The organism is Nonomuraea sp. B5E05 (assembly GCF_039880665.1).
In the GTDB taxonomy this organism is placed as follows: Bacteria; Actinomycetota; Actinomycetes; order Streptosporangiales; family Streptosporangiaceae; genus Nonomuraea.
The window spans coordinates 169,274-215,890 of the sequence record NZ_JBDPMJ010000017.1 but is presented as its reverse complement, the minus strand read 5'-3'; the positions used below and the strand labels follow the sequence as shown (position 1 = coordinate 215,890).

Genomic DNA, 46,617 nt, shown 5'->3' with positions numbered 1-46,617 from the left:
CGCAGATCAATCTCCGCCACCGAGCCGAACCACCGCGAGAGCCCTTCCGCGGTGGTCAGCGCGGTCCACACCCGCTCGATGGGGTGCCGCAGCACCACCACACGTTCGATCGCGTCCGCAACCATGCCACCCTCCTTCGCAACCTGCAGGTTGCCATTGATGGCAACCTACCGGTTGCGATAGCACCCCGCAAGAGCCGGCACGGAGGGCGGCTTACGCGGCCCGGCTCGCACAGACGCTCGGACATGGCCCTGGACCTCCGGCCACTGTGACGCACCTGCTCGAGATCGGCCGCCGCCGGATCGGCGTGCTGGGTGCCCCGGCAGCCCTCAGCCGGTCGGCGCGCCGGACGTCGTGATGCGGTAGGTGCGGCCGGCTCGCCCGGTCAGGGCGACGACGTCAGGCTCGGGCCCTGTGACGCTGACGCTGCCGCCGGTCGTGGTGTCGATCACCTGGTAGGCCCCGGTGAACATGCGGCTGCGTACGTTGACCGTCGCGTTGCGGTCGAAGGAGATGAGGATCTCGGTGGCCGCGCCGGAGCTCCAGGTCGTGTCCACGGTGTAGCCGCCGCGCCCTCGCAGACCTCGCACCTTCCCGTCAGGCCAGGCCGCCGGCAGTGCCGGCAGCACGTGCAGTTCGCCGTTGTGGCTCTGCAGCAGCATCTCGGCGATGCCGGACGTGGCGCCGAAGTTGCCGTCGATCTGGAAGGGGGGATGCAGGTCGAACATGTTCGGCGCGAGCCGGTCCGACCTCACCAGCAGGCGAAGCAGCGCATGCGCACGGCCGCCTTCCTCCATCCGCGCCCAGTAGTTGATCTTCCAGGCGAGTGACCAGCCGGTCCCGTCGTCGCCGCGCAGTCCGAGGGTCCGCCGGGCGGCGGCGTACAGCGCCGGGGTGCCGCGTTTGGTTATCTGGTTGCTGGGATGCAGGCCGTAGAGGTGGGAGATGTGCCGGTGCGTGGGCTCGGTCTCGACCCAGTCGTACAGCCACTCCTGGATGTTGCCGCGCGAGCCGGTCTTCATCGGCGGGAGCCGGTCGCGGGCGGCCAGGACCCGCGCCCGGAAGTCGGCGTCGACGCCGAGCGCCTGGCCGGCCTTGGCGCAGCCGTCGAACAGGTCCCGCAGGATCTGGTTGTCCATCGTGGGGCCGGCGCACACGCTGGCGTCCGTGTGGTGGGCCAGTTCGGGCGAGTTCGACGGGTTGGTGACCAGATATCCCAGGCTCGGCTCCTCCACGAGGGTCTCGAGGAAGAACTGCGCGGCACCTTTCATCGCCGGGTAGTACCGCCGGAGGAACTCCAGGTCGCCGGTGAAGCTGTAGTGGTCCCAGACGAGCGTGGCCAGCCACGCGCCGCCGGTCTGCCACATGCCCCAGAACGCGCCGTCGACGACCGACGTCGCCCGCCAGGCGTCGGTGTTGTGGTGGGCCACCCAGCCGCCGGCGTTGTACTGTACGCGGGCCGTGCGGGCGCCGCTGACCGCGAGCTCGTTGATCATCTCGAACACCGGCTCGTAACATTCCGGCAGGTTCGTGGTGTCGGCCGGCCAGTAGTTCATCGGCAGGTTGGCGTTGATGGTGTATTTGGAGTCCCACGCCGGCGTCAGCGAATCATTCCAGATGCCCTGCAGGTTGGCCGGCTGGGTGCCCGGCCGCGAGGAGGAGATCAACAGGTATCGGCCGAACTGGAACAGCAGCGCCGAGAACTGCGGGTCGTCGCTGTTCGCGTGCTGCGCGATCCGCACGTCGGTCGGCTGGTCGGCCGCCGCGGTGCGGCCGAGGTCGAGCGTCGTACGCCCGAACAGCCGCTGGAAGTCGGCGACGTGCCGGCTGCGCAGGTCGTCGTACGTTCTGCCGGTGGCGGCGTCGAGATGGCGCCGGGCGATGCCCTGGTAGTCACCGCCGACATCGCGGAAGTCGAGGTAGCTGGAGCCGATGGAGATCAGCACCGTCACGCTGTCGGCGTTCCTTACCCGCAGCGTTCCGCCGGAGCTGCTGACGCTGCCGCTTTCGGTGACGGCCCGGGCCAGGGCCAGGAATCTGACGGAACCTGTTACTCCTTCCATATCGCCCGAGATGCCGTCAAGTGCCACGGTCGCCCTGTCCGGGCTGGAGCGCGTCGTCCGTTGAGGGCTCCCGAACGTCGCGGAGAACGTGATCGAGCCGGGTCTGTCAGCGGTCAGACGCATGGCGATCACCTGGTCCGGCGCGCTCGCCAGCACCTCGCGCCGGTACCGTACGCCGTTGCGCAGATAGGACACGGCCGTGGTGGCCGTGGTGAGATCCAGATAGCGGTTGTACTCCGCGACCCCGGCGGCATCGCCGAAGCTGAGCCGCAGATCGCCGACGAGCTGGTAGGCCAGCTGGCCGGCCGGGGTGCCCCGCATGTTCTGGTCGATCATCGTCTGGGCCTGGCTCCACTGGTTCTGGAAGACCAGGTGCCGGATCCGCCCCAGCGCCGCCGCACCCCTGGGATTGCTCTGGTCGTAAGGCCCGCCCGCCCAGACCGTGTCCTCGTTGAGCTGCAGCCGCTCGGCATCGACGTTGCCGAACACCATGGCGCCCAGGCGGCCGTTGCCGATCGGAAGTGCTCTCAGCCAGTCCGTGCCGGCGCTCTCGTCGTACCACAGGGCCAGATCGTTCGCGGCGGCCACCTCCGGAGGGGGCGCCGAGGCGGCCCTGGCGGCGGCCGTCCACGGCGACGGCAACATCGCAGCTCCGGCTCCGGCCGCGCCGAACCTCAGCACCTGCCTTCGCGAAAGATCAGACATCTCGCCTCCCGTTCCCTAGGGTTGCGGCCGGCTCAGCCATTCGGCGCGAGCCCTCCGGGCCGCCCTCGGCTGGGTGGTCTGTGCGCACCACCGGGGGGCGGCAGGGTCTGTTCAACCGATCTGCACGAGCTGCCATTGCTGGTTGGTGCCGCCCCAGTCGTCGTACTGGACGACGTCGGCTCCGTCGGCGGTGGAGGCGTTCTGGACTTCGAGGGCCTTGCCGCTGTTGCGGTTGATGAGGCGGATGTGGCCGCCGGCGGAGTCGGCGAGTCTCCACTGCTGGTTGGCGCCGTTGTGGTCGGCCCACTGGACGATGGGGGCGCCGTTGGCGGTCGACCAGTTGTGCACGTCCAGGACCTTGCCGGAGTGGCGGGACCTGAGCCGGTAGTGGCCGCCGCCGGAGTCGGCGAACTGCCACTGCTGCTGGTTGCCGTCGTTACGGGCCCATTGCGTGATCCGGCCGCCGTCGGCGGTGGACAGGTTGTACACGTCCAGCGCCTTGCCGCTGTTGCGGTTCACCAGCACGTACCATGCGCTGGTGTCGACCCCGCCGGGAGCGCTGGACACACCGGTCACGAACGTCGTCACGCTCCGAGCGGGGAGCGTGACGGTGAAGGAGCCGTTCGACACGCTGGTCGTGCCCTGGGGCGCGACGTTCCTGCTCGCGTCGGTCAGCCAGGACGAGACGCTGGACGCGGTGCTGTTCGCCAGGCTGAACTGCTGGCTCACCGCAGAGGTCCCCTTGTTGACGGCGACGACGACGACCGTGGAGTCGCCGCCCAGGTACGCCGATACGTAGACGTTCGACGCCGGGTTCGCCGTCGCCTCGATCCGCACGTATCCGGGGCGGACAAACCTGGCGAAGTGCGCCATGTTGGCGCCGCGCTTGCTGATCTGACCGTCCTCCCGCATGGGACCGTAACTGCGCCGGACGTACCACCAGATGTAGGCCTGGAACTCGGCGTCCACCATGGCTCGATGGATGTGCTCCCCCACGTCGAGCGCCTGGGGCCAGAGGTCCGCCGAGTCGCTGCTGTTGGGGTGGTAGACCTCGGTCATCCAGAGTTCCTTGCCCGCGCCCCTCTGCTGGAAGAGGGGATAGGGGAAGTTCGCGTACGGTGTGCCGTAGAGGTGGGCTCCGATGATGTCCACGTTGGCGAGCGCCGCGGAGTCGTTGAGGATCGGGTCCGACATGTTCTTCAGGTACTGGAAGGACTCGGGCGCGATGACCCTGGTGCTGATGGAGCCGGCGTTCTCGCGTAAGAACCGGACCATTTCTGTGGGGGTCCACCACGTCCACTCGTGCGCGTAGTCGGGCTCGTTCTGCACGGATATGCCGTACAGGTTCACCCCGTTGTTCCGCATGTGGGCGGTGAAGTCGTTCAGGTGCTGGGCATAGGCGCCGTACATGTCGTACCTGAGGCGTCTCGCGTCGGTCTGACTGCCGCGGACGAAGGTCTCGACCATGCGGGCGGGGGGATTCCAGGGCGACGCGATGACGCTCGCCCCGAGCTCGACCGCGCGCCTCGCCGTCGCCAGGTCACGGCTCCAGTCCGCCTGGTTCTCGGGTACGGGGATCCTCAGCACGGAGAACCCCAGCCGGCCCTCGCCTGTGCCGAACGCCGTGTCGCGCTGGGCGGCGGTCAGGTCGCCGATCCAGGCGGCATGGGCCATGCCGCCGAAGCCCCGGATCGTCTGCCGCCGTGCCGACGGATCGATGACCACCGTGGCGGCGGCCGCCGAGGCGGTCGCGCCCGGGGTCATGGCCGCGAGGACCGGCAGGGCCCCCATCGTGGCCAGCGCGCTTCTCCGGCTCAGCCAGGTTCGTTCCCCGCTCACGGGCTCGTTCCGGCCATGCGTCATGTCTCCTCCTCTGGCTGTCGGCGCTGGCCCGTGCCTCCGGGTCCCACCGGCTCCCGGTGGCCACGGGCGACAGCGGCCACCGGGAGCGGTGCTCCCAGCCGGAATGGTTCCGCGCCGGTCTTCTGGACGGGAGGTGCTGTGAACGATGTCTCGGCCGGCCCTCAGCACGCGAACAACAGGTCCGGCACCGGGCCGGGGGGGACCTTTCCCCGGTGTCGTTGTTCGCGCTAACACTTCCAGCAGGAAGGTAAAGGCCTCTGACGCGGCTCGTCAACCACTCGCCGGAAGAAACGTAACTAAGATCAAATCCGCTCTCCCCCCGCCCACGCGGCGCAAGCAGGGCCGGCACGCCCGGTATGAGCGCGATCCGGGCAGCAATTTAACGTCGGACCTGTCGCAAGTTAACTGCTTCCACCGTGTTTGTTCTGTGAAACTTTCACCCGCGCGGGGCCGCGGCAGGGTCATCCATGGAGGCGTAACTCCAGGCGAGAAGGCGTTGGCGACAACAACGCCCAGGCCGGCAGACCGCCCCTCGTTGACGCAGGGTCGGGCCGTCGGATGTACTCCGCGACAACGCACTCACCGGAGCAGGCCCATGCATCCACAAAATGTTAGCGCTAACCAACCGGCTCGGCGCCGTGCGGACAGTCGACATGCACGGCTGGACCCAGCTCACCGGCAGCACATCCGCCTCCTGGACCGGAACGCCCCGAGCACGCATTTCCGACCCGTTGAGGAGAGACGATGAGCAGTAAACGACTCGCCTTCACCGTCACGGTGCTGCTGGCCCTGACGACGGGCACCGCGGCGGCCGGCCCGGCCCTTCCGGCGCAGGCGCTGGACAACGGCGTGGGCCGTACCCCGCCGATGGGCTGGAACACCTGGAACACCTTCGGCTGCAACATCAACGAAACGCTGATCAAGCAGACGGCCGACGCGCTCGTCGGCTCCGGCATGCGCGACCTGGGATACCAGTACGTCGTGGTCGACGACTGCTGGTTCGATCCCAACCGCGATTCGGCCGGGAACCTCCAGGCCAACCTGTCGCGGTTCCCGAGCGGCATGAAGGCGCTCGGCGACTACCTGCACGCCAGAGGCCTGAAGTTCGGCCTCTACCAGGCGCCGCTGGACCGGACCTGCGCCCAGTACTTCGGCGCCTATCCGGGCGCGACCGGCAGCCTCGGGCACGAGGTCCAGGACGCCCGGCAGTTCGCCGCCTGGGGCGTCGACTACCTCAAGTACGACTGGTGCTCGCCCACCGGCACCATCGACGACCAGGTGCGCACCTTCGCCAAGATGCGGGACGCGCTGGCGGCGACGGGCCGGCCGATCCTCTACAGCATCAACTCCAACAGCATTCACGAGAAGACCGGTCCACAGCGGAACTGGGGCGACGTCGCCAACATCTGGCGCACGACCGAGGACATCACCAACGCCTGGAACACGGGCCAGACCAACGGCTACCCGATGGGCATCCAGAACATCGTCGATGTCAACGTCCCTCTCGCGGGCAACGCCCGGCCGGGGCAGTTCAACGACCCCGACATGATGGTCGTCGGCCGGGGCGGCATGAACGACACCGAGATGCGCAGCCACTTCGCCCTCTGGGCCGTCATGGCCGCCCCTCTGATCGCCGGGAACGACGTCCGGAACATGGACAACGCGACCGCGACGATCATGAAGAACCAGAATCTGATCGCCATCAACCAGGATCCGCTCGGCCTCCAGGCCACCCAGGTCGGCAACGACGGAACCCGCCGCGTCCTGGCCAAGCGGCTGAGCAACGGCGACGTCGCGGTCGCGCTGTTCAACCAGGGCGGCAGCACCACCACGATCAGCACCACCGCGTCCGCCATCGGCCTGACCGGTGGCGCGTTCACACTCCGGGATGCCTGGACGAACGCCGTCACCACGACGACCGGAAGCATCTCGGCGAGCGTCCCGTCCCACGGCACCGTCGTGTTCCGGGTCAGCGGCGGCACCTCCTCGCCGCCCACCACCCGGATCCAGGGTGTCGGCTCGGGGAGGTGTCTCGACGTGTCCGGCGCCTCCCAGGCCAACGGCGCCCACGTGGTGATCTGGGACTGCCACCAGCAGAACAACCAGCAGTGGACCTCCACCACCGCTGGTGAGCTGCGCGTCTACGGCGACAAGTGCCTGGACGTCAACAACGCTGCCACCGCCGACGGCACCAGCGTCATCATCTGGGACTGTAACGGTCAGAGCAACCAGCAATGGCGCTTCAACCCCGACGGAAGCATCACCGCCGTCGGGGCGGGCAAATGCCTGGACGCGACAGGCAACGCCACGGCCAACGGCACCAGGCTCCAGATCTGGACCTGCACCGGCGCGCCCAACCAGCGCTGGACCCGCGCGTGAAGGGGTCCTTCCGTTCAGGGTGAGTTGGAGCGTCGGCGCGAGGGTGCCGCCGAAGTTGGCCCGCGCCCGCGTGGCCGCCGCCTGCCGGATCTCCACGCCCGGCTCGCGCCACCGCGCCTGCCCGTCCTTCTCGGAGCATGAACGACCTCTGCTTTCACTCGTGCTGTTGTCCCGTCAGCCCTTCAAGGAGCCCTGCAGCAGGGCCTTGACGAAGTGGCGCTGGAAGATGAGGAAGACCAGCAGCGTGGGGGTCAGGATCAGCAGCGATCCGGCGCACAGCAGCGGGATGTCGGTGCCCCACTGGCCCTGGAAGGCACCCAGCGCGCCGGACATCGTGCGCTGGGCGGGGTCGTCGACGAGGACGATGGCCAGCAGGAACTGGTTCCAGGTCCACAGGAACAGCAGGATGCCCAGGGACGAGATCGCCGGCATGGCCAGGGGGACGTGGATACGCCGGAACAGCTGCCACACGCTGGCGCCGTCCATCCGGGCGCTCTCGGACAGCTCGCCGGGCATGTTGACGAAATGGGCGCGCATCCAGAAGACGCTGAACGGCATGAACAGGCCGATGAGCGGCAGGATGATCGCCCAGCGCGTGTTGAGCAGCCCCATGTCGCGGATCTGGTAGTACAGCGGCGTGATGATGCCCTCGAAGGGAAGGGTCAGGCCGAGCACGAACAGCAGGAAGACCACGCGAGCGCCGATCACGCGGAGATGGCCGACCGCGAAGCCGGCCATCGTGCCCAGCAGGATCGAGATCGGCACCACGCCGAGCACGATGAGGAGGCTCGACTTCAGCAGCTCGCCCATGTTCGCGGCCTCGAAGGCGCGCAGGAAGTTGCCCCACTGCGGATCGCTCGGCCAGGCCAGCCCTGGCGGGTAGGTGCCCGCGGGGTGCAGGGCGGTGACGAACAGGCTGAGGAACGGCAGCAGGGTGATCGCCATCATGAGGACGAGCAGCAGCCTGCCGGTCCAGGCCTCCCGCCAGGCGGTGATCATCGATTGCCGTCCTTCGCGAACCATTGGATGGGCAGGGCGCAGGCGATCACGAGGAGCATGAGCACCATGGCCAGGGCCGAGGCCGTGCCGACCTCGCGGTCGGAGAAGGCCAGATAGTAGATCTGCAGGCCGGGCACCATGGTGGTGTTGCCGGGGCCGCCCTGGGTGGCGATGTAGATGATGTCGAAGCTGGCCAGGGCGGCGATCACGGTCACGGTGACGCAGACGGCGATCTCCTGGCGGAGGCTGGGGACCGTGATGGCAACGAACTCGCGCCACGGGCCTGCGCCGTCGAGGCGGGCGGCCTCGTACAGTGCCGGATCGATCTTGCTCATGCCGGCGAGGAGCAGCAGCGTGCAGAGGCCGAGCAGCACCCACGCGCCGATCATGCCGACCGCCGGCAGGGCGGTGGCGAAGTCGCCCAGCCAGGCCCGGGTCACCCCGCCGAGGCCGATGAGCGAGAGCAGCTGGTTGATCACTCCGGTGGAGGCCAGCAGCCAGCTCCACGCGATGCCGGCCGCGACCAGCGGGATGACCTGGGGCAGGAACAGCACGGTACGCGCGACGAGGGCCAGCCGGCTCTGGGCGATGCGCCGGATGGTCGCGGCGATGGCCAGGCCCAGCACGACCGGGATGGCGCTGAAGAACACGATCAGCTGGAAGGCGTTGACCAGGGAGTCGAACAGGTCGGGGTCGGTGAAGACCCTGCCGTAGTTGGCCGCCCCCACCCAGGTGGACGGTCCGATGCCGTCCCATTCGTACAGCGAGTACTGGAACGTCAGGGCGATCGGGCGCAGGACGAACACCGCGTAGAAGGCGAGCGCCGGGAGGACGAACAGCCACCCGGTCAAGCCGCGCGTACCTCGCAGCTTGGCCGCGGCCTGCCGCCGGTGCGCGGACCGGGCCATCACCGCGATCAGTTCCCTTCGAGCTGGCCTGCGTAGTCGGCCTGGACCGATGTCAGCAACCCCTGCGGCGTCTGCTGCCCGGCCACCAGCTTCTGCAGGTTCGGCGTCCAGCTCTTGGCGTAGATGGCGCCGGTGGCGTTGGCGATGAAATCCATGGCGCCGTTGTCCTTGGCGATGTCCGCCCCGGCGGCCAGCGTGCTCGCGGTGACCTTGTCCTTCGCCACGGTCGGCATGTAAGCGTCGGCCGGTCCCATCGGACGTGATCCGCCGACCTCGACGCCGATCTCGCGGGCCCGCTGGTCGGTGGCCACCCAGTTGAGGAAGAAGGCGGCGCAGTCGGCGTTCTTGGCGTTCGCGGCGATACCGAAGGTGAGGGGCGCCGACATGGTGGCGAGTTCGCCGCCCTTCTGTGCGGGTGGCATCAGGGAGAAGCCGGCGTTGCCCGCCATCTGCTTGTCGAGGTTGCCCGACTCCCAGTCGCCGTTGAACATGAACAGGCCCTGCCCGTCGATGAAGCGGCTCATCATGGTGGCGTAGTCGACCGCGTTGACGTCCTTCTGGAAGTAACCGGCCTTGATCCACCGCTCCAGGTGCTGGGCGGCCCGCAGGTTCGGCGGGGTGTCGATGGTGGCGCCCGGCTTCTGGAAGATCCAGTCGTTGATCGGGGCGGCCGGGCCGTAGGAGGCCATGAGGTTCTGCAGCGGGAACGCCAGGCCTCCGGTGGCGCCGCCGTTGAACTGGACGATGGGCGTGATGCCCGCCTTCTTGGCCTTGTCCAGCACCTGGTCGAGCTCCGCCAGGGTGGCGGGCGGCGCGGACATCCCGACCTGGGCGGCGAGCTTCTTGTTGTAGAAGAGGCCGGTCATGCTCATGTTGAGGCCCAGGGCGTACAGGGAGCCCTCCCCGCGCGGGCGGCCGCCCTGGCCCAGGCGCAGCTGTTCGAGCTGCGAGGCCGGCCACTTGTCCCAGCCGAAGGCCTGCGCGTAGCCGTCGAGGTTCTTCAGCAGGTTGTCCTTGACCAGCTCGGAGACCTGGGGCAGGCGCATGAGATCGGGCGGGTTGTCCGCCAGCACGCGGGGCGCGTTCTGCGTGATGACCGCGAACTGGTCCTCGCGGATGTTCCATGTGACGTTCGGGTGCTGCTTGGTGAACTCCGTGGTCAGCGCCTTGGGCAGCGGAAAGCCGGTCTCGAAGTAGCCGCTCATCGTGATCGGCGCCGTGCCGCAGGTGGGCGCCGTGGACACCGGTGAGGCGCCGGTGGCCTGCGCCTGCGGGCTGTTGCTGCCGGGGGCCGAGCAGGCGGCGGCCAGCGTTCCCATGGCGATCATGAGCGCGGCGCCGGACGTGCCGGGGCGGACTCGACGAGCCATGTGCATCTCCTCTGCTGCTTGGGACGATCGGCACCCGGCTGACGTCCCGAGTTCGTTGCTAAATCGGGTTAGCGCCCGTAGTCTCACCACGTGCGTCGTACGATGTCAACCCCCCGCAACCCACTCTTGACGGTCGGAGGTCCTGGGTGAGCCCACGACGGGTCACGCTGGCCGATGTGGCCAAGGCCGCCGGTGTCTCCCGCACGACCGCCTCGCTCGTGTTGTCGGGCCGTGGCCGTGAGCTGCGGATCTCTCAGGACGTCGAGCAGCGGGTGCTGCGAGCCGCCGAGAGGTTGCAGTACCGGCCGAACATCGTCTCCGTGGGCCTGCGTACGGGCACCAGCCGCACGATCGGCTTCGTCTCCGATACCGTCGCCACCTCGCGGCTTGCCGGCGACATGATCAAGGGAGCGCTGGAAGCGGCCCGCGACCGCGGCTTCATGCTGTTCATCGGGGAGACCGAGGGCGACGCCGAGCTCGAACGCCTCCTGCTCCAGGCCATGCAGGACCGCCAGGTCGACGGCCTCATCCTGGCCTCCATGTTCACCAGGACCATCAAGGTGCCCAAGGCGATCACGGCGGTGCCCGCCGTCCTGCTCAACGCGCTGCCCGAGCAGCCCACTCCCCTGCCCGCCGTCCTCCCCGACGAGGTCGAGGCCGGCCGCACCGCGGCCCGCGCCCTGCTCGACGCGGGCCACCGCGAGGGCATCTACCTGATCGGCGCCGGTCCCGGCCTGCGTGACGTCCCCCGGGAGAGCGTCGCGGCGGTGGAACGGCTCATCGGCATCCGTGAGGCGCTCGGCGCGGCGGGGGTCGAGGTGGCGGGCGCTCGCACCTGCCCTGACTGGCAGCCGGAGCACGGTTTCGCCGCGACCCGCGACCTGCTGGGCGCCATCCGGCCGCGGGCGCTGATCTGCTTCAACGACCGGATCGCCATGGGCGCCTACCAGGCACTCGACGATGCCGGGCTGGCGGTGCCCGGCGACGTGTCCGTCGTCTCCTTCGACGACCACCCCATCGCCTCATGGATCCGGCCCAAGCTGACCAGCGTGGCGCTCCCCCACGACGAGCTCGGCCGCAGGGCCGTCGACGTGCTGTTCACGGAGATCGGCCGCGACCACGCGGGCCCTGACCGGGTCGGCGAGGTGCATCGGGTGCCGATGCACCTGCGCAGCCGCGAGTCCATCACGCCACCACCCGGAGTGGAGTCCGCCGGCTGACGACTCCGGACCGAGCCGCCGTCCTGGCGGACGCCGAAGCGGCACCGGGGCGCGGGTCAGGGGTGCGGCGCGCGGGCGCACGCCGTTTCACGCGAGCCGGAGCTCCCCGCGGCCGGTGACGATCCCGGACCCGGAGATCCGCACCCGGTCGCCGTCGACCTCGAGCTGGATCCGGCTGGGCCGCCCGAGCCGGTGGCCCTGCTCGATGACGACCAGACCGCCATCGACCCGTTGTGTACGCGTGAGCAGGGCGGCGAGCGGACCCGCGGCCGTGCCGGTGGCCGGATCCTCGACGATGCCCACGGTGGGATTGAAGAACCGGCTGTAGGCGTCCGCTTCGGGCTCCCCGGGTGCGGTGGTGTAGACGTAGCAGCCTTCGGCGCCCACCTCGGCCAGGATCGCGGCCAGGACCCTGCTGTCGGCGGCGGTGCGGTCGACAGCAGGGCGGTCGGCCAGCGGGACGAGCAAGTGAGCCACTCCCGTGGAGACGACCTGCGCCTGCCCATCGGCGGGCAGGTCCTCAGGTTCCAGTCCGAGCGCGGAGAGGAGGCGCCGTGCGTCCTCGACCACGGGCCCGAACACGGGCGCCGACTGCTCCATCACGATGCGGACGTCGCGCCCGGGCCGGCGGACCACCTCCACCGGCAGCACGTCCCCGCCTATTTCCTGCATCAGCGTCCGTGACGGTTCGTCGCCGGTCAGCCCCTGGTCGGCGAGCCACAGCCAGGCGCCGAGCGCGTTGTGGCCGGCGCCGTCGACCTCGGCGCCGATCGGGGTGAACGACCGCAGCCGCCACGCGGCGCCCGGCCGGGCGGGCCGCAGCAGGAAGGTGGTCTCGGACTGGTTGAACTCGCGGGCGATGTCGCGCATCTGGTTCACCGTCAGGTGGTCCGCGTCAGGCACCAGCGCCAGCGGGTTACCGGTCAGCGGGCGCTGAGCGAAGACGTCGATGAAGAAGAACGGTGTCGTAGTCGTCATGAGGACAACGCTAGAAAGCCCGGATCGCGGTTCACACACCGAATCGTTCGACCACTGGGCATATCGGCGCAGAATATGCGGAATGCTGCACCAATGACGAACACACCAGACGTCAGGCCACTGGATGACGTGGACCGTGCCCTGATCGCCGCCGTCCAGACCGACGGACGCGCGACCCTGGCCAGGCTCGCCGAGATCATCCAGCTCAGCGTCTCCGCCACGCGGATCCGGCTGCGCGCATTGGAGGAGCAGGGAGTCATCGCGGGCTACCGGGCCCGCGTCGAGCCCGAAGCCCTGGGCTACACCCTGCGCGCGATCGTCCGGATGAAGGTCCACGGTTCCCTGTACGACAAGGTCAAGGCCATCCTGGCCGACCGGCCGCAGATCGTGCGCTGCCTGCGCGTCACGGGAGAGTCCTGCTACGTGATGGAGATCGTCGCCACCGGCATGGGCGACCTCGAGCAGATCACCTCCGAACTCGCCCGTGTCGGCTCCATCACCACCGACGTGGTCTACGAGATGGTCGTCGACCGCCCCATCCCCCTGCTCACCTGACCCCGGCGCCGGTCGCGCCCGCTCGTACACTTACGCCTCCATGACGCCAGAGTAGCCCCTGAAGCTATTGCCATGACGTCACAACGGTGCCACTATGACGCCATGGACCTTGCGCCGTATGTCGATCACCTCCGCCGCGAGCTCGCGATCGCCGCAGGGGCGGGCGGCGAGGAAGCCCGTGCGCTGGCGGAACGTCTCGCCGCGACGCTCGAGTCGGCCGCCCGGCTCGCGCTGCTGGAGGCCCTGTCAGCCGCCGCGGACGAGATCACCCAGGACCTCACACCAGGCTCTGTCGAAGTGCGCCTGCGCGGGCGCGACCCCGCTTTCGTCGTGACGCCACCGCCGGACGCGCGTTCGTTCGCGGAGGAAGGCGAGCCCGGGCAGGCCGGCAGGCCGCCCGCCCCGTTGCCGCCTCCCGACGCGGACGACGGCGGCACGTCCCGGATCTCGCTCCGGGTCCCCGAGCACCTCAAGCCGCGCATCGAGGAGGCGGCCACCCGTGACGGGCTGTCGGTCAACGCCTGGCTCGTCCGGGCCGTTTCCGCCGCACTCGATCCCGGTGACGCCGGTCGCCGCTCCGGCCGGCGCCCGGCACAGCGGAGCGGCAACCGCTACAGCGGCTGGGTGCGCTGATGACCATGCCGACCCACGACAAGGGGACCGCCGTGCCGACCTTCGACACCCCCGAACCCATCACCGCCGTCATCGACCTGCCGGCCGCCACCATCCGGATCACCGCGAGCGACCGCACCGACACGGTCGTCGACGTCCGCCCGAGTGACCGGCTCAACGACGCCGACGTGCGAGCCGCCGAGCACATCGAGGCCGACTACACCGGCGGCAGGCTTCTCGTGCGGACCGGAAAGGAGCATGCCGGCTCGACCTCCGCCTGGGGCCTTTCGCTCGACGAGCTCGTCGAGTCGCCCGCGAGCTGGGCACGTTCGCTGCTGCACGGCCCTGGCTCGGTCGACGTGACGATCGACCTGCCGGCCGGCTCCCGCCTGGATGCCAGGACGGCGGCGGCCGTCCTGTGCCGGGGATCGCTCGGCGAGGTGACGATCAGCACCTCCCATGGAGACATCCGGGTCGAGCAGGCCGGCCGGCTACGGCTGAAGAGCACCTACGGCGACGTCTCGGTCACCCGCGCGACCGGGCACGCCGAGGTCACCACGACCCACGGTGGCATCCACATCGGCGAGATCGACGGCACCGCCGCGGTCAAGACCTCCCACGGCGACGTCCGCCTCCGCGAGGTGACCGGCGACCTGCGGCTGAACAGCGCCCACGGCGACATGACCGTGGACCGCGCCCTGGCCGGCGTCACTGTCAAGACCGCGTACGCCGGCGTGGAGATCGGCGAGGTGGTGTCCGGCTCGATCACCATGGAGACCACCGGCGGCGGCCTGGATCTCGGCATCCGCGACGGCACCGCCGCCTGGCTGGACGTGAGCTCCACGTACGGCACCGTGGACGTCTCCCTCGACCCCGGCGACGCCCCCGCCGAGACGGACCAGGTCGTCGAGGTGCGGGCCCACACCACCCACGGCGACATCGTCATCCACCGTTCCTGACCAGCCGAGGAGATTCTCATGCCTGACGCGATCGTGGCCGAGGGACTGATCAAGAAGTACGGCGACGTGGCCGCCCTCGACGGGATGGACCTGGCCGTTCCCGAGGGAACGGTGTTCGGGCTGCTCGGCCCGAACGGCGCCGGCAAGACCACCACGGTGCGCATCCTCACCACGCTGCTCAAGCCGGACGCGGGGCACGCCACGGTGGCCGGGTTCGACGTCGTCCGCGACGCGCGCCGGCTGCGCGCCCGCATCGGCGTCTCCGGCCAGAACGCCGCCGTCGACGACCACCTCACCGGCGCCGAGAACCTGGAAATGGTCGGCCGCCTCTACCACCTGGGCACCAGGCGCAGCCGGCAGCGCGCCCGCGAGCTGCTGGAGCGCTTCGACCTGGCCGACGCGGCCGAGCGCCCCGTGCAGGGCTACTCCGGCGGCATGCGACGCCGCCTCGACCTGGCCGGGGCTCTGGTCGCCAACCCGCCCGTGCTGTTCCTCGACGAGCCCACCACCGGCCTCGACCCGCGGGCCAGGATCGGCCTGTGGGACGTCATCGCCGAGCTCGTCGCCGCGGGCACGACGGTGCTGCTCACCACCCAGTACCTGGAGGAGGCCGACCGGCTCGCCGACCGCATCGCCGTGGTCGACCACGGGCGCGTGATCGCGCTCGGCACCGCCGACGAGCTGAAGGACCAGGTCGGCGGCGACCGGATCCAGCTGTCGCTGACGAACGCGGCGAACCTGGAGACCGCCGCCAGAACGCTGGCGCCGCTGGCCCTCGGGGACATGCAGATCGATGCCGCGGCCCTGCGGGTGACGATCCCGGTGGCCGGCGGCGCGGCCGCACTGACCCGGGCGCTCGGCCACCTGGCCGACGAGCGGATCACCGTACGCGATGCCGGCCTGCGCCGGCCGACCCTGGACGACGTGTTCCTGAGCCTCACGGGACACCAGTCCGACGAGAAGACCGAGGAGAGCCTCCGATGAACGCCCTGCAGCTGGCCGCCGCCGACGGCATGACGATCGCCAGGCGCAACGCCCTGAAGATCCGCAGAGCTCCCGACCTGCTGGGCGGCGTGGTCATCCTCCCGATCGTGTTCGTGCTGCTGTTCACCTACGTCTTCGGCAGCATGATCAGCCTGCCCGGCATGTCGTACGCGGAATACCTGCTCCCCGGGATCTTCGTCATGACGATCACGACGAGCGCGCAGATCACCGGCTACACGCTGACGCAGGACCTGCAGAAGGGTATCTTCGACCGGTTCAGGACGCTGCCGATGTCGCCCTCGGCGGTGCTCACCGGCCAGACCGTCAGCGATGTCATCATGAACCTGACCAGCATCGTCACCATGACGCTGGTCGGGCTGCTCGCCGGGTGGCGCATCCACAGCTCGCCGTTGGAGGCCGCCCTCGGGTTCCTGATGTTGCTGCTGTTCGCGTACGCCTTCTCCTGGGTGACGGCCACGGTCGCGCTGGCCCTGCGCACGCCCGAGGTCTTCAACAACGTCGCCACCATCGTGTCGCTCCCGCTGGTCTTCCTGTCCAACGCCTTCGTCGACAGCGCGCGACTGCCCGGACCGCTGAAGCCGATCGCCGAGTGGAACCCGGTCTCCACGCTCGTCCAGGCCGCACGCGAGCTGTTCGGGAACACCAGCCCGGCCATCCCCGCGCCCAGTGCCTGGCCGCTGCAGCACGCGGTGCCTGTGTCGCTGCTGTGGTCGGTCCTGCTGCTGGTCGTGTTCGTGCCGCTGGCGACGCGGCTGTACAACAGGGCCGTCAGCCGATGAACCACGACGTCGTCGGCAGGCGCGGGTCAGAGGGTGTTTTCCATCCCATAGTGATCTGGCTGGTGCGCCTGGGATGTCAGCGTGAGTAGTAATGCCGGCGAAGCGGAGCCTTGGTCTCAGCACCTGTGTCCACACCCCTCGCTTCCGCTGGGTTCGGCGCCTATGGCACAGTCCTGAGCGTGCCCCTGGACGAGTTGCCGCACTGGTTGCCGGCTTGGTGTCTTGCCCATCTGGGCGGCGCACCCGCCGACGTGTTGTTCCGGTCACAACAGGTCTCGATGGTGTTCGGTCTGCGGTTGGCCGGTGGCCGGGACGTGGTGGTCAAGGCGCGTGCCGACGACGGCCGGGCGGCGTCGTGTGTCGCGGCGCAGACTCGGCTGGCCGAGCGCGGGTTTCCCTGTGCCCGGCCGCTGACGCCGGTGGTCGGTGTCGGTGCGCTGGCCGTGCACGCTGAGGAATGCCGGCCCGGCGGCGAAGTGCTGCACGGGGACTCGCCGGACATTGCCCTGCGTTGCGCGGAGGTGTTCGCTCGGCTGATGGCCGAACTCGCCGGCGTGATCGTCGCGCCGCCGTTGCCGAATCCGCCCTGGGTGCGCTGGGACGAGACCAGTTCTGGGACGTGGCCGGCGATCGGCTTCCTCGACGGCCTGGATCAGAGTGTCGTGTCCGAGCACATTGTCGAGGCGGCTGAGCGGGCCCGGGGGCGGCTGCTGGCCGCCGGTTTGCCGTGCGTGCTCGGCCACGCCGATTTCGAGGCGCAGAACTTGCGGTGGCAGGGTCGGCGGCTGTGGGCGGTGCACGACTGGGACAGCCTGGCGTGGCAGCCGGAGGCGGCGCTGGTGGGAGCGGCGAGCGGGTCGTTCGCCAGTGCCGGGCCTCCGACGCTGGCGCCGATCGAAAGCTCCGAGGCGTTCCTGGTGGCCTATCAGGACTTTCGGGAGCGCGTGTTCACGCCTATGGAGCTGGAGATCGCATGGGCGGCCAGCGTGTGGATGACTGCGTACAATGCCCGGGAGATGGCCCTGTGCGGTGGCTCCCCGGCGGGCGGCGATGCGCTGCGGGCACAGGCAGCCGAACGTCTTCGCCGAGCGAATGCCTAGCCCCACCCACTGAGGTCTCGGGCTGTGATCTGACGCTGGTGGCGCCAAAAGCGTCTTTCACGCGAGAGATCAAGTCCGGGGCGACCGGATCTCAGCCCGAGGTCATTCTCGGCGATTCGTTCCTTCCCGAAGAGTCAGCTTCTCGGCCGTGAACGTAAACGCCCGGGGTTCCACGCCAGATCACGCTGAACCGCGGGGCCGACTCGCCGTTAGCTGCGGTAGCGGCGGGCGGCGGTGTCAGGGCTGACATCCAGAACTACGGCGATCTCGTCCCAGGTGGCTCCAGCCGCTCGGTCGGCGGTGACGGCCGCGGCCAGGACGGCGCGGGCCTGGGCGAGCAGGGGCAGCGCGGCGTTGGTGTAACCGGCGATACCCGGCGACCGTCGGCGGGCAGGGCGCGTGGGCCGTGACGCCAAGGCGGCCACGCCTGAGGTCATTCGAGGGCTGCGGCACTCTCCGGCGGCGTGGCGTCCTCCCTCCGGACGGCCCGCAGGACGGAGGCCATGAAGATCAGGCCCACGCCGATGCTCAAGGAGTGCTCGACGATGGCGAGCATCGTGTATTCGGCGGTCACGAAGCCTCCGGGCCGCAGAATCACCATGGGCAGCTTCCACGCGCTCCACGCGAACATCGAGCCGGAAGCCCCGAAGGCCAGCGTCATCGGGATCCACCGCCGAAGCCGGACAGGCCGGCGGCGGGTGATCGTCCAGACGCTCCAGACGCCGAGCAGGACCCACAGTGCGGAGCTCGCGTTCAGCAGCCGCCCGTTGATATCCCCGTGTTCGCCATGAGCCGGATCGAGGCCCAGCGTCCCGCCCAGCGCCCAGGAGGACCACAGCAGGCCCAGCCCGGCCGCCACGGCCATTGCCGCCGTGACCGGCGCCGACGAGCGGGAGGGGCAGGCTGCGACGTGGCCGAGGAAGGCCCCCGGCCATCGTTCCCTCAGGTAGATCGGCAACGCCACGGCCAGCCCAACGGCCATCCCGGTGAAGCCGATGGTGAGGAAGACCGTCTCCCCTCGCGCAGCCGATGCGGAGCCGTCGCCTCCGCCCGGATCGGTCCCGAGTGCGCCGAGGACGCCATTGATCACCGTGTAGGGAAGCATCGGGACCAGGAAGCCGGCACCCACCCAGGAGAAGAAGATCACCGGTGCGGCGGGCAGCCGGCGGCCCCATCGCTGCGCCAGCGCCAGCCCCAGCACGATCCCGGTCACCGCCATCACCACGGTGACGGCGTTCAGCAGCACCCAGCCGGCGGTGCCGTAGGTGTCCGGGCCGTGCCCGAGCAGAGCCGCGGCGATCCAGACGATCCTCACCACCAGGTAGAGCGCCATGGTCAGCTTCTCGGCCGTGAACGACCGAGCTTGCAGCTCCTCGCCGTGCATGGGGTGCACGGTCTGGTCCGCGTCAGGCAGCGTGACTCACTGCCCAGCCCGTCTCACCGCGTGAGGCGATGTTGCGGGCTGCGTTGACGTCGGCATGCTCAGCGAAGCCGCACGACGTGCAGGAGAAGGTTTCCTGATTGGGCCGGTTGCGCCGGTCCACGTGCCCGCAGGCCGAGCACTGCTGGCTGGTGTAGGACGGGTCGACGTGGATGACGGCGACACCGGCCCGGGCCGCCTTGTAGGAGATGAAGCTCCCGAGTTGGTGGAAACTCCACGCATGCAGCGTGACCCGCTGGGGCTTGCGAAGCCGTACCCGCTCGCGGATACCCTGGAGGTCTTCCAGGGCGATCCCGCGCCCGGTGCGTTCTGCCTCGGTCACGATCTGCTTGGCGATCACATGATTGGTGCCGGCCGCGAACCGCGCCTCGGCCCGGCGCCGCTTTTTCAGCAGCCGCTTGGCGGACTTGGTCCGCTTGGCCTGCAGGCGGCGGCGGAGCCGGCGATGACGGTGGCGGACCGCGTTCAGCCCTTTACCGCTGCGCCGGGCGCCGTCGCTGGTGGTGGCGATGTTGGCGATGCCCAGGTCCACGCCCAAGAACCCCTCCGGCGCGGCGGCCGGGACATCGGGGACCTCGATGGTGGCGTGCAGGAACCACATCCCGTCCCGGCACACCAGATCCGACTCACCACGCCGATGGGCGGCCAGCAGGGCCAGGTGCTCCTCTGAGCCGGTGAAGGCCACCCCTTTCAGCCGCCCGCCGATCGTCCAGATCGACACCGTCCGCGCCTCGTGCTGCCAGGACAGGCACCGGTCGTCATACGGCTGAGCCGCCAGCGGCCGGAAGGAGACCGGCTTGGCTACGGCCTTGACCCGGCGCCGGGATCCGGGCCTGCCCAGGTTCCCGGCGGCCAGGTGGGCGTGCAGCGTGCGATAGGCGTCGCACACCTTCTTGATCACATGCTGGGCGGCCTGGGCCGCCAGGGCGAACTCCGCCTTGATCTGATCGTAGGCGTGCCTGCGCAGATCGAAGTTACGGAAACAGCGGCGCTGGAACGCCAATGCCGCGACCAGATTCGCCGCTCGGTTGACGGCGTCCAGGGTGGCTTCCAGCGCCGCCGCCTGCTGCGGCGTCGGCAGGAGCTTCACCTGCACCACCAGTTTCACAATCGAACACACTATCAAGAGGTTCATGTCACAGCGCGGGGAAACCCGAACCCGATATCCGCGCTGCGCAAGGAGTTTGCGGTCCACATCCGCCGCTATCCGTGGGACAGCCGGCTCTGGTCCCCCTCGTATGTCTCCGCGTCCTGCGGCGGGCCACCCCTGCCGATCATCAAGGAGTACATCGAGAACCAGAGGCGGCCAGGCTGAGCCACCCACACAAACCGGCTGTCAGAGCACCGCTCGGGCCTGGAGGCCCTCCCGCGCTGTCGTTTCCTCCCAGGCGTGTGAACGCCCGGGGTTCCACACCAGATCACGCTGAACGCCGCGGCATAGCCCGCGAGCCTGCGCACCGCGCTCCAACGCGCATCCCTGCTCATCCCGGCGGGCAACCCGTCCACCCTTGCGTCACCCGCACCCGAACCTCCAGAAGCCGACCGAACCGCACGCGTCGAATTTCCCGGACCGTCGTTCGGACGGGATCCCCCGACGGTGTGAAACACCGGCGGCCCCTTCCCCCGCACAGGGGAAGAACCGCCATTCGCCCGGCGGCCGTCGCCGGCCTCTGCCTACTTTCCGCCGGCGAGGGTGTGGGTGACGAGGGCGTTGGCGTGACCGTGGCCGAGGCCGTGTTCGGCCTTGAGCCAGGAGACCAGCTCCATGTGCTTGGTGAGGGATGAGGAATCGATGAGATCGATCCATTCCTGGACCGGGCGGCCGTACTTCTTCTCAATCGCGGGAAAGTAGCTGGCGGGGTTGCCTCTGGCGGGCGCGGTCATGACGGGTGTCCTTCGCATTCGTGAACGGGTGGCAGGTATTCGGATGCAGCAAGCTTGTCTTTTACAAGCATGCTTTGTCAATCCAAGTTAGCGGTAGGATCTGCAGCATGACGGCTCGTGAATACGGCCAGTTCTGCGGCCTGGCCCGTGCGCTGGAGATGGTCGGTGAGCGCTGGACCCTGCTGATCGTCCGCAACCTGCTGTCGGGGCCCCAGCGCTACACCGACCTGCGCAAGGGCCTGCCCGCCATCCCGACCAACATCCTGGCGGCCCGCCTCAAACAGCTCGAGGAGGCGGGTCTGGCCGTCCGCCGCGCGTTGCCCCACCCCGAGCGCGCGGTCGTCTACGAGCTCACCGACTACGGGCTCCAACTCCAACCGGCGCTGATCGCGCTCGGCCGCTGGGGGGCCCGGACGATGACCGAGCCCCGCCCCGGCGAGATCGTCACCGCCGAGTCGGTGGCCATGGCCTTTCGCACCACCTACCGGCCGGAAGCAGCCCGGGACTCAATCATCGGCTACGAGGTCCGTATGGGCGGCTTCATCCTCCACCTGCAGATCACCGACGGCGCCCTGACAGTCGGCGTCGGCTCTCATCCCGCCCCGGACCTCGTCGTGGAAAGACTGTCCGATCAGGGGATCCACGCCCTGATGACCGGCGCCAAGACCTCCGGCCAGGCACTGGCCGACGGCAGCGTGCGGGTGGAGGGCGATCCCGAGCTTCTCCACCGGTTCGCCGAGACCTTCCGCTTCTGACCGGCCACCCCGCGGGGACGCCGATGAGGTGGCCGCCGCCGACCCGCCCGCACCCCTGAGCCTGCTTTCGTCGCGGCCGGTGTTCGAGGTATGCCTCCTTCCGCCGCACCGGGCCGGCGGGCGGCTCTCAAGCGGGCCTGCCCGCGGGTCGAGAGCGGGCGATCTTCGTCTTTTGACCGAGTGCGCCCGCATTCTCTGCGACGCCTGCGAAACGTTACCGACGACACCCCCAAAACAGCAGGTCAGACACTGTGCCGCCCGGCCATGCCCAGGCGATGACCTATCTGAGATCTTCGCTCTTGTGCCTGCCGCGTCCCTGCCCCGCTGACACGGACCCCCTACAGCGAACCGAGATAGGAGCACCACCTCGTGCGACACATCACCAGAGCCGCCCTCACCGCCCTCACCCTCACCGCCACCTTCGCCTCGGCGCCTCCGGCCATCGCCGCCGCGCCGGCGGGCAATGCCCCGTCGTGCGTGGCCGTCTGGCAGACCACGGGCACCTTCACCAAGAAGGGATACGCGCGCAACGACTGCGATCGCCGGCTACGGCTGAAGATCAAGTGGGCGCGCGGCACCGACGGCGCCTGCCACACCGTCGACCCGGGACACACCATCTACTCCCAGGTCGCTCGGGGCCCACGCACCTTCGACGGAGCTGACACCTGCTGACCGCCACGCCCCGGTAAAGGCCGCCCACCACGTACGCTCAAGCCGCCCGACGGCCCATGATGAGATCCGCGGGGATGCGCACCGGCAGGCACAAGGTTTGACCGTGCTCGTTGAACAGGTCGTCACGGGAGTCGAAGAAGCCCAGATCGGCCAGGACGTGACCTGAGAGATCGCATGAGGAGCAGGTGCCGCCGTCCCAGTCCACGGCCGTGCGCGCGATCGCGTCGAAGAGCGTCTCTCCACCCGCGTTGGTGAACCGGCCTCCCGCCCGCAGCATGCCGAGATCACCGTAGAGCTCGGAAGCGGTCACCCACCGGCCACCGAGGAGGAACTCCGGCCAGGCCAGCACCACCCGCCGGGGAACCAGCGCGCGCAGCCGAGGGAACCGCGAATGCCAGAAGCGCCCATCGAGCAAGAACCCTCTGACCCGAGTGGCGATCCCGCGGCCGCGCGCCACAGCCTCCAGCAACGCCAACCGCTGGCTGCACGAACCGCGTCTCAGGCCCAGAGTCGCCGAGGCGGGCTGCCTCTCGTTCATGGCGTATACCGGGCGGACGCGGCTCGCGATGAGTCGGTGGGTTGTGATCAGGAATGCTCGCTCCGCTCCGGCATCCCGGGCCTCGGCCACCAATCCCAGCACCCGAGGATGTTTCCAGTCGAGGATGGGCGTGGCCTCCGTGGTGCCCGCCCCCGCTGTCCGCGGGGAGACGGCGGTGGGCCAGCCCCATGATCGTGAAGGCGCCGGTTTCACCCAGCGACCCTATCGTGGCTCCCTGCCGGTCAACGCGTTACGACCTGGCGGAATGCAGGGGGATCGCCGACGCGTACCTCCAGTACGAGATCCTCTGCACCAGAGGTTGCCAGAACAGGGGGACATGCATGGGGACGTTGAAGCGGGTGGTGGTGCTCGATCACCCGGAACCGCACGGGCTGGATCCCGCGCTGGCCGGCCCCCAGGCGGAGCTGATCGACGCTTCCGGGCGGGCCGACGCGTTGGAGCTGTGCCGCTCGGCCGATGTGGTCGTCACCGACGCCGTCCCGGTGACCGCCGCGCTGGTGGACAGGATGGATCGCTGCCGGCTGATCTGCGAGTACGGCGTGGGCGTCGACAACATCGATGTGGCCGCCGCGACGGCGGCCGGGATCTACGTCTCGCGGGTGCCGTCATACTGCGTCGAGGAACTGGCCGACCACACCCTGGCGCTGATCCTGGCCTCGACCCGGGGCATCGTCAGATATCACGATCACGTACGGCACGGCGGATGGGACCACCGCCGGGCCGGGACGCTCCGCCGCACCCGGGGGCAGGTTCTCGGCCTGTTCGGGCTGGGCCGTGCCGGCGCAGCCGTCGCGGCCCGAGCCGCCGCGCTCGGGTTCCGCGTCCTGGCGACCGACCCCGTGATCGAGCCGGGTGACCCGCAGGCGGCGTTCGCCGAACTGGTGCCGCTCGAGCGGCTGGTGGCGGAGGCCGACGTGCTCAGCCTGCACGCGCCGCTGACGCCCGCCACCCGGCAGGTCGTGTCCGCCGCGAGGTTGGCTGCGATGAAACCGACGGCCTACCTCGTCAACACGGCACGAGGCGGCCTGGTCGACCAGCCGGCCCTGCTGGCGGCGCTGCGAGCCGGCCGGCTGGCGGGCGCGGCCCTCGACGTCCTGGCGACCGAGCCGCCGGACGTGCACGAGGAGCTTCTCGCCCTGCCGAACGTGATCGTGACCCCGCACGCGGGCTTCTACTCCGAAGAGTCGCTGGCGGACGTCACCCAGGAGGTGTTCTCGGAAGTCCGCGCGGCTCTGAACGGACAACAGCCACGGAACGCGATGAACCAACCCGCCGGCGGGGGAAGGTTCCGATGACGCCGCGGACGGATGCCGCCCACCGCGGCTCACCGGCGAACCTGCCGATCGGTGCAACCATGAACACCGCGCAGCCGGGAGCCGGCCGGGAGCCGGCCCGGCCGATGAGGTGCCGGCCCTCTTGAGAAGTGCATACTGCGTATGCATACTTAGTACGCATGCCGGTCAGACACGGGCTGCTCGCCCTCCTCAGCAAAGGGCCCCGGCATGGCTACCAGCTGCGCATCGAGTTCGAGGCGTCGACAGGGGCGACCTGGCCGCTCAACATCGGCCAGGTCTACACGACGCTGTCCCGCTTGGAGCGTGACGGCCTGGTCAAGCCGGGCGAGTCGGACGAGCAGGGCCGGGTCGTCTACATGATCACCGAGGCCGGCATGGAGGAAACCGCGCGATGGTTCAGCACCCCGGTCATCCACTCCGACCGGCCGCGGGACGAGCTGGTCATCAAGCTGGCCATGGCCGTCGCCGCCAGGACCGTGGACGTCGCCGAGGTCATCCACCGGCAGCGGACGGCGACCATGCGCGCTCTCCAGCAGCTGACCATGGCCAAGCGGGCTGCCACGGAAGGCGCGGCACAGCGGCTGGTGCTCGACTCCATGATCTTCCAGGCCGAGGCCGAGCAACGGTGGCTGGACCACTGCGAGGCCGTTCTCGAGGAGGAAAGATGACGTTCCTGCGGCTGGCCGGGGTGGCCAGAGTCCATGGAGAGGGTGCGGCAGCCGTACACGCTCTGAAGGGCGTGAGCCTCGAGGTCGGCGAGGGAGAGCTGATCGCGGTCATGGGCCCGTCGGGGTCCGGCAAGTCGACCCTGCTCCACCTCGCGGGCGGGCTCGACCGGCCCACGTCGGGAACGGTGCACATCGGCGAGCACGACCTGGCCACCGTGCGCGACCTGGCGGCACTGCGGCGCCGCAGCGTCGGCTACGTCTTCCAGGACCTCAACCTGATCACGTCACTGACGGCGGCGGAGAACGTGATGTTGCCGCGCGAGCTGGACGGTGTGCGGCAACGTCCCGCCCGCGAGCAGGCCATGGACGTGCTGGGGGAGATCGACGCGGAGCACCTGGCCGACCGCTTTCCCGACGAGCTGTCCGGTGGCCAGCGCCAGCGGGTCGCCATCGCCCGCGCTCTGGTCGGCGAGCGGCGCCTGCTGCTGGCCGACGAGCCGACCGGCGCGCTCGACACGCGCACCGGCGACGAGATCCTGCGGATATTACGCGCCCGCTGTGACGCGGGCGCCGCGGTCCTGCTCGTGACCCACGAGCCGCGCTACGCCGCCTGGGCCGATCGGGTGGTGTTCCTGCGCGACGGGAAGATCACGGATTCCACGGACGGCTCGCTGGTGAGCGCCCGATGAGCGCGCTCGTCGCCGCGCTGCGCATCGCCCGCCGGACCGCGTGGCGTTCCCGAGGACGAAGCGCGCTCATCATGGTGATGATCGGCCTGCCCGTCCTGGTGATCACGGGGGTCTTCACCCTCACCGAGACCATGTATGTCACCGCGCGGGAGGGGCTGGTGGCCGAGCTCGGCACGGCCGACGCCCGCCTCGTCCGGACGCCCGAGGGCACGGTGCTCCGGCAGCAGCCGGACGGAGCGGGCTGGAGCACGGGCGGCGGCGACGGAACGGCCGCTCGAGAGCTCAGCGGCGCCGAGGTGGCGGTCCTGCTCGGACCGGGCACCCGGCTGGTCCCCTTCAGCACCGGCGTGCTCCGGGTGGGCGCCGAACGGGTCGACGCGGTGGAGACCGACCTGAGCGATCCCCTCACCAGAGGGATGCTGACCTTGACCGAGGGCAGGTTCCCCGCCGCCCGCGAGGTCGCCGTGACCCCCGCGCTCGGCCTGCGCCCCGGCGACCTCCTGCGGCCGTCCGGCGCGGCGCCGCTCACGGTGGTGGGCGTGGTCGAGCATCCGCACCGGCCCTCGCTCCGCGAGGTGGTGGGCCCGGATCTGCCGCTGGAGCCCATGGATGACGACTTCTTCTTTCACAGGTACGGACCCGGCTGGCTCGCCGACACCGCCAAGCCCGTGTCCTGGGCCGACGTGCCCGCGCTCAACGCGGCCGGCCTGTACGTCACCTCCCGCGCCGCGCTTCCTGGCTCGCCGCGCTCCCCCGTCCGGTTCTCCTCCATGGACGTCCAGCACACGGTCGGGCTCGGCGCCATGGTGATCATGGTGGTGCTGGAGACGGTGCTGCTGGCCGGGCCCGCCTTCGCGGTCGGGCTCAGAAGGCGGCGGCGCGAACTGGCCGAGATCGCGGCGCAGGGTGGTTCGGCCGGGCACCTGCGGACGATCGTACTGGCCGACGGGCTGGTCCTCGGGGGTGCGGCCACCGTCGTGGCGACGGTGCTGGGGATCGGAGCCGGAGGGCTGGGCGCCCAGGTCGTCGCGCGCTGGGGAGGCCAGGTCGGCCCGGCGGAGGTGCCGTGGGCGCCGGTGCTGGGCGTCGCCGCCCTGGGGTTGATCACCGGGATCGCGGCGGCGCTGGTGCCCGCCGTGCAGGCGGCCCGGCAGGACACGGTGACCGTGCTGGCCGGCCGCGCGTCCGGGGTGGCCGATCGGCGAGGGTGGCCCATCGCGGGGCCCGTGCTGGTGCTGGCCGGTCTCGGAGCGACCGTGGTGGCGCGGCGCCAGCCGGGCTCGGTGTGGGTGTGGGTCTCCGCGCTGCTGGTCATGATCGGGCTGGTGGTGCTGACACCATGGCTGGTCCGCTTCACGGGACGGGTGGCCACACGGTTGTGGTTGCCGCTGCGGATGGCCGTGCGCGACGCGGTTCGCCACCGATCCCGTACGGCGAGCGCCGTGGCGGCCGTCATGGCGGTCACGGCCACGGTCGTGGCGATGGGCATCGGCGCCCACAGCGAGTTCATGGACCAGCGCAACGCCTACACCTCGGCGCGCCCGACGGGCACGCTGGCGATCTGGGGCGGGCCCATGGGCGAGGCGACCTGGAACAGGCTGCGCGCCGAGGCGGGCCGCCGGTTGCCGGGCGTGCCACTGGCCGCCGGCTACCACGCCGAGGACGCCCAGGGTCACCGCTACGCGTTGCGGTACCACGTGCGGTGGAACGGCACCCGGAAGCGCCGTACGGCGGCCATCGGAGACCAGGCTCTGCTGAGGCTGCTGCAAGGACGCCACGATCCGCGGGCGGCCGCCGCGCTGGCGAGCGGCAAGGCCGTGGTGTTCGATCCGGCCGCGGTGCGCGACGGCAAGCTGGCGCTGCGGGCGAGCTCGACGTCCGGCCCCGCCCGCAGGCTCGAGGTGCCGGCGGTGGCGGCCACGCCCGCGGACGAACACCAGGGCGGAGCCCTGCTCCCGCGCGCGCTGGTCGAGCGGGCCGGGTTCGCGACGGCGGAGCGTCAGCTCTATGCCATGTACCAGCCGCCGGCCGACTCGACGCTGGCGCGCGATCTGGCCAGGGTGACCCCCCGCGTGACGGTCGCCTCCGAACCGGGCTACCGCAACCTGCCCGACCCGGGCTTGTGGGGCTGGCTCGCCGGAGCTCTCGTCCTTGTCGTCGGCGGCACGCTGGCCGCCACCCGCCTGGCGGCCGCCGACATGCGGCCCGACCGCGCGACGTTGCTGGCCATCGGCGCGCCGTCAGGGACGTTGCGGATGGTCGTGGCCGGTCAGGCCCTCTACATCTCCGGGCTCGGCGCGATGGTGGGGCTGGTCGCGGGTACGGTGACGGGCGTGGCGTTGACCCGGCCGATGACGACGCACGGGGCCGGAGATCCCGCGACGATCGCCATACCGTGGCCCTTCATGCTCGCCGTGGTGGTGGGACTGCCCGCGCTGGCGACCGTGGCGGCGCTGATCACCCGGACCCGCCTGCCTCTCGCCCACCGGCTCGTGTGAACGCCTAGCCGGAGCGGCTCTCCCGCGCCGGGCGTCCGATCGGTCGCCGAAGCTTCGCAGGCGTTCCTGACGCCCGGACGAGACGTCCGACCTCGTGCCACAGCGCCTCCACCTCGGCCGGCTCCGCCGTGGCCGGGTTCCCTGTCCCGGCACCGCTCTGGACGACCAGGTCAACCACCCTGCGACCAGCCACGGCACCGGGCACGCCGTTACAGGCCCGCAACATATCCGTCCTCTGGCGACCATTCCCTGTTCACCAAATTTTTGACATCCTACGTTGGACGTAGGACGTCCCCTCACACCCTCATGCCAGGAAGGGCGAAGACATGCACGATGCTCACCCCCCGCAGGGCCGTGCCAGGCGCTCGCCGCGCCGCCGGGCGGGCGCCGTACTGGTGCTCGCAGGCTTACTCGTCGGTGTGCTCGGCGCGCCCGCGACAGCCGCGCCGGCAGAGACCTCCGTGACCGGCGACACCGCACCGTTCGTGGACGAGCAGGTGCTCTACAAGCAGGGCGACTTCGGATACGCCTGCTTCCGGATCCCCGCCGTGGTGCGGGCCACGGACGGCACGCTGCTGGCCTTCGCCGAGGGGCGGGTGAAGGACTGCGGCGACGACGAGGACATCGACCTCGTGCTGCGCCGTTCCGCCGACGGCGGGCGGACCTGGGGACCGCTGCAGGTGGTCTCGGAGGGAAACGGCACGACCCACGGCAACCCGGTGCCGATCGTCGACGAGCGTACGGGGCGGGTCGTGCTGGTGAGCACCCACAACGGCGCCGAGCCGTGCCCGAACGGCTGTGACCGCGACCCCTGGGTGCAGGTCAGCGACGACCACGGGGCCACCTGGTCGGCCGCCAGGGAGATGACCGAGGGCAAGCGTCCGGAGTGGAACCACTGGTACGCCACCGGCCCCATGCACGGCATCCAGCTCAAGCACGGCCCGCACGCCGGCCGGCTGGTCGTCGGGGCGAGTTACGAGAGCTGGGACCGGGTCGGCGCGCACGCCTACGGCACGCACCTGCTCTACAGCGACGACAGCGGGGTGACCTGGAACATCGGCGCCGAGACGTCCTCCGACGACGGCACGATGATCGCCCAGGAGGTCACCGTCGTCGAGCTCGATGACGGGCGGATCTACGCCTCGGCCCGCGAGCGCGGCACAGACGAGGGCAGCCGGGCGTACGCGACCAGCAGCGACAGCGGCGAGACGTGGGACGCGCCGTTCCGCACCATGCCGGCGCTGGCGACGACCGACGTCCAGGCGTCGCTGCTGCGGTTCGGCGAGAAGCGCATCCTCTTCTCCTCGCCGATGCACCCGGGCGCCCGGGAGGCGATGGGGATCCGGTCGTCCTCCGACGAGGGGCGCCGCTTCGAGACCTGGAACGAGGGCAAGGTCTTCCACTGGGGGCCGTCGGCGTACTCGGACATGGTGCGGCTGGACGGCGCCGAGGCGGCCCTGATGTACGAGGCCGGCGACGTGTCGCCGTACGAGCAGATCCGGTTCGCGCGGTTCAACGAGGCGTACCTGGAGACGCCGAACGGCACTCCGCCCGGCATCCCCGGTCCGCCCGCGCCCGGCCCGACGACGCCGGACAGGTCGCCGAACGGCAACACGGCGTACGTCCGCGGTGGTGCGCAGACCACCGACGGGCGGTTCGGCGGCGGGCTGGCCCTGGACCGGGTGGACGACCGGGCGGAGGTGGCGTTCGACGAGTCCATCGACCTCGGCGCGAAGGACTTCACGCTGACCTCCTGGATCCGGTACTCGGAAACGGCCGGCTCGCACGCGATCCTCTGGTTCCACCGCGTGGACCGGGGCACCAACCCGCCGGGGTTGTGGCTGCGGGCCGAGCCGGCCGGCAACCGCATCCGGGCGGTCCTCGCCGTCGACCGGTTCGACGTGACCGTGCAGTCGCCGGGCGCGTACAACGACGGGCAGTGGCACTTCGTGGCACTCCAGCGGGTACGCGGCGAGCTCCGGCTCCTGGTGGACGGCGTACAGGTCTCGTCGGCGCCGGTGCCGGCCGGTTCGCTGACGCTCGGCAAGGAGTTCGGGCTCGACGGGATCCACGTCGGACAGCGGCTGGACGGTGCGGACCGCTTCCGCGGGACGCTGGACGAGGTACGCGTCTACCGGCGCGCCCTCACCGGCGCCGAGCTGGACCTGATCCGGGAGCGTAACCTCCCGATCGGCGGCCGGCTCGGACTGCGGCTGCCGTTCGATCACGTCGGCTGAGGCGCACGAACCGCCCGGCGATGGCGCTCGCGGAGACCCGTGGGCGCCATCGCCATGCGTCCGGGACGTAGGACGTCCTGCGGGTTGAACGAGCGGCGTGCGTCCGGTGGCCCGCCCGTGTAGTCGGCGTAAAATCTCCTCCACCGCCTGGCTCTCGGAGACCGAGAGGTGGGATGTTCGACCCAAGGTCTTCGACGAGCCTGGAGGCAGCATGCCTACGCGTGACGGCGCGTCGCTTCAGGAGCGCATCATCGCCCTGATCCACGAGCGCGGGCTGGCCCCCGGAGCGCCGATGCCCACCGAAGTGCAGCTGATGGACCTGCTCGGGGCGAGCCGCAACAGCGTCCGTGAGGCCGTGCGGGCCCTGCGGGCGCTGGGCATCGTCGAGATCCGGCACGGACATGGGACGTTCGTCGGGCACGCGTCGCTCGACGTGCTGACCCCGTCGCTCGCCTTCCAGGTGCGTTCGGGCCAGGGCGGCGGGATCCGCGCGCTGCACGATCTGGTCGAGGTCCGCGAACTGCTCGAGACCGGGCTGATCGGCCAGGTGGCCCGGACCACCAGCCCCACCCGCCTCGCCGCGTTGGACGCCCTGGTCAACGGCATGGACCGGGACCGTGGAGCCGATCGGGCGTTCCACGCGCTGCTGTACGAATCGTGCGGCAACGAGCTGGTGCTGCAGCTGATCGGCCTCTTCTGGGACGTCTACCACGAGGTCGAGCCGACACTCGGCCCGCCGGAGGAGCGGACCGCGGAGATCGTCGTCAACCACCGCCGGATCGTGGCGGCGCTGCGCGCCCGTGACGCCGAGGCCGCCCGGGAGGCGATGCGGCTGCACTTCCGCGACGTCAAGGCGCGCATCGCGCGGGCGAAGGCCCGGCCGCTCCCCGCGCCGACCTGACCCGGACCCACCTGAGCCGGGCCGGGTGTCCTGGTGGTCAGGGGTCGCCCGCGCGGAGGGCGGCGTCGAGGTTCCGGCGCCGGCCCATGGCGATGTGCGCGTACGCCCCGAGCACGGCGCACAGGCCCATCCCGGCCGCCAGCGTCACGGGCGCGAGCAGGCCCGGCGTGTGGCCGGCGACGGGCAGGCCACCGGCGAACGCGGACACGTCCACGCCCGGCCCGAGCGCGGCCGGCAGGCCCAGCCCCAGAGCCAGGCCCACCGGCGCCGTGACGAGGACGACGGGCAGCAGCTCCAGCAGGATCAGCCGCCTGGCCTGCCTGCCGGACAGCCCGAGCGTGCGCAGGAGCGACACCGTCCTGGCCCGCCCCGCCGCCCCGGCGACCAGCGACAGGACGATCGCGACCAGCGCGTACGCCCCCAGCGCCACCGTCACCACGACCATCGTCGTGCGGACCGTGCCGGTGAGCGGGTCGGCCTGGATGGCCGCCAGCGCCGCCTCCTGTGTCTCCACGGTGGCCGACGGGACCAGCCGCGCCAGCTCGGCGGGCGAGGCGTCGCCCTTGATCAGCAGGGTGTTGGCCGCGGGCCAGGGCAGCACCTCCCGCGGCACGAGGAGGAACTGCCCGCTGGAGTAGAAACCGGGCACCGTGTCGATCACGCCCTGGGCGGTCAGCCGTACCGGCGACAACCACACGATCTCGAAGGCGTCCCGGTCGCCCAGGGCGGGCGAGAGCAGCGCGGACCTGTCCCCGGACAGCGCGGGCAGGCTGATGGGCGCGTCCTCGTTGACCCGACGCCACTGCGCGAGGTCCACGGCGACGGCGTACGGCCGCTCCCCGGTGGCCCCGATCTGCACCCGGCCCGTCAGCGCGAGCGCCACCTGCTCGACCCCGGGGGCCCGGCGTACGCGCTCGATGGCGTCGGGCGAGATGTCCGCGACGGACGTCAGCTTGATCGGCGCGCCCACCTTCTGCCAGGACGCGAGCCGCTGCGTGGTGGTGATCCCGTCGTGGACCACCGCGGCGTACACCGACAGGCTCAGCGCGGGCAGCAGGATCAGCACCGTCAGCGCGCCCGTGGATCGCCCTCTGGCCGCCCTGGCCAGCCCGAGGAACGGCACGGCTGCCCGCCCCCGCGCGGTCAGCCGCACGAGCAGCCGCAGCGGGTACGGGTAACACCGCAGGGTGATCAGCGCGGCCGCGAGCGCCAGCGCCACCGGGATCACCAGCAGGAACGGATCCTGCTGCGTGCCGGACGGCCCTCGGGCCCGCAGCAGGTACGCCCCCGCCAGCGCGAGCACGACGACCAGCGCCTCCATCGTGACCCGACGCGCGGACGGCCGGGCGGTGACCAGATCGGCACGGCGCTCCCCCAGCGGCGTGCGATGCGCGAGCACCAGGCGTGCCACGGCGAAGGCCACGGCGGCGACGACCACGACCGCCGGTCCGAGGTGCACGATCGGCGGCACGGACCCCGGAAGGAGGAACGACAGGGCGTACCCGGCCAGGGCGGCGGGCCCCACCGTGAGCGCGGTCAGCGTGGCCCCGGCCGCCGCCACCTGCCGCAGCGAGGCGCCGCGCGCCCGCGCCAGGGCCATCGTGCGCTCCATCCGGTCGGTCAGCAGCCGCACGCCCAGCGCGATCACGCCGAGCGCGACCGCGAACAGGCCTCCGAGCACCAGGTACATGACGGTCCGCGCCGCGGACAGCGCGGTCAGGAAGCCGGCGAGCAGAGGGGGCAGCCCGGTGACCAGGCGGTAGCTGATGCTGCCCGTCCCCTGGACGTCCACCTGCCGCCGGAACGCGGCGACGGCGGCTTCGACGCCCGGCACTCCGGCGGCGCTCGCGGCCCGCCCGTCGAGGGGAAGGACCCAGCGGTAGGCCAGCGTACGGGCCTTGTTGGTGAGCGCGCTGAGCCCGTCGTCCGACATCAGCGTCGTGGTGTGGAACTCCTCCGGCCCGTCCGCCGGCACGACCCTGGTGACGTGCAGGACATCGGCGTCGTGGCTCCAGGAGCGGTCGGCCGGGTCCTTGGCCCTGAAGACGCCGACGATCTTCGCGGCGGTGTGCGCGCTCTCGCCCAGCATCCTGGTCTGGCCGACGCGCAACCCCATCCGCTCGACGGCCTCCTGCACCACGCCCACCTCGATGACCGGGATCGTCGCGCCCCGGTACCGCGTGGTGGACGGCTTGCCGGGCGCGCGGCCCCGCACCCAGTCCACGCGCCGCTCGGCGTCGGACAGCCAGCCGAGGTTGACGAAGGTGCGGGTGTCGCCCGTCTCGTTGACGGGCGTACGGAAGGTCTTGGCGCTGATGTGGCCGCCGCGCCCGACCAGGGGCCGCAGCTCCGCCGGGAGGAGCCGGCGCCAGTGGAGGCCGGCGCCCTCGAACTCCGCGCGTGAGTGCAGCTCCCCGGCGGGCAGGGCCGGAGCCGCTGTGACGGTCAGGTCGGTCCGCACCGCGACGGTCGCGGCCAGCGAGCGGCGCAGCGCCTCGTCGAACGACGCCTGCATCGTCCTGGGCAGCCCGGCGACGAGCAGGCAGGCGACCGCCGTCAGCACGACGAGCAGCGCCGACGTGCCCGCGTGCGCCCGGACGCCCAGGGGGATCCTCACCGCTCCTCCAAGGCCTGCCCCCGCCACATGCGCCGGGCCAGCCCGGCGACGATCGTGACCAGCACCGCCGTCACCAGGGCCAGCATCGCGGCGACGGCCGCCCACGGGATGTGGAACAGCACGCCGGGCGTCACCGCCGACGCCTGCCCGGTCATGACGACGCGCGGGACCACCAGGTTCCCGACGACCACGGCGAGCGCGGTGCCGGCGGCGAGCGACAGCCCGATGACGAACGCCTGCTCCGTGGCCAGCATCCCGAGCACCTGGCGGGGGCCGGTGCCCAGCGCACGCAGCACGGCGAACTCTGCCCGCCGCTCCCGCGCCGCGACCACGGCGTTCACCAGGAACCCGAGCACCGCGAACCCCAGCGCGGCGGCGAACGCCAGGGTCAGTGCTCCCTGCAGGGCGCCGGCCAGCGGATCGTCGCGCAGTTCTGCCGCCAGCTCCCGGCGGTCGACCGCGGTCACGTCCCACTGGGGGTTGCGGCGGAGGATCTCCCGCGCGGGAGCGGTGTCGGCGGCGGCGAGCCACCATTCGGTGGCGGGCCGGGGCGGCTGCGCCGCGGCCAGCTCGTACGCCTGCAACGTCTCCCAGTCGGCGAGCACGGCCTGCTGGTCCGGGGCGCTCGTGGGCATGCTCGTCACGATGCCGGCCACCTCCACCCGCACGACCCGGCCGGCGAGGCGAACCGTCCCGGCCTGCCCGACGTCCAGCTCCAGCGTGGCGGCCAGGCCGGACGTGAGCACCACGGGCAGCGGGCCTGGCTCCCGCGGCAGGCCGGACTCCCGGGACGGGCCGGGCTCCCGCGACGGGCCGAAGGTGATCACGCCCCGCGGGTGGGCGACGGCCCCGGCCACCGGCACGTCCCGGCCGTCCGCGCTCAGCCCGGTCAGCCTCAGGCCGGCCTGCTCGCCCGCCACGAGGCCGCGTACGGACAGCGGATAGGTGATCGTGCCGGCGCGTCCCGCCAGCGGGGCCAGGTCGACCTCGACCCGGTTGCCGCCCCACCGCAGCTCGCCGAGCGGCAGGTCGAGCCACACGCCCAGCGCGTCGGACAGCACCAGCCGGGCCGGCACGGCGGCGCGTGACTCGACCCGCACGGTGAGGGCGCGCGGCCGTCCGGGCAGCTGCAGCCGGCCCGCCCGATCTCCGGTGAGCGCCGCGGACAGCTGCGCCACCGTCCGCGCCGACAGGTCGGGGCGCAGGCGGAACAGCTCACCGAGCCTGCCCGCGTCCAGCGCGAGGAGCAGCACGCTCTCGCCGCCCACCCCGGTCGGCGCCCGGAAGGCGGGGGAGGCGGCGGTGAGGCCGGGCAGCGCCGTGAACGCCGTGCCCCGGCCGAGCGTCCCCAGCTCGGGCCCCTCGGACGGGCCCGACAGGCGCAGGTCGGCCGCCGCCCGGTGATCGGCCTGATCACGTTGCGAGGCCTGCCAGGTGGCGGTGGTGGCCATGGAGACGACGCCGATCGCGATCGCCAGGGTCAGCAGCAGCGCGGGGCCGGCGTACGTGAGCGGCCGCCTGCTGACCTGCCAGGCGCCCAGAGCGAGCGGGAGGTCGGGCCGGCGCGAGGTCAGGCGCTCGGCCAGCCGCGACACGCGCGGCACCAGCCGCAGGCCCAGCAGGCCGCCCGCGAGCAGGGCCAGGACCGGGCCGGAGACGATCAGCGGGTCGATGCCGAGCCCGCCCCCCGCCGTCGCGGTGACCGGCGCGCCGTAACGCTGGAGCTGCCAGATCGCCAGCCCGGCCACGAACAGCAGCGCCAGGTCCGCGCCCGCCCCTTGGATCAGCCCGCGCCGGCCGCCGCGCCCGCGCGCCGACTGCTCCTCCACGTACGTGCGCCGCGCGCCCGCCACGGCCGGCAGCGCCAGCAGCACGGCCGCGGCCAGCGCCACCCCGAACGACACGAGGAACGTGCCCGCGTCCGCCCGCGGCGCCAGCCGCACTCCCGACGCGCTGATCCAGGGCAGCAGGCCGATCAGCGCGAGCAGCGGCGGCCCGAGGAACGGAGCCACGATCGCGCACGGGACCGCCACCAGCAGCGCCTCGCCGCCCGCCAGCGCCGCCAGCCGCGCCGTGCCCGCGCCGCGCGAGCGCAGCAGCGCCACCTCCATGCGCCGGTGGTCGGCGAGCAGCCGCGCCGTGAGCATCAGCGCGTACGCGGCCAGCAGCAGCAGCTGCAACACCGGGATCAGCACCGTGGAGCGGGCCACCAGGGACGCGGTGTCGAGCTGGGTGAGCAGCTCGGGCAGGTCGCCGGCGGTCAGGCAGTTCACGCAACCGGCCGCCGCGAGCCGCTCGCCCACCCGGCCGACGGCCTCGGCCAGCGGGCGCAGCCGCTCGGGCGTCAGCGCGCCGAGCTCCGGCTCGGCCGCCCATACGGCCCGCACGCCGGTGGCGAAGCGGTCGACGAACGTCTCCTGCGTCACCATCAGGGGCCCGTACGTGGTGTATTCGCCGCGCTCCACTCCCCTGCTCAGCAGTTCCTCACCGGCCCACCGCTCGCCCACGGGGTCGTCGAGCCGGAAAACGCCGACGACGCGGACCTCGACCGGGCGCCCGTCGAGCCGCGCCTTCGTGATGAACTCCCTGCCGATCCCGAACCCGGTGGCCGCGGCGGCCTGCTCCGAGATCGCCGCCTCGACGGCCTGCCCGCCGGCCCGCGGCCACCTTCCCGCGGCCAGCCGGGCGTGCCGGTCGAGCCCGTCGTAGCTGCCGAACCGCAGCAGCTCGGGCGGCTCCTTGCCGTCCTGGCCCGGCATGACGTACGAGTCGGAGCGCAGGCTGGTGGTGATGGCCGGCAGTGCGGCCGGCAGGGCTCCGTAGGCCGCGGCGAGCTCGTCGCGCACCGTCCGGTCGTACCGCGGGAAGGTCCTGGCGTTGACCTGGGCGGTGATCGTGGTGGTCGTCTGGCGGTACGAGGCCGTCTCCGTCGCCCTGCGCACGCCGGCGCCGACGATGGAGGAGGCGTACATCGTCAGCGCCACCAGCGTGGTCGTCGTCAGCAGGATCGAGCCGAGCGCGGCCAGGAGGAGCAACGGCTCGCCGAGCGCGCGCTTGACGACCAGCGGCCCCCGCATTCCTCTCTCCTTCCCCGATGTTCAGACTTTCGGGGCCCGGCAGGGCGGGGGCAAGGGTGATAACACACCTGATATGCGCATGTGATCGTGCGATCTCTGGACGGCGTGAGCGCGCGGGGACGCGCGGCGTCACCGGCGCGGCAGGGGTTCGTCCTAGCCGGCGAGGTAGCCGCCGGTGGCGTCGAGGTCGTGGCCCACGACGGCGCTCGAGTCGTCCGAGGCGAGGAACATGACGACCCTGGCGATCTCCTCGGCCGCGACGATCCGCTTGATCGGGTAGTCCTGGGCGATCTGCTCGTACGTCACCCCGAACGCCTCGGCCGCACGCCGCAACATGGGCGTGTCCACGGCGCCCGGCGCCAGCGCGTTCACCCGGATGCCGTCGGCCGCGTACTCCAGGGCCGCCACCTTCGTCAGCGACGCGACGGCGTGCTTGCTCGCGTTGTACGGCGCGATCGTGGCCCACCCGACCTCGGCGGACACCGACGCGGTGTTCACGATGGCGCCGCGGCCCCGCTCCAGCATCCTCGGGACCTCGTACTTCATGGCGAGGAATACACCTGCGGCGTTGGTGCGCCACACGGCCTCCATGTCGGCGAGGGTCTGCTCGTGCACGCGGACCGCGCGGGGGCTTTCGATCCCGGCGTTGTTGACGGCGATGTCGATCCGGCCGTGGCGGCGTACGCAGGCTTCGACGAAGTCGCGCACCTGGCCCTCCTCGCGGACGTCGGCCCGCCGGAAGGTGGCCCTGCCGCCCTCGGCCCGGATGCTCGCGGCGACCTTGTCGCCGAGCGCCTCGCGCCGGCCGCAGAAGAACACCGCCGCCCCCTCGGCCGCGAACGCGCGGGCGGTGGCCTCGCCGATACCGGACGTGGCGCCGGTGATCAGGACGACCTTGCCGGCGAACCGGTCACGTGGCTGCTGAGGCGTGCGGGCGGCGGCGTCGGATGTGAGGGCGGTGGCCGCCGCCGCGGTGGCGCTCGCGGTGAGCAGGGTCCTTCTCGACGGCGTGCGGAGGTCTGGCTTGCGCGTGGTCATGCCGACAGGCAATCAGCCGGGGGACTCCACGGGCCAATACCTGTGCCCATACATTTCAGGCATGGACGTGGACACCCGGGTGCTGCGCTACTTCGTCACGGTCGCCGAACGGCTGAGCTTCACGCAGGCCGCGAAGGAGCTGTTCGTGGCGCAGCCGTCGCTGTCCCGGCAGATCCGGCAGCTGGAGGAGCGGCTCGGCGCCGACCTGTTCACCCGGCCCGAGGTCCGGCTCACCCCGGCCGGCGAGCAGTTGCTGACCGCGGCACGCCGCCACATCGCCGAGTGGCAGGAGACGACGAGACTCGTACGGACCACCGCCGCGGCCACGCGGAACGTGCTGCGGATCGGGTTCGTCGTCGCGGGCGGCGGCCCGCTCGCCCGGCGGGCGCGGGCCGCGTTCGCCGTCCGCCGCCCGGAGGCCGCCATCGAGCCGAAACGGTTCGAGTGGGCGGGTGAGACGCGGGCGCTCCGGGACGGGCAGGTGGACGTCGCCTTCGTGTGGTTGCCGGCCGACCTGACCGGGCTGCGCAGCGAGGTGGTCGCCACGGAGCGCAGGTGGGTGGCGGTGTCGGCGGACCACCGGCTGGCGGGGCGGGATTGCGTGGGCATGGCCGACCTGCGTGACGAGCCGATCGGGTGGACCGAGGTGGCGCCGGCCGCGTGGGTCGACTGGTGGGCGGTGAACCCCCGGCCTGACGGCTCCGCGCCGGTCTGGGGGCCGAAGAACGACAACGTCGACGAGATGCTCGAGCACGTGGCCGCGGGAGCGGCGGTGTGCATCGGCGCCCGCTCGATGGCGGAGTACTACGCGCATCCCGAGCTGACGTGGCTGCCCATCACCGACGTGGAGCCGCTCCGGATCGTGCTGGCGTGGCCGCCCGGCACGGTGAACCCGCTGGTGGGCGAGTTCGTGCGGGTCGTGCGCGAGATCGCCGCGCGCTGACCGCGTCCCCGTCAGGCCTGCTGGTCCGGCCCCGTCGTCACGAGGGCGAAGGTCGTCGCCGCGCAGGCGAACAGGCAGATGACGCCGAGAGCGAAAAGCCAGCCGGGTTCAGCGAGCAAGGTCACGCCCGCGCCGATGAGCAGTGTGGCGAGGGCGAAGCCCTCAAGCCGGCGGCGTCCGGCCCGGCGGGCGGCGACGGGCGGCGAGGGGGTTCCGGTGTCGGTGGCGGCGCTGGGGTCCAGGGTGCCGCGGAGGAAGAGCCGGAACAGCAAGACGAGCGAGGGAACCAGCACGATCGCTCCGCCGGCGACGGCGACGACGACGGCGAGCAGCGTCGATGGGCCGGCGGCGGCCTGCTCGACCGTGAGGCCGGGCAGGAAGCGCGGCCTCTGGGCCATGGCCCATCCCGCGACGATCGCCGCGACGGCGACCGTCGCCGAGGCGCGGGCCAGGCCGAAGCGCTCGCGCCAGACGAGCAGCAGGGTCGCGATCCCTGCCACGCCGGAGACGGCGACCATCACGGCGCCGCCGTCGCTGGTCAGGCCGGCGAACAGCAGCGGCGCGTCGTAACTGGCGACGATGAGGCCGGCCAGCGCGAACGCGCCCGCGCATCCGCCCGACACGAGGGCGCGGGCGCGAAAGTCGTGTTCCAGGCGTCGGGAACCGAACCGGCGCGCGTCGGCGGCGAGGTAGACGGCGGCGAGATATCCCCCGGCGGCGACGGCGAGCCCGCCGATGAGCAGTGAGGTGGGGTTCAGCCAGCTGGTGACGAGGTCCCCCGCGGCGTTGCCCACAGGGACGCGGCCGGAGGCGATCGCTCCCGCGACCGTGCCCAGCGCGAACGGCGTCAGGATCGAGGAGAGGGCGAACAGGTACTCGATCGGCCGCTCGCCTGCGGCGCCCTCCAGCTGGCCGCGCAGCGCGTAGGAGGCGCCCCTGAGGATGATCCCGACCGCGGCGGCGAACAGCGGCACCGCCAGCGTGGACGTGATCGAGCCGAAGGCCACGGGATAGGCCGTCCAGCACACGACCAGCACGAAGATCAGCCAGACGTGGTTGGCCTCCCACACGGGTCCCATCGCGTGGCGCGCGTGGTGCCGGATCGCCTGGTGCCCGGCTTCTCCTCGGCCGGCCAGCAGCGTCCACAACCCCGCGCCGAAGTCCGCGCCGGCCAGCACGGTGTATGCGGCCAGACCGGCGAGGATGAACACCATGGGGATCTCAGCCATCGTGGTCCTCGATCGGCACGCGGCTGAAGCGGTGCAGCAGCCATGCGACGCCGCCGGCGAGTCCCAGGTAGACCACGATCAGGGTGCCGTAGCCGATGGGTATTCCGGACGCGCCGGTGACCGCCTGGCTGGTTCGCATGATCCCGTACACGATCCAGGGCTGGCGGCCGACCTCGGTGGTGATCCACCCGCAGATGAGCGCGACGACCGACAACGGGCCGGCCAGGACGACCGCGCGGAAGAACCAGCGTGAGCGGGGCAATCGTTTGTGACGCAACCGAACATAGAGGTAGATGAGGCTGAGCAGCGCGAGCAGCATGCCGATGCCGACCATGCTCTGGAAGGCCAGGCGTACGACGTTGACCGGCGGCTGGTCCTCGACCGGCACCGTGTTGAGGCCCTGAACCGTCGCGTTCGGGTCGTGGAAGGCCAGCAGCGACAGCAGGCGCGGGATCGCGATGCCATAGTCGACCTCCTGGCCGTCGTACCAGCCCAGCAGGTGCTCGGGCGCACCGCGGGTGGTCTGCCCCAGCCCTTCCAGCGCAGCCAGCTTCACCGGCTGGTGCTGCGCGACCTCGCGCGCGGCCCAGTCACCGATGATCACCTGCAGCGGCGCGGCGACCGCCGCGGCCGACAGCGCGACCGTCAGGGCCGTGCGGCGGTATCGGTCCCGGCGTCCGCGCAGGAAGCCCCATGCGTACGGGACGGCGACGAGGAACCCCGCGACGATGAAGGCCGCGAAATACATGTGGACGAACTCGTGCCAGAAATAGCCGTTGGCGAACAACGCCGACCACGGGTGCGCGTCGACGGCGCGACCGTCCTGCATCCTGAACCCGGCCGGGTGGTTCATCCAGCCATTGACGGAGATCACGAACAGAGACCCCAGGACCCCCGCGATCGCCACGGGGATGCCCGCCAGGAAGTGCGGCAGGGGCCGCAAGCGATCCCACCCGTACACGTAGATCGCGATGAAGATCGCCTCGGTGAAGAACGAGAACCCCTCCAGCGTGAACCCCAGCCCGAACACGTCGCCGAAGTCGGCCATGAAACCCGGCCACAGCAGCCCCAGCTCGAAGCTGAGGATCGTCCCGGTCACGACGCCGATGGCGAACAGCGCCAGCATCACCTTCGACCAGCGCCTGGCGAGCGTGCGGAAGAGCATGTCCCCGGTCCGCAGGTAACGCCACTCGCAGAACAGGACCATCGCGGGAAAGGCGATCCCGAAGCACACCAGCGGGATGTGCACGGCGAGCGACAGCGCCTGCATCTGCCGCGCCTCGAACAGGTATTCCTGGTCGATGGATGTGAACACGCCCCCGAGAGCCGCGATCGTCGCGCTCATGTCGCCTCTCACCTCTGGCCGTGTCGACCACGCGTACAGCCGACAGCTGGGTCCGGTCCATGACGAAGACCTCCGACATGGTGGAGGTGCCTGCGATTGACACTATAAGCAGACTTTCGTAACTCTCTGCGAGACTCGCCAGGCCGGCGACCAAGGCCGGGACGCCTTGTGCGCCGCCACGGACCCGATGACCGCCGGGCGACTTTCGCCGGGCGTCAGCCGCCACCGGCGGCTCACGCCTGGTGTGTTCGGGGCCGTACCACGGCGACCGGGCAGGTCACGTGGTGCAGCACCGCGTGGCTGACCGAGCCGAGCACCGCGGAGGCGAAGCCGCCCCGGCCGCGCGAGCCCACCACCAGCAGATCCGCCGTCCCGCCCGCCCGGATCAGGACGTCGGCCGGATGGCCGACCACCTGCTCGCCGATGATCGCGACATCCGGGTTCTTCTCCTGCCAGGGCGCCACGCGCTCGGCCGCCCTGCGAATGTCCTCCTCGCGGGTGCTCTCGATGAGCATGCTGTATCCGGCCGCCAACGGCGGGGCGATCGGAATCTGCCAGGCGAACACGACGTGCAACGGCAGGCCGCGGACGCGGGCCTGGTCGACGGCGTACTTCATGGCGGCCTCGGAGTCGTCGGAGCCGTCGTCCCCGACGACCACCCGCCCGTACTGCACGACGGACGGCCCGCGGACGAGCACGAGCGGTCCGGTGGCGTGCCCGGCGACCCCCAGGCCGACCGAGCCGACCACGAGCCCCGCGAACCCCCCGAGTCCCCGGCTGCCCAGCACCACGCTGTCCGCGGACGCCGACTCACCGATCAAGGTGTCGATCACGTTGCCGGGCAGCAGTTCCGTGGTCACCTCGACGTCGCGCGTCAGGCCTCGTGCCCGGTCGGCGGCCGCGGCCAGCGTCCCCGCACAGTACTTCGTCCCCTCATCCCCGTAGCGCCACTGCTCGCACACGTGCACGATCCGCAGGCTCAGCCCTCTGCGCTGGGCGTCGGCGGCGGCCCATTCCACGGCCGCCCTCGCCGGTACGGACCCGTCCACGCCGGCCACGATGTGTCCGGTCATCACGCACCTCCTCCGCTTTCCTCCAGCCTCGCGCGGCGCCGGCGCCCGGCGCAGGAGCACGAGGTCACCGACCGGCAGGGCCATTGGTCCCTACCCGGCGGCCCGCGGCGGACCCGGCGCACAGAGCCCACCTCCGGTGGCCGGAGGTGGGGCGTGGACGTTCGCCCTACTTCAGGTAGGGGTTGCGCCGGATGATCGGCAGGTTGCCGAGTCCGAGCGTGGTGCCCGCGTCGGCGAGGGCGAGGCCGACGAGGACGATCGAGTAGACGATGTGGTCGTCCTTGACATCCTCCCGGCCCTGAAGGACCGGGATTCCAGCCGTCGCCGACTGGCCTTCCTGCTTCACCGCCGGTCGCCCGCCCGAGAGGGAACTCTCGTTGAGGTCTTACACCAGCTCCACAGGCGTTTCACCTCTCCGCAAGCCCTGCGGCGAGGGTGCTTCTGATCGTTCGTCCGGTGGCTTGGTTATCGCCACCGTCGAACACACTACCGAACCGTGCGGTGTCGTGCGGCGTTTTGACGCCGGTTCGCCTGGCGGCGAACCGGCTACCCCTGTCCTGCTCCGCAGGAGTCCGATTCCTCCCCCACCTGAAGGCAGGGGTCTCCTCGGAGCCATGTGGTGAAGCTTGGGCGGTCCCGCGTCTTTGACTAGTGTCGGAGGCATGATTCGTGTGTTCCTCCTTGACGACCACGAGGTCGTACGACGCGGGGTGGCCGCCCTGCTGGAGTCCGAGGACGACATCGAGGTCGTCGGCGAGGCAGGAACCGCCGAGTCGGCGATGGCCCGCATCCCCGCGCTCCGGCCGGACGTGGCGGTGCTGGATGTGCGCCTGCCCGACGGCAACGGCGTCGACGTGTGCCGGGAGGTCCGCTCGCGGTTGCCCGGGCTGGCCTGCCTGATGCTCACCTCGTTCGCCGACGATGACGCCCTGTTCGACGCGGTGATGGCCGGCGCCTCCGGCTACGTGCTCAAGCAGATCCACGGCTCCGACCTGGTCGGCGCGGTACGCACGGTCGCCTCCGGGCAGTCCCTGCTCGACCCGCAGACCACCGCGGCGATGTTGCAACGGCTACGCGAGCAGGCCGCCAGGAAGGATCCGCTGGCCGAACTGACCGAGCAGGAACGCCACATCCTCGATTTGATCGGCGAAGGGCTGACCAACCGGCAGATCGGCGAGCGGTTGTTCCTGGCCGAGAAGACGGTCAAGAACTACGTCTCCAACCTGCTGTCCAAGCTCAACATGCAGCGCCGCACCCAGGCGGCCGCGCTGTCGGCCCGGCTGCGGGCCGGCAGGCGTGAATGAGCCAGGCGCTGTGCTCAGTGCCTCCCCGTGTCCTCGCGCGGCACGCGTCAAGGGAGCGGGACGTGCCAGCGCAGCCTGGTGCCGCCGCCGTCCGGGGTCTCCAGCTCCGCGGCCCCGCCCAGGTGGCCGGCCCGTTCGCCGATGTTGCGCAGGCCGCTGCGGCGAGGGCTGTCGCCCAGGCCGACGCCGTTGTCGGTGACCACGAGGGTGAGCCGGCCCTTGGAGGTTTCGACTGAGACCTCCGCGCGGGTGGCGTGGGAATGGCGCACGACGTTGGACAGGGCTTCGCGGAGCACGGCGAGCAGGTGCTCGGCCACGGCCTCGGGCACCAGGGCGTCGATCTGGCCCTCCATGCGCAGGCCCGGCATGAAACCCAGGTGGCCGCTCGCTCCCTCCACCAGGTCGACGATCCGCGCCCGCAGGCTCGGGGCCGCCTCCTCGCGCGGCGTCTGCAGGGCGAAGATGGACGAGCGGATCTGCCGGATCGTCTCGTCCAGCTCGTCGATCGCGTGCTGCAGCCGCTTGGACGCCTCCGGCCGCTCCACCAGCCGGACGGTGCTCATCAGCGTCATCGCGGTCGCGAACAGCCGCTGGATGACCACGTCGTGGAGGTCCTTGGCGATGCGGTCCCGATCTTCCAGCAGGCCGAGCCGTTCGGCGTCGCGGCGGGCCTCGGCCAGCTCCAGCGCGAGCGCGGCCTGGCCCGCGAACGACTCGACCATCTGCTGGTCGGCCCTGCTGAACGGCAGCCGTCCGCCCCGCTTGGCCAGCATGAGGACGCCTCGCACCCGCGGCGGCGTCCCCAGCGGCACCGCGAGGCCGGGCCCGTACCCCGGCCGTCGCAGCGGCGAGCCGGGGTAGGCGGCCAGATCCGGATCGCACCTCGGCTCGCCCCGGGTGAAAGCCTCGCCGGCCAGCGTGGTCTCGACCTCGAATCTCATCGCGAGCGACTCGTCCGCTCCCTCGCCCTCCGCCACGTCGACGGTCAGTGCCTGCCCGGACGAGTCGGGAAGCAGGAACTGGACCAGGTCCGCGTCGCACATCCGGCGGGCGCGCGCCGCCATCGTGGTGAGCACCTCGCGGGAGCCGACGCCGGACAGCAGGCTCGTGGTGATCTCCGTGGACGCCTGCAGCCAGGTCTCGCGCCTGCGCGAGACCTGGTACAGGCGGGCGTTCTCCACCGCGACGCCCGCGGCGGTCGCCAGCGCGACGACGACGGCCTCGTCCTCCTCGTCGAACTCGCCGCCGCCGCGCTTCTCGGTCAGATAGAGGTTGCCGAACACCTCGTCCCGCACGCGTACCGGCACTCCGAGGAACGTGCCCATCGGCGGATGTCCCGGCGGGAAGCCGTACGACTCCGGGTGATCGGAGATGCGGCCCAGCCGCAGCGGCCGCGCGTCCTTGATCAGCAAACCGAGCAGGCCGAGCCCGTGCGGCCAGTGCTCGATCCTCGCGATCTCCTCCTCGCTCAGTCCCACCGGGATGAACTGGATGAGCGTGTGTTCCTCCCCGACCACCCCCAGCGCCCCGTAGCCGGCGTCGACCAGCCTGGTCGCGGTCTCCACGATCCGCCGCAGCACGGTCTCCAGGTCCAGGTCGCTGCCCACGGACACGACCGCCTCCAGGAGGGCGTGCACCCGATCGCGGGTGGCCAGCACGGCGTTCAGCCTCGTCTGCAGCTCGGCCAACAGCTCATCGAGCCGCATCTGGGGCAGCAGCGGATGACGCTCGCTCTCCGACATACCGCTCAGTTTCCCACCTGGACGGCACGTCGCCCACCGCGGGCCACGGGACGGGCCCCACACCCACCGGCCGGAGGTCAGGCGCGGACCACCGCCACCGGGCATCGGGCGTGGTGCAGGACGCCCCGGCTGACCGAGCCGAGCAACATCGCGCTCAGGGCGCCGCGTCCGTGCGAGCCCACCACCAGCAGGTCCGCCCGTTCGGACGCGTCGGTCAGCGCGTCCACGGGATGCGCGGAAGGAACGTCCTCGACGGTCTTCACGTGCGGATGGCTCTCGGCGAAGGCTGCCAGCCGGACGCGCACGACCTGGTGCTGCGCCGTACGGACCTCGTCCATGTCGTAGACGAGCTCCGGTGCGTAGACGTGCACCGGGAGCTGCCAGGCGTGCACCGCGCGCAGGGCGGCTCCCCGCAGTTCCGCCTGCTGGAAGGCGTGGGCGAGCGCGGGCTCACATTCGGGTGAGTCATCCACGCCCACGACGACCTCCCCGTGTACCGGGCGGTTCTCGCCGCGCACGACCACGACGGGGCAGTGAGCATGCCCGGCCACGTGCGTGCTGACCGAGCCCACCAGGGCGCCGGCGAATCCGCCGAGACCGCGGCTGCCCACCACGACCTCGGTGGCGCCCGCGGCCTGCTCGCGCAGGACCGCGGCGGGCCTGCCCTCGACGTGCCGGGTGGTGACCTCGACGGTGGGCCGGCGCTCACGAACGAGCTCCTCCGCCTCGCGCAGGATCGTCAGCCCTTCGCGCAGCAGCAGATCGGGCAGGCCGAGGCTCGCATACTTGCCGACCTGGTACGGGCTGCGGTCGACCGCGTACACGATCCGCAGTGGCAGCCGCATGCGGAAGGCGTCGCCCGCCGCCCACTCCACGGCGGCTCGTGAGGCCACGGAGCCGTCCACTCCTACGATGATCATGACATGCCCTCCTTCGTCGCACCTCCATCGGAACCCGCTCGCCCCTGCCGGGTGCAGGGCCGGAGGTCGGTTTCCCCCGGGCCGAAGGACCCTGTCCGCCAAGGGGGCACGCGGGTAGCGTCATCGTCGTGAGCATCACCGGAAGGGAGACATCCGCATGACAAGCAGTGGCGACTTCGGGACCTCGCGTACGGATACGGCCGGATCCCCACCGGAAGTGCTCGAACGCGAGGAG

The 46,617-nt window shown here is 71.2% G+C and carries 39 protein-coding genes (1 of these 39 running past the window's edge); 19 read left to right on the top strand and 20 right to left on the bottom strand.

Features of this window, described 5'->3' with window-relative positions; genetic code table 11:
- Positions 1-329: 329 nt before the first annotated feature.
- Positions 330-2,768 (bottom strand): glycoside hydrolase family 95 protein, encoded by a 2,439-nt coding sequence (locus ABGB01_RS29210; RefSeq protein ID WP_347776741.1) that lies wholly within the window; start codon positions 2,766-2,768, stop codon positions 330-332.
- Positions 2,769-2,879: 111 nt separating this feature from the next.
- Complete coding sequence (locus ABGB01_RS29205) at positions 2,880-4,631, bottom strand: RICIN domain-containing protein (protein WP_347776740.1); 1,752 nt, start codon at positions 4,629-4,631, stop codon at positions 2,880-2,882.
- 744 nt (positions 4,632-5,375) lie between these two features.
- On the opposite strand from ABGB01_RS29205, the gene ABGB01_RS29200 reads away from it, so the two are divergent.
- Positions 5,376-7,010: a ricin-type beta-trefoil lectin domain protein gene (locus tag ABGB01_RS29200; protein WP_347776739.1), complete on the top strand. Its 1,635-nt coding sequence runs from the start codon at positions 5,376-5,378 to the stop codon at positions 7,008-7,010.
- Positions 7,011-7,184: 174 nt separating this feature from the next.
- Here ABGB01_RS29200 and ABGB01_RS29195 read toward each other — a convergent pair whose 3' ends face one another.
- The 3 genes from ABGB01_RS29195 to ABGB01_RS29185 form a co-directional block, all read right to left on the bottom strand.
- The gene (locus ABGB01_RS29195; RefSeq protein WP_347776738.1) at positions 7,185-8,009 is read right to left on the bottom strand and encodes a carbohydrate ABC transporter permease; all 825 of its coding nucleotides are present in this window, start codon (positions 8,007-8,009) and stop codon (positions 7,185-7,187) included.
- Positions 8,006-8,860, bottom strand: coding sequence for a sugar ABC transporter permease (locus ABGB01_RS29190; protein WP_347776737.1), 855 nt, complete (start codon positions 8,858-8,860; stop codon positions 8,006-8,008). The genes ABGB01_RS29195 and ABGB01_RS29190 overlap by 4 nt, the downstream gene beginning before the upstream one ends.
- Before the next feature lie 65 nt (positions 8,861-8,925).
- On the bottom strand, positions 8,926-10,287 hold the full coding sequence (locus tag ABGB01_RS29185) for a hypothetical protein (RefSeq protein ID WP_347776736.1): 1,362 nt from the start codon (positions 10,285-10,287) through the stop codon (positions 8,926-8,928).
- A 146-nt stretch (positions 10,288-10,433) separates the two neighbouring features.
- On the opposite strand from ABGB01_RS29185, the gene ABGB01_RS29180 reads away from it, so the two are divergent.
- Positions 10,434-11,507, top strand: coding sequence for a LacI family DNA-binding transcriptional regulator (locus ABGB01_RS29180; protein ID WP_347776735.1), 1,074 nt, complete (start codon positions 10,434-10,436; stop codon positions 11,505-11,507).
- Between the two features lie 87 nt (positions 11,508-11,594).
- On the opposite strand, the gene ABGB01_RS29175 is transcribed toward ABGB01_RS29180, so the two are convergent.
- Complete coding sequence (locus tag ABGB01_RS29175) at positions 11,595-12,485, bottom strand: PhzF family phenazine biosynthesis protein (RefSeq protein WP_347776734.1); 891 nt, start codon at positions 12,483-12,485, stop codon at positions 11,595-11,597.
- Positions 12,486-12,578: 93 nt separating this feature from the next.
- Here ABGB01_RS29175 and ABGB01_RS29170 point away from each other — a divergent pair, with 93 nt between their 5' ends.
- The 6 genes from ABGB01_RS29170 to ABGB01_RS29145 all read left to right on the top strand — a co-directional run bounded on the left by ABGB01_RS29170 (position 12,579) and on the right by ABGB01_RS29145 (position 17,495).
- Positions 12,579-13,040, top strand: coding sequence for an Lrp/AsnC family transcriptional regulator (locus ABGB01_RS29170; RefSeq protein WP_347776733.1), 462 nt, complete (start codon positions 12,579-12,581; stop codon positions 13,038-13,040).
- A gap of 102 nt (positions 13,041-13,142) precedes the next feature.
- Positions 13,143-13,673, top strand: coding sequence for a hypothetical protein (locus tag ABGB01_RS29165; protein WP_347776732.1), 531 nt, complete (start codon positions 13,143-13,145; stop codon positions 13,671-13,673).
- Positions 13,673-14,611: a DUF4097 family beta strand repeat-containing protein gene (locus ABGB01_RS29160; RefSeq protein WP_347776730.1), complete on the top strand. Its 939-nt coding sequence runs from the start codon at positions 13,673-13,675 to the stop codon at positions 14,609-14,611. The genes ABGB01_RS29165 and ABGB01_RS29160 overlap by 1 nt, the downstream gene beginning before the upstream one ends.
- Positions 14,612-14,629: 18 nt before the next feature.
- Entirely contained in the window at positions 14,630-15,595 is a 966-nt protein-coding gene (locus ABGB01_RS29155; RefSeq protein ID WP_347776729.1) for an ATP-binding cassette domain-containing protein, read from the top strand.
- Positions 15,592-16,395, top strand: coding sequence for an ABC transporter permease (locus ABGB01_RS29150; protein WP_347776728.1), 804 nt, complete (start codon positions 15,592-15,594; stop codon positions 16,393-16,395). Before ABGB01_RS29155 ends, ABGB01_RS29150 begins: the two co-directional genes overlap by 4 nt.
- A 179-nt stretch (positions 16,396-16,574) precedes the next feature.
- Positions 16,575-17,495, top strand: a complete 921-nt coding sequence (locus ABGB01_RS29145; protein WP_347776727.1) for a hypothetical protein — start codon at positions 16,575-16,577, stop codon at positions 17,493-17,495.
- Positions 17,496-17,704: 209 nt separating this feature from the next.
- Here the strand turns inward: ABGB01_RS29145 and ABGB01_RS29140 are convergent, their stop codons facing one another.
- From ABGB01_RS29140 to ABGB01_RS29125, 4 genes are all read right to left on the bottom strand, one after another.
- Positions 17,705-17,920, bottom strand: a complete 216-nt coding sequence (locus tag ABGB01_RS29140; protein ID WP_347776726.1) for a hypothetical protein — start codon at positions 17,918-17,920, stop codon at positions 17,705-17,707.
- Between the two features lie 8 nt (positions 17,921-17,928).
- Complete coding sequence (locus tag ABGB01_RS29135; protein WP_347776725.1) at positions 17,929-18,879, bottom strand: hypothetical protein; 951 nt, start codon at positions 18,877-18,879, stop codon at positions 17,929-17,931.
- Between the two features lie 22 nt (positions 18,880-18,901).
- Positions 18,902-20,131, bottom strand: coding sequence for a transposase (locus tag ABGB01_RS29130; protein WP_347776724.1), 1,230 nt, complete (start codon positions 20,129-20,131; stop codon positions 18,902-18,904).
- Between the two features lie 479 nt (positions 20,132-20,610).
- Positions 20,611-20,820: a DUF4287 domain-containing protein gene (locus ABGB01_RS29125; RefSeq protein ID WP_347776723.1), complete on the bottom strand. Its 210-nt coding sequence runs from the start codon at positions 20,818-20,820 to the stop codon at positions 20,611-20,613.
- Between the two features lie 107 nt (positions 20,821-20,927).
- Between ABGB01_RS29125 and ABGB01_RS29120 the strand changes: the two genes are divergently transcribed.
- Together ABGB01_RS29120 and ABGB01_RS29115 are read left to right on the top strand one after the other, a co-directional pair.
- Complete coding sequence (locus tag ABGB01_RS29120) at positions 20,928-21,575, top strand: winged helix-turn-helix transcriptional regulator (protein ID WP_347776722.1); 648 nt, start codon at positions 20,928-20,930, stop codon at positions 21,573-21,575.
- 369 nt (positions 21,576-21,944) lie between these two features.
- The gene (locus ABGB01_RS29115; protein WP_347776721.1) at positions 21,945-22,247 is read left to right on the top strand and encodes a hypothetical protein; all 303 of its coding nucleotides are present in this window, start codon (positions 21,945-21,947) and stop codon (positions 22,245-22,247) included.
- 37 nt (positions 22,248-22,284) lie between these two features.
- On the opposite strand, the gene ABGB01_RS29110 is transcribed toward ABGB01_RS29115, so the two are convergent.
- Entirely contained in the window at positions 22,285-22,887 is a 603-nt protein-coding gene (locus ABGB01_RS29110; RefSeq protein WP_347776720.1) for a transglutaminase domain-containing protein, read from the bottom strand.
- Positions 22,888-23,126: 239 nt separating this feature from the next.
- Between ABGB01_RS29110 and ABGB01_RS29105 the strand changes: the two genes are divergently transcribed.
- The 6 genes from ABGB01_RS29105 (at position 23,127) to ABGB01_RS29080 (ending at position 31,094) form a co-directional block, all read left to right on the top strand.
- On the top strand, positions 23,127-24,101 hold the full coding sequence (locus tag ABGB01_RS29105) for a C-terminal binding protein (RefSeq protein ID WP_347776719.1): 975 nt from the start codon (positions 23,127-23,129) through the stop codon (positions 24,099-24,101).
- A gap of 158 nt (positions 24,102-24,259) precedes the next feature.
- The gene (locus ABGB01_RS29100; RefSeq protein WP_347776718.1) at positions 24,260-24,769 is read left to right on the top strand and encodes a PadR family transcriptional regulator; all 510 of its coding nucleotides are present in this window, start codon (positions 24,260-24,262) and stop codon (positions 24,767-24,769) included.
- Positions 24,766-25,458, top strand: a complete 693-nt coding sequence (locus ABGB01_RS29095; protein ID WP_347776717.1) for an ABC transporter ATP-binding protein — start codon at positions 24,766-24,768, stop codon at positions 25,456-25,458. Before ABGB01_RS29100 ends, ABGB01_RS29095 begins: the two co-directional genes overlap by 4 nt.
- Entirely contained in the window at positions 25,455-27,956 is a 2,502-nt protein-coding gene (locus tag ABGB01_RS29090) for an FtsX-like permease family protein (RefSeq protein WP_347776716.1), read from the top strand. Before ABGB01_RS29095 ends, ABGB01_RS29090 begins: the two co-directional genes overlap by 4 nt.
- Positions 27,957-28,282: 326 nt before the next feature.
- Complete coding sequence (locus tag ABGB01_RS29085) at positions 28,283-30,193, top strand: sialidase family protein (protein WP_347776715.1); 1,911 nt, start codon at positions 28,283-28,285, stop codon at positions 30,191-30,193.
- Positions 30,194-30,404: 211 nt separating this feature from the next.
- Positions 30,405-31,094, top strand: a complete 690-nt coding sequence (locus tag ABGB01_RS29080; RefSeq protein WP_347776714.1) for an FCD domain-containing protein — start codon at positions 30,405-30,407, stop codon at positions 31,092-31,094.
- A gap of 37 nt (positions 31,095-31,131) precedes the next feature.
- Here the strand turns inward: ABGB01_RS29080 and ABGB01_RS29075 are convergent, their stop codons facing one another.
- The 3 genes from ABGB01_RS29075 to ABGB01_RS29065 form a co-directional block, all read right to left on the bottom strand.
- Complete coding sequence (locus tag ABGB01_RS29075) at positions 31,132-33,711, bottom strand: FtsX-like permease family protein (protein WP_347776713.1); 2,580 nt, start codon at positions 33,709-33,711, stop codon at positions 31,132-31,134.
- Positions 33,708-36,788 carry an ABC transporter permease gene (locus tag ABGB01_RS29070; RefSeq protein WP_347776712.1) on the bottom strand — a complete coding sequence of 1,027 codons (3,081 nt, stop codon included), beginning with the start codon at positions 36,786-36,788 and terminating at the stop codon, positions 33,708-33,710. Before ABGB01_RS29070 ends, ABGB01_RS29075 begins: the two co-directional genes overlap by 4 nt.
- A gap of 153 nt (positions 36,789-36,941) precedes the next feature.
- Positions 36,942-37,826 (bottom strand): SDR family oxidoreductase, encoded by an 885-nt coding sequence (locus ABGB01_RS29065; protein ID WP_347776711.1) that lies wholly within the window; start codon positions 37,824-37,826, stop codon positions 36,942-36,944.
- A 61-nt stretch (positions 37,827-37,887) separates the two neighbouring features.
- Here ABGB01_RS29065 and ABGB01_RS29060 point away from each other — a divergent pair, with 61 nt between their 5' ends.
- Entirely contained in the window at positions 37,888-38,769 is an 882-nt protein-coding gene (locus ABGB01_RS29060) for a LysR family transcriptional regulator (protein ID WP_347776710.1), read from the top strand.
- Positions 38,770-38,780: 11 nt separating this feature from the next.
- Here ABGB01_RS29060 and ABGB01_RS29055 read toward each other — a convergent pair whose 3' ends face one another.
- From ABGB01_RS29055 to ABGB01_RS29040, 4 genes are all read right to left on the bottom strand, one after another.
- On the bottom strand, positions 38,781-39,998 hold the full coding sequence (locus tag ABGB01_RS29055; protein ID WP_347776709.1) for a cytochrome d ubiquinol oxidase subunit II: 1,218 nt from the start codon (positions 39,996-39,998) through the stop codon (positions 38,781-38,783).
- Positions 39,991-41,343, bottom strand: a complete 1,353-nt coding sequence (locus ABGB01_RS29050; RefSeq protein WP_347776708.1) for a cytochrome ubiquinol oxidase subunit I — start codon at positions 41,341-41,343, stop codon at positions 39,991-39,993. Before ABGB01_RS29050 ends, ABGB01_RS29055 begins: the two co-directional genes overlap by 8 nt.
- A gap of 233 nt (positions 41,344-41,576) precedes the next feature.
- Entirely contained in the window at positions 41,577-42,416 is an 840-nt protein-coding gene (locus ABGB01_RS29045; protein ID WP_347776707.1) for a universal stress protein, read from the bottom strand.
- Positions 42,417-42,582: 166 nt separating this feature from the next.
- A complete protein-coding gene (locus ABGB01_RS29040; protein ID WP_347776706.1) occupies positions 42,583-42,762 on the bottom strand; it encodes a hypothetical protein in 180 nt (59 codons plus the stop codon).
- Between the two features lie 316 nt (positions 42,763-43,078).
- On the opposite strand from ABGB01_RS29040, the gene ABGB01_RS29035 reads away from it, so the two are divergent.
- Positions 43,079-43,720 (top strand): response regulator transcription factor, encoded by a 642-nt coding sequence (locus ABGB01_RS29035; RefSeq protein ID WP_347776704.1) that lies wholly within the window; start codon positions 43,079-43,081, stop codon positions 43,718-43,720.
- Positions 43,721-43,767: 47 nt separating this feature from the next.
- Here the strand turns inward: ABGB01_RS29035 and ABGB01_RS29030 are convergent, their stop codons facing one another.
- Positions 43,768-45,462 carry a GAF domain-containing protein gene (locus ABGB01_RS29030; RefSeq protein ID WP_347776703.1) on the bottom strand — a complete coding sequence of 565 codons (1,695 nt, stop codon included), beginning with the start codon at positions 45,460-45,462 and terminating at the stop codon, positions 43,768-43,770.
- A 77-nt stretch (positions 45,463-45,539) separates the two neighbouring features.
- Positions 45,540-46,382, bottom strand: a complete 843-nt coding sequence (locus tag ABGB01_RS29025) for a universal stress protein (protein WP_347776702.1) — start codon at positions 46,380-46,382, stop codon at positions 45,540-45,542.
- Between the two features lie 157 nt (positions 46,383-46,539).
- On the opposite strand from ABGB01_RS29025, the gene ABGB01_RS29020 reads away from it, so the two are divergent.
- Positions 46,540-46,617, top strand: partial view of a pyridoxamine 5'-phosphate oxidase family protein gene (locus ABGB01_RS29020; RefSeq protein ID WP_347776701.1) — the start only. It continues 372 nt past the right edge of the window; the window shows 78 of its 450 coding nt (coding positions 1-78); the start codon lies at positions 46,540-46,542; the stop codon falls past the right edge of the window.

Excerpts from the sequence above, each read along its gene's own strand:
- ABGB01_RS29210 (WP_347776741.1), bottom strand. The coding sequence starts at position 2,768 with ATGTCTGATCTTTCGCGAAGGCAGGTGCTGAGGTTCGGCGCGGCCGGA.
- ABGB01_RS29205 (WP_347776740.1), bottom strand. The coding sequence starts at position 4,631 with ATGACGCATGGCCGGAACGAGCCCGTGAGCGGGGAACGAACCTGGCTG.
- ABGB01_RS29200 (WP_347776739.1), top strand. The coding sequence starts at position 5,376 with ATGAGCAGTAAACGACTCGCCTTCACCGTCACGGTGCTGCTGGCCCTG.
- ABGB01_RS29195 (WP_347776738.1), bottom strand. The coding sequence starts at position 8,009 with ATGATCACCGCCTGGCGGGAGGCCTGGACCGGCAGGCTGCTGCTCGTC.
- ABGB01_RS29185 (WP_347776736.1), bottom strand. The coding sequence starts at position 10,287 with ATGGCTCGTCGAGTCCGCCCCGGCACGTCCGGCGCCGCGCTCATGATC.
- ABGB01_RS29175 (WP_347776734.1), bottom strand. The coding sequence starts at position 12,485 with ATGACGACTACGACACCGTTCTTCTTCATCGACGTCTTCGCTCAGCGC.
- ABGB01_RS29170 (WP_347776733.1), top strand. The coding sequence starts at position 12,579 with ATGACGAACACACCAGACGTCAGGCCACTGGATGACGTGGACCGTGCC.
- ABGB01_RS29165 (WP_347776732.1), top strand. The coding sequence starts at position 13,143 with ATGGACCTTGCGCCGTATGTCGATCACCTCCGCCGCGAGCTCGCGATC.
- ABGB01_RS29160 (WP_347776730.1), top strand. The coding sequence starts at position 13,673 with ATGACCATGCCGACCCACGACAAGGGGACCGCCGTGCCGACCTTCGAC.
- ABGB01_RS29155 (WP_347776729.1), top strand. The coding sequence starts at position 14,630 with ATGCCTGACGCGATCGTGGCCGAGGGACTGATCAAGAAGTACGGCGAC.
- ABGB01_RS29150 (WP_347776728.1), top strand. The coding sequence starts at position 15,592 with ATGAACGCCCTGCAGCTGGCCGCCGCCGACGGCATGACGATCGCCAGG.
- ABGB01_RS29135 (WP_347776725.1), bottom strand. The coding sequence starts at position 18,879 with ATGCACGGCGAGGAGCTGCAAGCTCGGTCGTTCACGGCCGAGAAGCTG.
- ABGB01_RS29125 (WP_347776723.1), bottom strand. The coding sequence starts at position 20,820 with ATGACCGCGCCCGCCAGAGGCAACCCCGCCAGCTACTTTCCCGCGATT.
- ABGB01_RS29120 (WP_347776722.1), top strand. The coding sequence starts at position 20,928 with ATGACGGCTCGTGAATACGGCCAGTTCTGCGGCCTGGCCCGTGCGCTG.
- ABGB01_RS29105 (WP_347776719.1), top strand. The coding sequence starts at position 23,127 with ATGGGGACGTTGAAGCGGGTGGTGGTGCTCGATCACCCGGAACCGCAC.
- ABGB01_RS29100 (WP_347776718.1), top strand. The coding sequence starts at position 24,260 with ATGCCGGTCAGACACGGGCTGCTCGCCCTCCTCAGCAAAGGGCCCCGG.
- ABGB01_RS29095 (WP_347776717.1), top strand. The coding sequence starts at position 24,766 with ATGACGTTCCTGCGGCTGGCCGGGGTGGCCAGAGTCCATGGAGAGGGT.
- ABGB01_RS29090 (WP_347776716.1), top strand. The coding sequence starts at position 25,455 with ATGAGCGCGCTCGTCGCCGCGCTGCGCATCGCCCGCCGGACCGCGTGG.
- ABGB01_RS29085 (WP_347776715.1), top strand. The coding sequence starts at position 28,283 with ATGCACGATGCTCACCCCCCGCAGGGCCGTGCCAGGCGCTCGCCGCGC.
- ABGB01_RS29080 (WP_347776714.1), top strand. The coding sequence starts at position 30,405 with ATGCCTACGCGTGACGGCGCGTCGCTTCAGGAGCGCATCATCGCCCTG.
- ABGB01_RS29070 (WP_347776712.1), bottom strand. The coding sequence starts at position 36,788 with ATGCGGGGGCCGCTGGTCGTCAAGCGCGCGCTCGGCGAGCCGTTGCTC.
- ABGB01_RS29065 (WP_347776711.1), bottom strand. The coding sequence starts at position 37,826 with ATGACCACGCGCAAGCCAGACCTCCGCACGCCGTCGAGAAGGACCCTG.
- ABGB01_RS29060 (WP_347776710.1), top strand. The coding sequence starts at position 37,888 with ATGGACGTGGACACCCGGGTGCTGCGCTACTTCGTCACGGTCGCCGAA.
- ABGB01_RS29055 (WP_347776709.1), bottom strand. The coding sequence starts at position 39,998 with ATGGCTGAGATCCCCATGGTGTTCATCCTCGCCGGTCTGGCCGCATAC.
- ABGB01_RS29050 (WP_347776708.1), bottom strand. The coding sequence starts at position 41,343 with ATGAGCGCGACGATCGCGGCTCTCGGGGGCGTGTTCACATCCATCGAC.
- ABGB01_RS29045 (WP_347776707.1), bottom strand. The coding sequence starts at position 42,416 with ATGACCGGACACATCGTGGCCGGCGTGGACGGGTCCGTACCGGCGAGG.
- ABGB01_RS29035 (WP_347776704.1), top strand. The coding sequence starts at position 43,079 with ATGATTCGTGTGTTCCTCCTTGACGACCACGAGGTCGTACGACGCGGG.
- ABGB01_RS29030 (WP_347776703.1), bottom strand. The coding sequence starts at position 45,462 with ATGTCGGAGAGCGAGCGTCATCCGCTGCTGCCCCAGATGCGGCTCGAT.
- ABGB01_RS29025 (WP_347776702.1), bottom strand. The coding sequence starts at position 46,382 with ATGATCATCGTAGGAGTGGACGGCTCCGTGGCCTCACGAGCCGCCGTG.